The 54,719-nt window shown below is 64.8% G+C and carries 57 protein-coding genes, 1 tRNA gene and 1 pseudogene (1 of these 59 running past the window's edge); 38 read left to right on the top strand and 21 right to left on the bottom strand.

All coding sequences use genetic code 11. The annotated features are described in order from the left end of the window. Positions 1 to 313 carry the 3' portion of a J domain-containing protein gene (locus AC4GY7_RS15845; protein WP_491116044.1) on the top strand. Its footprint begins 242 nt before the window's first position, so the window shows 313 of its 555 coding nt (coding positions 243-555); its start codon lies off the left edge, out of view; it ends in the stop codon at positions 311 to 313. A 491-nt stretch (positions 314 to 804) separates the two neighbouring features. On the opposite strand, the gene AC4GY7_RS15840 is transcribed toward AC4GY7_RS15845, so the two are convergent. Genes AC4GY7_RS15840 through AC4GY7_RS15815 form a run of 6 tightly spaced genes read right to left on the bottom strand, consistent with a single transcriptional unit; the run spans position 805 to position 4,109 of the window. Beyond that, positions 805 to 1,257, bottom strand: a complete 453-nt coding sequence (locus tag AC4GY7_RS15840; protein WP_491115860.1) for an SRPBCC family protein — start codon at positions 1,255 to 1,257, stop codon at positions 805 to 807. Continuing rightward, positions 1,254 to 1,751, bottom strand: coding sequence for a VOC family protein (locus tag AC4GY7_RS15835; RefSeq protein ID WP_491115858.1), 498 nt, complete (start codon positions 1,749 to 1,751; stop codon positions 1,254 to 1,256). Before AC4GY7_RS15835 ends, AC4GY7_RS15840 begins: the two co-directional genes overlap by 4 nt. Continuing rightward, positions 1,751 to 2,545 carry a VOC family protein gene (locus AC4GY7_RS15830; protein WP_491115856.1) on the bottom strand — a complete coding sequence of 265 codons (795 nt, stop codon included), beginning with the start codon at positions 2,543 to 2,545 and terminating at the stop codon, positions 1,751 to 1,753. Before AC4GY7_RS15830 ends, AC4GY7_RS15835 begins: the two co-directional genes overlap by 1 nt. A 15-nt stretch (positions 2,546 to 2,560) precedes the next feature. After that, entirely contained in the window at positions 2,561 to 2,968 is a 408-nt protein-coding gene (locus AC4GY7_RS15825; protein ID WP_491115854.1) for a DUF1428 domain-containing protein, read from the bottom strand. Beyond that, entirely contained in the window at positions 2,965 to 3,660 is a 696-nt protein-coding gene (locus tag AC4GY7_RS15820) for a glutathione S-transferase family protein (protein WP_491115852.1), read from the bottom strand. Before AC4GY7_RS15820 ends, AC4GY7_RS15825 begins: the two co-directional genes overlap by 4 nt. Continuing rightward, entirely contained in the window at positions 3,657 to 4,109 is a 453-nt protein-coding gene (locus AC4GY7_RS15815; protein WP_491115850.1) for a VOC family protein, read from the bottom strand. Before AC4GY7_RS15815 ends, AC4GY7_RS15820 begins: the two co-directional genes overlap by 4 nt. Positions 4,110 to 4,175: 66 nt before the next feature. On the opposite strand from AC4GY7_RS15815, the gene AC4GY7_RS15810 reads away from it, so the two are divergent. The 10 genes from AC4GY7_RS15810 (at position 4,176) to AC4GY7_RS15765 (ending at position 13,656) form a co-directional block, all read left to right on the top strand. Then, the gene (locus AC4GY7_RS15810; protein WP_491115848.1) at positions 4,176 to 4,880 is read left to right on the top strand and encodes a winged helix-turn-helix transcriptional regulator; all 705 of its coding nucleotides are present in this window, start codon (positions 4,176 to 4,178) and stop codon (positions 4,878 to 4,880) included. A 102-nt stretch (positions 4,881 to 4,982) separates the two neighbouring features. Continuing rightward, positions 4,983 to 5,987 carry a cobaltochelatase subunit CobS gene (cobS, locus tag AC4GY7_RS15805; RefSeq protein ID WP_443584032.1) on the top strand — a complete coding sequence of 335 codons (1,005 nt, stop codon included), beginning with the start codon at positions 4,983 to 4,985 and terminating at the stop codon, positions 5,985 to 5,987. An 8-nt stretch (positions 5,988 to 5,995) separates the two neighbouring features. Continuing rightward, a complete protein-coding gene (locus AC4GY7_RS15800; protein ID WP_491115845.1) occupies positions 5,996 to 6,298 on the top strand; it encodes a nucleotidyltransferase family protein in 303 nt (100 codons plus the stop codon). Beyond that, positions 6,288 to 6,629, top strand: a complete 342-nt coding sequence (locus AC4GY7_RS15795; RefSeq protein ID WP_491115844.1) for a HepT-like ribonuclease domain-containing protein — start codon at positions 6,288 to 6,290, stop codon at positions 6,627 to 6,629. The genes AC4GY7_RS15800 and AC4GY7_RS15795 overlap by 11 nt, the downstream gene beginning before the upstream one ends. Then, a complete protein-coding gene (cobT, locus tag AC4GY7_RS15790) occupies positions 6,629 to 8,455 on the top strand; it encodes a cobaltochelatase subunit CobT (protein ID WP_491115842.1) in 1,827 nt (608 codons plus the stop codon). Before AC4GY7_RS15795 ends, cobT begins: the two co-directional genes overlap by 1 nt. A gap of 186 nt (positions 8,456 to 8,641) precedes the next feature. Next, positions 8,642 to 8,815, top strand: a complete 174-nt coding sequence (locus AC4GY7_RS15785) for a hypothetical protein (RefSeq protein ID WP_491115840.1) — start codon at positions 8,642 to 8,644, stop codon at positions 8,813 to 8,815. A 335-nt stretch (positions 8,816 to 9,150) separates the two neighbouring features. Next, entirely contained in the window at positions 9,151 to 11,604 is a 2,454-nt protein-coding gene (locus AC4GY7_RS15780) for a TonB-dependent receptor (RefSeq protein ID WP_491115838.1), read from the top strand. Between the two features lie 18 nt (positions 11,605 to 11,622). Next, positions 11,623 to 12,306, top strand: a complete 684-nt coding sequence (locus AC4GY7_RS15775) for a Fe2+-dependent dioxygenase (RefSeq protein ID WP_491115837.1) — start codon at positions 11,623 to 11,625, stop codon at positions 12,304 to 12,306. After that, the gene (locus tag AC4GY7_RS15770) at positions 12,299 to 12,607 is read left to right on the top strand and encodes a ribbon-helix-helix domain-containing protein (RefSeq protein WP_491115835.1); all 309 of its coding nucleotides are present in this window, start codon (positions 12,299 to 12,301) and stop codon (positions 12,605 to 12,607) included. Before AC4GY7_RS15775 ends, AC4GY7_RS15770 begins: the two co-directional genes overlap by 8 nt. Further along, entirely contained in the window at positions 12,604 to 13,656 is a 1,053-nt protein-coding gene (locus AC4GY7_RS15765) for a PepSY-associated TM helix domain-containing protein (RefSeq protein ID WP_491115834.1), read from the top strand. Before AC4GY7_RS15770 ends, AC4GY7_RS15765 begins: the two co-directional genes overlap by 4 nt. 371 nt (positions 13,657 to 14,027) lie before the next feature. Here the strand turns inward: AC4GY7_RS15765 and AC4GY7_RS15760 are convergent, their stop codons facing one another. Together AC4GY7_RS15760 and AC4GY7_RS15755 are read right to left on the bottom strand one after the other, a co-directional pair. Beyond that, a complete protein-coding gene (locus tag AC4GY7_RS15760; protein WP_491115832.1) occupies positions 14,028 to 18,629 on the bottom strand; it encodes an NAD-glutamate dehydrogenase in 4,602 nt (1,533 codons plus the stop codon). 128 nt (positions 18,630 to 18,757) lie between these two features. Continuing rightward, on the bottom strand, positions 18,758 to 20,065 hold the full coding sequence (locus AC4GY7_RS15755; RefSeq protein WP_491115830.1) for a PAS domain-containing protein: 1,308 nt from the start codon (positions 20,063 to 20,065) through the stop codon (positions 18,758 to 18,760). Between the two features lie 166 nt (positions 20,066 to 20,231). On the opposite strand from AC4GY7_RS15755, the gene AC4GY7_RS15750 reads away from it, so the two are divergent. Further along, positions 20,232 to 20,307 (top strand) — tRNA-Thr (locus AC4GY7_RS15750). 33 nt (positions 20,308 to 20,340) lie between these two features. Here the strand turns inward: AC4GY7_RS15750 and AC4GY7_RS15745 are convergent. From AC4GY7_RS15745 to AC4GY7_RS15720, 6 genes are all read right to left on the bottom strand, one after another. Next, the gene (locus AC4GY7_RS15745; protein WP_491115828.1) at positions 20,341 to 21,696 is read right to left on the bottom strand and encodes a tyrosine-type recombinase/integrase; all 1,356 of its coding nucleotides are present in this window, start codon (positions 21,694 to 21,696) and stop codon (positions 20,341 to 20,343) included. A gap of 151 nt (positions 21,697 to 21,847) precedes the next feature. Beyond that, positions 21,848 to 24,136, bottom strand: a complete 2,289-nt coding sequence (locus AC4GY7_RS15740; RefSeq protein ID WP_491115826.1) for a helix-turn-helix domain-containing protein — start codon at positions 24,134 to 24,136, stop codon at positions 21,848 to 21,850. A gap of 69 nt (positions 24,137 to 24,205) precedes the next feature. Beyond that, a complete protein-coding gene (locus AC4GY7_RS15735; RefSeq protein WP_491115825.1) occupies positions 24,206 to 24,520 on the bottom strand; it encodes a hypothetical protein in 315 nt (104 codons plus the stop codon). Next, positions 24,517 to 24,957: a hypothetical protein gene (locus tag AC4GY7_RS15730; protein WP_491115823.1), complete on the bottom strand. Its 441-nt coding sequence runs from the start codon at positions 24,955 to 24,957 to the stop codon at positions 24,517 to 24,519. Before AC4GY7_RS15730 ends, AC4GY7_RS15735 begins: the two co-directional genes overlap by 4 nt. Beyond that, on the bottom strand, positions 24,951 to 25,415 hold the full coding sequence (locus tag AC4GY7_RS15725) for a hypothetical protein (RefSeq protein ID WP_491115821.1): 465 nt from the start codon (positions 25,413 to 25,415) through the stop codon (positions 24,951 to 24,953). The genes AC4GY7_RS15730 and AC4GY7_RS15725 overlap by 7 nt, the downstream gene beginning before the upstream one ends. A 95-nt stretch (positions 25,416 to 25,510) precedes the next feature. Beyond that, on the bottom strand, positions 25,511 to 26,176 hold the full coding sequence (locus AC4GY7_RS15720; protein ID WP_491115820.1) for an XRE family transcriptional regulator: 666 nt from the start codon (positions 26,174 to 26,176) through the stop codon (positions 25,511 to 25,513). Between the two features lie 98 nt (positions 26,177 to 26,274). Here AC4GY7_RS15720 and AC4GY7_RS15715 point away from each other — a divergent pair, with 98 nt between their 5' ends. The 11 genes and pseudogenes from AC4GY7_RS15715 to AC4GY7_RS15665 all read left to right on the top strand — a co-directional run bounded on the left by AC4GY7_RS15715 (position 26,275) and on the right by AC4GY7_RS15665 (position 34,230). Further along, on the top strand, positions 26,275 to 26,493 hold the full coding sequence (locus AC4GY7_RS15715; protein ID WP_491115818.1) for a transcriptional regulator: 219 nt from the start codon (positions 26,275 to 26,277) through the stop codon (positions 26,491 to 26,493). Positions 26,494 to 26,495: 2 nt separating this feature from the next. Further along, entirely contained in the window at positions 26,496 to 26,873 is a 378-nt protein-coding gene (locus AC4GY7_RS15710; protein ID WP_491115816.1) for a RusA family crossover junction endodeoxyribonuclease, read from the top strand. A gap of 121 nt (positions 26,874 to 26,994) precedes the next feature. Beyond that, a complete protein-coding gene (locus AC4GY7_RS15705) occupies positions 26,995 to 27,441 on the top strand; it encodes a hypothetical protein (protein ID WP_491115814.1) in 447 nt (148 codons plus the stop codon). Beyond that, positions 27,441 to 27,632 carry a hypothetical protein gene (locus AC4GY7_RS15700; protein WP_491115812.1) on the top strand — a complete coding sequence of 64 codons (192 nt, stop codon included), beginning with the start codon at positions 27,441 to 27,443 and terminating at the stop codon, positions 27,630 to 27,632. Before AC4GY7_RS15705 ends, AC4GY7_RS15700 begins: the two co-directional genes overlap by 1 nt. Before the next feature lies 1 nt (position 27,633). Further along, positions 27,634 to 28,395 carry an ATP-binding protein gene (locus AC4GY7_RS15695; protein ID WP_491115810.1) on the top strand — a complete coding sequence of 254 codons (762 nt, stop codon included), beginning with the start codon at positions 27,634 to 27,636 and terminating at the stop codon, positions 28,393 to 28,395. A 64-nt stretch (positions 28,396 to 28,459) separates the two neighbouring features. Further along, on the top strand, positions 28,460 to 28,969 hold the full coding sequence (locus AC4GY7_RS15690) for a DUF669 domain-containing protein (RefSeq protein ID WP_491115808.1): 510 nt from the start codon (positions 28,460 to 28,462) through the stop codon (positions 28,967 to 28,969). 71 nt (positions 28,970 to 29,040) lie between these two features. Continuing rightward, on the top strand, positions 29,041 to 29,265 hold the full coding sequence (locus AC4GY7_RS15685) for a hypothetical protein (RefSeq protein WP_491115806.1): 225 nt from the start codon (positions 29,041 to 29,043) through the stop codon (positions 29,263 to 29,265). Continuing rightward, positions 29,265 to 30,218: a hypothetical protein gene (locus AC4GY7_RS15680; protein WP_491115804.1), complete on the top strand. Its 954-nt coding sequence runs from the start codon at positions 29,265 to 29,267 to the stop codon at positions 30,216 to 30,218. The genes AC4GY7_RS15685 and AC4GY7_RS15680 overlap by 1 nt, the downstream gene beginning before the upstream one ends. Further along, positions 30,215 to 30,601: pseudogene (locus AC4GY7_RS15675) on the top strand (DEAD/DEAH box helicase); the annotation flags it as partial. The gene AC4GY7_RS15680 and the pseudogene AC4GY7_RS15675, both read left to right, overlap by 4 nt. A 49-nt stretch (positions 30,602 to 30,650) precedes the next feature. Beyond that, the gene (locus AC4GY7_RS15670; protein ID WP_491115802.1) at positions 30,651 to 31,613 is read left to right on the top strand and encodes a hypothetical protein; all 963 of its coding nucleotides are present in this window, start codon (positions 30,651 to 30,653) and stop codon (positions 31,611 to 31,613) included. A gap of 94 nt (positions 31,614 to 31,707) precedes the next feature. Beyond that, positions 31,708 to 34,230 carry a glycoside hydrolase family 2 TIM barrel-domain containing protein gene (locus AC4GY7_RS15665; RefSeq protein ID WP_491115800.1) on the top strand — a complete coding sequence of 841 codons (2,523 nt, stop codon included), beginning with the start codon at positions 31,708 to 31,710 and terminating at the stop codon, positions 34,228 to 34,230. Positions 34,231 to 34,250: 20 nt separating this feature from the next. Here the strand turns inward: AC4GY7_RS15665 and AC4GY7_RS15660 are convergent, their stop codons facing one another. Further along, on the bottom strand, positions 34,251 to 34,616 hold the full coding sequence (locus tag AC4GY7_RS15660) for a hypothetical protein (protein ID WP_491115799.1): 366 nt from the start codon (positions 34,614 to 34,616) through the stop codon (positions 34,251 to 34,253). Further along, positions 34,616 to 35,011, bottom strand: a complete 396-nt coding sequence (locus tag AC4GY7_RS15655) for a hypothetical protein (protein ID WP_491115797.1) — start codon at positions 35,009 to 35,011, stop codon at positions 34,616 to 34,618. The genes AC4GY7_RS15660 and AC4GY7_RS15655 overlap by 1 nt, the downstream gene beginning before the upstream one ends. Positions 35,012 to 35,434: 423 nt before the next feature. On the opposite strand from AC4GY7_RS15655, the gene AC4GY7_RS15650 reads away from it, so the two are divergent. Then, positions 35,435 to 37,714, top strand: a complete 2,280-nt coding sequence (locus AC4GY7_RS15650) for a Hint domain-containing protein (protein ID WP_491115795.1) — start codon at positions 35,435 to 35,437, stop codon at positions 37,712 to 37,714. 191 nt (positions 37,715 to 37,905) lie between these two features. Further along, positions 37,906 to 39,234 (top strand): plasmid recombination protein, encoded by a 1,329-nt coding sequence (locus AC4GY7_RS15645; RefSeq protein WP_491115793.1) that lies wholly within the window; start codon positions 37,906 to 37,908, stop codon positions 39,232 to 39,234. On the opposite strand, the gene darG is transcribed toward AC4GY7_RS15645, so the two are convergent. Together darG and darT are read right to left on the bottom strand one after the other, a co-directional pair. Continuing rightward, entirely contained in the window at positions 39,231 to 40,316 is a 1,086-nt protein-coding gene (darG, locus tag AC4GY7_RS15640) for a type II toxin-antitoxin system antitoxin DNA ADP-ribosyl glycohydrolase DarG (protein WP_491115791.1), read from the bottom strand. The genes AC4GY7_RS15645 and darG overlap by 4 nt on opposite strands. Then, entirely contained in the window at positions 40,316 to 40,957 is a 642-nt protein-coding gene (gene darT / locus AC4GY7_RS15635) for a type II toxin-antitoxin system toxin DNA ADP-ribosyl transferase DarT (protein ID WP_491115789.1), read from the bottom strand. Before darT ends, darG begins: the two co-directional genes overlap by 1 nt. Before the next feature lie 359 nt (positions 40,958 to 41,316). Between darT and AC4GY7_RS15630 the strand changes: the two genes are divergently transcribed. Continuing rightward, a complete protein-coding gene (locus AC4GY7_RS15630; protein ID WP_491115787.1) occupies positions 41,317 to 41,700 on the top strand; it encodes an HIRAN domain-containing protein in 384 nt (127 codons plus the stop codon). Between the two features lie 174 nt (positions 41,701 to 41,874). On the opposite strand, the gene AC4GY7_RS15625 is transcribed toward AC4GY7_RS15630, so the two are convergent. Beyond that, positions 41,875 to 42,777, bottom strand: coding sequence for a site-specific integrase (locus tag AC4GY7_RS15625; RefSeq protein ID WP_491115785.1), 903 nt, complete (start codon positions 42,775 to 42,777; stop codon positions 41,875 to 41,877). 311 nt (positions 42,778 to 43,088) lie between these two features. After that, positions 43,089 to 43,349 (bottom strand): YdaS family helix-turn-helix protein, encoded by a 261-nt coding sequence (locus AC4GY7_RS15620; protein ID WP_491115783.1) that lies wholly within the window; start codon positions 43,347 to 43,349, stop codon positions 43,089 to 43,091. Between the two features lie 85 nt (positions 43,350 to 43,434). On the opposite strand from AC4GY7_RS15620, the gene AC4GY7_RS15615 reads away from it, so the two are divergent. The 9 genes from AC4GY7_RS15615 to AC4GY7_RS15575 all read left to right on the top strand — a co-directional run bounded on the left by AC4GY7_RS15615 (position 43,435) and on the right by AC4GY7_RS15575 (position 50,492). Beyond that, positions 43,435 to 44,091, top strand: a complete 657-nt coding sequence (locus AC4GY7_RS15615) for a LexA family transcriptional regulator (RefSeq protein WP_491115781.1) — start codon at positions 43,435 to 43,437, stop codon at positions 44,089 to 44,091. A 68-nt stretch (positions 44,092 to 44,159) separates the two neighbouring features. Next, positions 44,160 to 44,579, top strand: a complete 420-nt coding sequence (locus AC4GY7_RS15610; RefSeq protein ID WP_491115780.1) for an HIRAN domain-containing protein — start codon at positions 44,160 to 44,162, stop codon at positions 44,577 to 44,579. A gap of 1 nt (position 44,580) precedes the next feature. Continuing rightward, a complete protein-coding gene (locus AC4GY7_RS15605; RefSeq protein ID WP_491115778.1) occupies positions 44,581 to 44,907 on the top strand; it encodes a hypothetical protein in 327 nt (108 codons plus the stop codon). Positions 44,908 to 45,697: 790 nt separating this feature from the next. Further along, complete coding sequence (locus tag AC4GY7_RS15600) at positions 45,698 to 46,657, top strand: winged helix-turn-helix domain-containing protein (RefSeq protein WP_491115776.1); 960 nt, start codon at positions 45,698 to 45,700, stop codon at positions 46,655 to 46,657. A gap of 19 nt (positions 46,658 to 46,676) precedes the next feature. Next, positions 46,677 to 48,083, top strand: a complete 1,407-nt coding sequence (locus AC4GY7_RS15595; protein WP_491115774.1) for a hypothetical protein — start codon at positions 46,677 to 46,679, stop codon at positions 48,081 to 48,083. A gap of 435 nt (positions 48,084 to 48,518) precedes the next feature. After that, complete coding sequence (locus AC4GY7_RS15590) at positions 48,519 to 48,848, top strand: hypothetical protein (protein ID WP_491115772.1); 330 nt, start codon at positions 48,519 to 48,521, stop codon at positions 48,846 to 48,848. A gap of 160 nt (positions 48,849 to 49,008) precedes the next feature. Further along, positions 49,009 to 49,284, top strand: a complete 276-nt coding sequence (locus AC4GY7_RS15585) for a hypothetical protein (RefSeq protein ID WP_491115770.1) — start codon at positions 49,009 to 49,011, stop codon at positions 49,282 to 49,284. 101 nt (positions 49,285 to 49,385) lie between these two features. Next, entirely contained in the window at positions 49,386 to 49,754 is a 369-nt protein-coding gene (locus tag AC4GY7_RS15580; protein WP_491115768.1) for a hypothetical protein, read from the top strand. 318 nt (positions 49,755 to 50,072) lie between these two features. Beyond that, positions 50,073 to 50,492 carry a DNA adenine methylase gene (locus tag AC4GY7_RS15575; RefSeq protein WP_491115765.1) on the top strand — a complete coding sequence of 140 codons (420 nt, stop codon included), beginning with the start codon at positions 50,073 to 50,075 and terminating at the stop codon, positions 50,490 to 50,492. A 164-nt stretch (positions 50,493 to 50,656) separates the two neighbouring features. Here the strand turns inward: AC4GY7_RS15575 and AC4GY7_RS15570 are convergent, their stop codons facing one another. Continuing rightward, positions 50,657 to 50,923, bottom strand: coding sequence for a DUF6894 family protein (locus AC4GY7_RS15570; protein WP_491115763.1), 267 nt, complete (start codon positions 50,921 to 50,923; stop codon positions 50,657 to 50,659). A 1,511-nt stretch (positions 50,924 to 52,434) separates the two neighbouring features. Here AC4GY7_RS15570 and AC4GY7_RS15565 point away from each other — a divergent pair. The 3 genes from AC4GY7_RS15565 (at position 52,435) to AC4GY7_RS15555 (ending at position 54,617) form a co-directional block, all read left to right on the top strand. After that, complete coding sequence (locus AC4GY7_RS15565) at positions 52,435 to 52,767, top strand: Arm DNA-binding domain-containing protein (RefSeq protein ID WP_491115761.1); 333 nt, start codon at positions 52,435 to 52,437, stop codon at positions 52,765 to 52,767. Further along, positions 52,734 to 53,228, top strand: a complete 495-nt coding sequence (locus tag AC4GY7_RS15560) for a hypothetical protein (RefSeq protein WP_491115759.1) — start codon at positions 52,734 to 52,736, stop codon at positions 53,226 to 53,228. Before AC4GY7_RS15565 ends, AC4GY7_RS15560 begins: the two co-directional genes overlap by 34 nt. Positions 53,229 to 53,453: 225 nt before the next feature. Further along, positions 53,454 to 54,617: a DUF6538 domain-containing protein gene (locus tag AC4GY7_RS15555; RefSeq protein WP_491115757.1), complete on the top strand. Its 1,164-nt coding sequence runs from the start codon at positions 53,454 to 53,456 to the stop codon at positions 54,615 to 54,617. Positions 54,618 to 54,719 lie beyond the last annotated feature (102 nt).

Here is a 54,719-nt window from a genome sequence, read left to right as displayed (position 1 = left end):
GGCCAACGGCGGCGACCAGGGGCCGCGCTGGGCCGATTTCAGCGACCCCCTCGACGCGATCGGCGCGCGCTACCGGCGCGAGACGGCACCCGAGCGGCGCGACGGCAAGCCGCTGTCGGGGCAGGACCGGGCGAGCCTGAAGGTGCTCGGCCTTGCGGCGGACGCGGATCGCATGGCGCTGCGCAAGCGCTATTCGGAGCTGGTGCGGCAATATCACCCCGACCGCAACGGCGGCGATCGCAGCCACGAGGCGATGCTGCAAAAGGTGATCGCGGCGTATCAACAGCTGAGGCAGGCCCCGGCGTTCGCGTGAGCGATCCTCCCCGGTACGGGGAGGGGGACCAGCGAAGCTGGTGGAGGGGGCTTTCCGCGGGCGGGGTCGTGTGGGGAGAGCCCCCTTCGTCACCGCTGCGCGGCGCCACCTCCCCGTGCCGGGGAGGAGTTGTAGGTCGCTAACGTTCGCTTGAAGGGGTTTCCGCGGGCGGGGTCGTGTGGGGAGAGCCCCCTCCGTCACCGCTGCGCGGCGCCACCTCCCCGTGCCGGGGAGGAGTTGTAGGTCGCTAACGTTCGCTTGAAGGGCTTTCCGCGAGCGGGGTCGTGTGGGGAGAGCCCCCTCCGTCACCGCTTCGCGGCGCCACCTCCCCGTGCCGGGGAGGAGTTGCAGCAAACGGCATCGAACGCCGCGCACTCCATGTCCGTTCGCCCTGAGCCTGTCGAAGGGCACCGTGCCGCGAGCGGATCGCCCGTGGAAAGCCGCCCTTCGACAGGCTCAGGGCGAACGGATACTCTCCGATATTCGGGGCTTTACCGTCCCGCCAAGCTTTTCGCGATTGCCTCCAGCTGGTCGGTCGCGGCGTTCCAGCCGGGTTCGAAGCCCATGGCCGCGTGATTGTCCCGTGCCTCCTGGGTCCAGTGGCGGGCGGTGGCGGTGTAGCGGGTCTTGCCGCCTTCCTCCGCGAAGTCGTCGATGCGGACCATGAACGGTCCTGCCGGCATCCAGCCGGCGGTGAAGGCGTCGGTGGAGACGATCCGCCGGTGGCGCACCACCTCCAGATAGACGCCCTCCAGCCGGTTCTCCTCGCCGTTCGGGCCGCGCATCACGATCTCGGACCGGCCGCCGGCGTGCAGTTCCTGGGTGACGAAGTCCGCCGTCCAGGGCCTGGGGCAGAACCAGGCGCCGGTATCCTCAGTCCAGGCGCGCCATACCGCATCGATCGGCGCATCGATCAGCCGGGTGATGGACAGTTCGTAGCTCATGCGGCCTCTCCGTCTACAGCCGCCGCGATGGCGGCATGATCGATCTTGCGCATGCCCATCATCGCGGTGAAGGCGCGGGCTCGCGCGTCGGGATCGGGGTGCGACAGCGCCGCGGTCAGCACGCGCGGCACGATCTGCCAGTTGATCCCCCAGCGATCGGCGCACCAGCTGCACGCATGCTCCTGCCCGCCGTTGTCGACGATCGCGGCCCACAGCCGGTCCGTCTCGCCTTGCGTATCGGTGAAGATCTGGAACGAGATCGCCTGGCCATGCGGCACGCCGCCGCCGCCGTTCAGGCCGAGGAAGGGCGTGCCGCAGACGGTGAATTCCACCGTCAGCACATCGCCCTGCCGGCCGGCCGGATAGTCGCCGGGCGCGCGGGTGATCGCGTCGATCCGGCTGTCGGGGAAGGTCGCCGCGTAGAAGCGTGCCGCCGCTTCCGCCGCGCCGTCGAACCACAGGCAGACCGCCATCGCCTTCGCCGCGTCGCCCATCACGCGGCCGCCCGGCGCGGCCCGACGAGCCCGACCTGATGGCCGTGGCCGTCGACGATGTTGGCCGAATAGTCGCCGCCGGGGATTTGGTCCGGCCCCTGGATCAGCTTGCCGTCGTGCGCCTGGGCGGTGGCGATGGCGGCATCGATGTCGGGGACCAGGAAATAGCTGTTCCACTGCACCGGCGCGCGGGTGAGCGTGCTCGACATCATCGCGCCGGGCCGCACGCCCTCGCCCGCGCCGATGAAGGCATATTCGCCCATCTCGCCCATCGGCATCGCGCCCTCCCGTGTCCAGCCGAACAGGTTGCCGTAGAAGGCGAAGGCGCCGTCGGGGTCGGGCGTCGCCAGTTCGATCCACACGGCATGGCCGTGCGCGTCCGGCATCTGCTTGAACGGACGCGTCGCCTCCTCGCGATCGGGCTGCATCACCGTCAGCGGTACGCCCTGCGCATCGAGCAGCACGGCGAAGCGGCCGACGTGTGGGATGTCCATCGGACCGAAGACGGTGCGGCCGCCCAGTTCCGCCGCCTTCGCCAGCGTCGCGTCGAGGTCGCGGGCGAGGAAGTAGATCGACCAGCCGGTCGGCGCGCCCGCCGGCATCGTCGGCGGCGGCGTCATCAGCCCGGCGACGCCCTCGCCGTCGGGCGCGGTGGCGATCAGATAGCCGCCATGCTCCGCCATCGGCGACGGTTGCGCCGTCCAGCCGAGCACCGCTGCGTAGAAAGCGGCGGCGGCCTGCTGGTCGGGGGTGGTGAGTTCGAACCAGATCGGGGTTCCGTCGGCAAGGGACATAAGCGCGTGCTCCGGTCAGTCGAGGGGAAGGGTGGCGAAACCGCCGTAGATCATCCGTCGGGCGTCGAAGGGCAGGGAGGCGGGCGGCGTCATCCGCCCGCTCGCTTCCAGCGCCGCCCAGCCGCTGTTGCGCGCGGCCATGTCCGTCATGCGATCGTCCGCCATCATCGCCGCATTGGCGGCGTCGCGGGCGGCCCGGTCGGGATATTCGAACCAGCTGAAGACGACCGTCTCGTCATCCTGCGCCCGTACCGCGCGGGCGAAATCGGTCGTCCTGCCGGCGGGCACGTCGTCACCCCAATGTTCGGCCATGTGGCGGACGCCGGCCTCGCGGAGCAGGACCTGCGCCTCCTTCGCATGCGCGATGTAGGTGTCGCGGGCGGCGGTCGGCACCGGGGTGACGAACCCTTCGACATAGGTCATGCGGTTTCCTCCTGTGCCTTCAGCCATGCAAGGATCGCGGGCGGTGGCGATCCCGTGAAGCCCGCCATCTGCGCGGCGAGCGCACGTGCGAACGCCGGCCGCCCCTCGCCCCGCGCGACATAGGCGACAAGGTTGGGATAGGCATCGAGCAGGCCGTCGCCGGCGACGATGCGCAGCACGCTGACCATCAGCAGGTCGCCGGCGGTGAACGCATCGCCATCGAGCCATGTCCGCTCGCCCAGCCGCCGCGACAGTTCGCCGAGCCGGCCGTCGATCCGCTCCCGCACCGCGGGCAGCCGCGGCGCGGACCAGGGCTTGCCGCGTTCGAAGATCGTCGCGATCGCATGGTCCATCAGCGGCGGCTCGATCGTGTTGAGCGCGGCGAACATCCATTCGATCGCGCGTGCGCGGGCGGCGGGATCGGCAGGCAGCAGGTCGCCGCCGAACCGGTCGGCGACGTGCATCACGATCGCCCCCGATTCGAACAGGATCAGGTCGCCTTCCTCATAGGTCGGCACCTGTCCGAACGGCTGGCGGCCGCGATGCGGCGGCGCCTTCTGCTCGCCCTGCGCCAGGTAGAGGACCTCATAGGCCTGGCCCGCCTCCTCCAGGGCCCAGCGGACCCGCAGGTCGCGCACCTGCCCCTGCGCGAACGGCGGCACCCAGTCGAAGGCGGTGATGACCGGCGTCATGCGCCCGCGCCTTCGCTGCCGCGGTGCGCGGTCCCTTGCGCGGTCGCCTCGGCATGTGCGGCCATGTCCATGTGGAACGGCCCCCAGCCATGGCCGTCGAGATCCTCGAAGGCGCGGCTGTACATGAAGCCCATGTCCTCGGGATCGTGCAGCTCGCGCCCGCCGGCCGCCACCGCCGCTTCGGTGATCGCGTCGACGCCGGCGCGATCCTCGAACGAGAGCGCGAACAAGGCGGCGCTGTGGGTGCGCGCATCCGCGATCTGCTTGCTGGTGAACGTCGCGTAGAAGGCATGATCGAGAAGCATCACGTAGATCGCGTCCGACCACACCATGCTCGAGCCTTGCGCATTGGAGAACTGGTCGTTCTTCTCGAAGCCCAGCGCCTCGTAGAAGGCGGTCGCGGCGGCGACGTCGGCCACCGGCAGGTTGACGAAGATCATCTTGGCCATGGTGCGCTTCTCCTTGTCCGACTCGGCTCTGGTAATGGATGCGCCTCGTGGTTACATAAAGCAACGATGAAGTCAGAAAAAGTAACCGATGCGGGATCGGGGCGTCGCGATCGTTGGTATGAGGACGCGTGCGGGACGGCGATGGCGCTGGAGTTCGTCGGCGAACGCTGGTCGCTGCTGATCCTGCGCGAGTTGATGTTCGGGCCGCGCCGGTTCGGCGAGCTGCGGCAGCACCTCACCGGGATCAGCGCCAACGTGCTGACGCAGCGGTTGAACGGGATGGAGGCGGCGGGGCTGCTCGTGCGGCGCAAGCTACCACCGCCCGCGTCGGTGCAGGCCTATGAGCTGACGCCTTGGGGCTATGAGGTGGAGCCGATCCTGCAGACGATGGGGCGGTGGGCGACGCGTTCGCCGCTGCACGACCCGACGCTGCCGTTCTCGCCCGCCTCGGCGATGCTGTCGCTGCGGACGATGGTGGATCGGGACAAGGCGCGCGGCCTCGCGATGACGATCGGGTTCCGGCTGGGCGACGACGCGTTCCTCGCGACGCTGGCCGATGGCGACCTGTCGATCGTGCGCGGCGACCCGGCGAGGGCGGACGTGGTGGTGGAAACGCAGCCGACGCCGCTCGCGGTGTGGATCTACGTCAAGCGGCCGCTCGCCGAGGGGCAAGCGGACGGATCGATCCGGGTGACGGGGAGCCGTGCGCTGGCCGAACGATTCGCCGATCTCTTTGCGCTGCCGCCGAAGATCGCGCCCGCCGCCGCTTGACGCGGGGACATTCCGTTTCCACTGACTGTTGCGATGCGCCGTTCGCTCGCTTCACGCGTTGGGAGGGGCCGCCCGCCTGCCATTCGAACGGTAAACGACCCGATGACCGATATCCCCAATACCCAGCCAGACAGCCGCGAGACGACGATCCTGGACGCGCCTGACAAGATGGTCGGCGTGCGTGACCTGTTCGGCATCGACAGCGACATGCAGGTTCCGGCGTTCAGCGAGGCGGACGAGCGCGTGCCCGACCTCGATCCCGCCTATGTCTTCGATCCCGACACGACGATGGCGGTATTGGCGGGCTTCGCGCACAACCGCCGCGTGATGGTGCAGGGCTATCACGGCACCGGCAAGTCGAGCCATATCGAGCAGGTGGCGGCGCGACTCAACTGGCCGTGCATCCGCATCAACCTCGATGCGCACATCAGCCGGATCGACCTGATCGGCCGCGACGCCATCGTGCTGAAGGACGGCCAGCAGGTCACCGAATTCCGCGAAGGCTTGCTGCCCTGGGCGCTGCAGACGCCGACCGCGCTCGTCTTCGACGAATATGACGCGGGGCGGCCCGACGTGATGTTCGTGATCCAGCGCGTGCTGGAGACGGAGGGCAAGCTGACGCTGCTCGACCAGAATCGCGTGATCCGGCCGAACCCCTATTTCCGGCTGTTCGCCACCGCCAACACGGTCGGCCTGGGCGACACCAGCGGGCTGTACCATGGCACGCAGCAGATCAACCAGGGCCAGATGGACCGCTGGAACATCGTGGTGACGCTGAACTATCTGCCGGCGATCACCGAGGCGCAGATCGTGCTCGCCAAGTCGGGCGAGTACGACAAGCCGGAAGGCAAGAAGACCGTCGAGAACATGGTCCGCGTCGCCGACATGACGCGCAAGGGCTTCGTCAACGGCGATATCTCGACCGTGATGAGCCCGCGCACCGTCATCACCTGGGCGCAGAATGCGATGATCTTCGGCGACGTCGGCTTCGCCTTCCGCCTGTCGTTCCTCAACAAGTGCGACGAGAACGAACGGCCGCTGGTGGCGGAATATTACCAGCGGGTGTTCGGCAAGGACCTGCCCGAGAGCGTGGTGGGGAAGGCGTAAGGAGGCTCATGGACAAGGCTGAGGCCCTGCGGCGATTGCGCGAGCGTGAGGCGGACTTACGGGCGCTGGGGATCGTGCGCCTGTCGCTGTTCGGTTCGACGGCGCGCGATGAGGCGCGGCCGGGATCGGACGTCGATCTGGTTGCGGCCATCGATTACGAGGCGGTGCGGCGCCTCGGGCCGTTCGGCTTTTTTGGGATCGAGCGTAGGATCGGGGAGATGATCGGCGCAAAGGTCGACTTCCTGACCGAAGAGACCGACGAGCCTATTCTGCAGGCGGAGATCGAACGGGATCGCGTGCATGTCTTCTGACCGTGTGTCGATCCGATTGCGGCATATCGTCGAGAACGGAGATCGGATCGCGAAGTATATTGCCGATCATGATGCCGCGACGTTTCGGGCGGATCAGATGACGCGCGACGCCGTGGAACGGTGTCTCGAACGGATCGCCGAGGCGGTCGTCCAGATCGGCGCCGAAACCGCGGGCGCCTTGCACCTGCCTGTGCCTTTCAACGACGTGCGCAGCCTCGGCAACCGGTTGCGCCACGAATATGCGCGAATCGATCCGAACGTGATTTTCGACACCGCGCGGGGCGATATTCCGGTCTTGCATTCTGCCGCTCTTCGGGCGCTGGAAAACTGATGGCCAACGAAACCCCCCTCGACCGGTTCAAGGCGGTCCTCTCCGGCACAGCGCGGGCGATCGCGGAGGAGCCGGAGGTGGAGCTCGCCTTCACCGCCGATGCGCCGGCGCAATCGGGCAAGCACATCAAGGTGCCGATGCCTGCTCGCGCGCTGCCGCCCGAACAGGTGGCGGAGGCGCGGGGCTTTGCCGACGGCTTCGCGCTTCGGCTGAAGCATCACGATAGCGCGCTGCACCTGCGCCATGCGCCCGCCGAGGCGGTGGCGCGCGCGGTGTTCGATGCGGTGGAGACGGCGCGGGTCGAGGCGCTGGGGAGCCGCGGCTATGCCGGAATCGCCGACAACCTGGCCCATGCGCTCGACGTGCGGCTGCGCAGCGATCCCATCACCCGCGCCCGCACGCGCGAGGAGGTGCCGTTGTCGACCGCGCTGTCGCTGCTGGTGCGCGAGGCGCTGACCGGCGAGCAGGCGCCGGCCGCCGCCGCACCGGGCCTCGCGCTGGTCCGTGAATGGGTCGACGGGCGCACCGATCTCACCAACCTGTCGCTGGCGCTCGACGACCAGCGCGCGTTCCAGAGCCTCGCGATGAAGATGCTCGAAGAGCTGGAGCTCGTCGAGGGCGAGGTGCTGCCCGAGGACGCCGACGAGGGCGGCGCGGAGGACGAAGGCACCGACGAGCAGGAGCAGGACGAGAGCGAAGAGGGCGAGGACGAGCAGGCCGGCCAGGGCGAGGGCCAGGTCGATGCCCGCGGCGAAGCGCAGGAATCGGACAGCGACGACGGCGAGGGCGAAGAGTTCGGCGACGAGTCAATGGACGACATGGACGGCGAACCTGGCGACGATGGCGACGAGGGGATGCAGCCCGTCCGGCCCAATCGCCCGAACAGCGACTTCATGCCGCAGTTCGAATACAAGCCGTGGACGACGCAGTTCGACGAGGTGGTCGCCGCGACCGACCTGTGCGACGCGGACGAACTCGCCCGGTTGCGCGGCTATCTCGACCAGCAGCTCGCGCATCTGCAATCGGCGGTGTCGAAGCTCGCCAACCGGTTGCAGCGGCGGCTGATGGCGCAGCAGTCGCGATCCTGGGACTTCGACCAGGATGAGGGGATGCTCGACGCCGCGCGGCTGGCGCGCGTCGTCGTCAACCCGACGCAGTCGCTGTCGTACAAGATCGAGCGCGAGACCGATTTCCGCGACACGGTGGTGACGCTGCTGATCGACAATTCGGGCTCGATGCGCGGGCGGCCGATCGGCATCGCCGCGATCAGCGCTGACATCCTCGCCCGCACGCTGGAGCGCTGCGGCGTCAAGACCGAGATCCTCGGCTTCACCACCCGCGCCTGGAAGGGCGGCCAGGCGCGCGAGACATGGCTTGCCGCAGGCCGCCCGCCGCAGCCCGGCCGCCTCAACGACATCCGCCACATCGTCTACAAGAAGGCGGACGAGCCGTGGCGGCGCGCGCGCACCAACCTCGGCCTGATGATGCGCGAGGGGTTGCTGAAGGAGAATATCGACGGCGAGGCGCTGCTCTGGGCGCACGGCCGGCTGATCGCGCGGCCGGAGGAACGCCGCATCCTGATGGTCATCAGCGACGGCGCGCCGGTCGACGATTCGACGCTGTCGGTCAATTCGGGCAGCTACCTCGAACGCCATCTGCGGCAGGTGATCGGCTGGATCGAGGCCAAGTCGCCGGTCGAACTGGTGGCAATCGGCATCGGCCACGACGTGACCCGCTATTATGCGCGTGCCGTCACGATCATGGATGCCGAGCAATTGGGCGGGACGATCATCGAGCAATTGGCGGCGCTGTTCGATACCGCGTGAGGTGATGGGGCGCACGTGCGGTTCTGGATCGCCTTGCATACGGCTGGCCGGGGCTGAAGCAGGCCGCGCGCTGCCCGAATCGACGGGAGAAGAATTTCGCGCGCGGAGGTGTCGGGCTGCGGCGGCGCGGTCCTGCCATCTCCAAGCAGCTATCGCATCATACGGGTTGCTGAGCCTGTCGCAACGATGACGGTGGATCGCGCCGCCGGATCGATGCTGGCGGAGGATATCGGCCGGGTGCCGGTGGTGGACGAGGCCAGCGTGCTGGTCGGCCTGCTCGCGCGATGGGGCTGGCGGCGCGAGGACGGGTGCGCTTCACCCGCAGAGGTATCGCATCAGCCTAGGACCAATCGACTTTGAATCCTCCCCGCCCGCGGGGGGGCTGCCGGCTTCGGGTGAAGGCGCATGCCAACCCGGTATCCTCCGTCACCCCGGACTCGTTCCGGGGTCCACCGTGCCGCAAATCAAGAGCATATGGGTGTGCGGCACGGTGGATGCCGGACCAAGTCCGGCATGACAGAGACGTGGGAGCACCGCTTCAGACCAGAGTATCCGTGGGTTCGGCGGAGTCCTTCGCGGGTGGCCGTTCGCGAATGGCTCACGCCGCATCAAGCCGTCGAGTTGCGCGTGACTCTCAATAGCGTTGACGGTGATAATCATTCGCATTAAGCGTGGTCCCAACAAAGGGGATCATCATGAAGACTTCGTCGTTCCTCGCACTCTCGTGCGTCGGCTTCCTTGCGTCCGCGCCTGCGCTGGCGGCAGATAAGGGGGCCGACGCGGCGCCCGGCCGCGCCAAGGCCGCGCCTGCCGCCGACCAGGACGGCAAGCGCAGCGTCGAGCGGGACGACATCATCGTCAACGGCAAGGAAGAAGTTGCGCCGACGGTCGTGGAAAGTCCCAAGGCGACCAGTGCGATCCTCGATACGCCGCAGACGATCACCGTCATTTCCGATCAGGTGATCCGCAAGCAGAACCTGCAGACGCTGCGCGATGCGTTGCAGACGATCCCCGGCATCACCTTCGGCGCGGGTGAGGGCGGCGGCGGCTATGGCGACAGCATCAACCTGCGCGGCTATTCGGCCAACAACGACATCACCGTCGACGGCATCCGCGACAGCGCGCAATACAGCCGCACCGATCCGTTCAACATCCAGCAGATCGAGGTCTACAACGGCGCCAATTCGGTGTTCAACGGATCGGGCAGCGTCGGCGGCACGATCAACCTCGTCACCAAGGAGCCGCGGGCCGAGGACCTGACGATCGTGCAGGGCAGCGTCGGCACCGATAACTATTGGCGCGGCGCAGTTGATGCCAACCACCGCGTCGGCGACGATGTCGCGGTGCGCCTCAACGCGGCCTATCACCGCAACGACGTGCCGGGCCGCGATGTGGAGCGCTACAAGCGCTGGGGCGTCGCGCCGTCGGTGACGATCGGCATCGACGGGCCGACCAGCCTGACGCTCGCCTATGTGCATCAGGAGGATCGCAATACGCCGATCTACGGTGTGCCCTATTATAAGAACGCGCTCTACGACGGCGCGCTCCCCGGCGTGTCGCGCAGCGCCTATTTCGGCATTGCCAACCTCGATCGGCAGGATACGACGGTGGATCGCTTCACCGCGACCTTACGCCACCGGGTGAACGACCAGCTGTCGGTGCGCAACCTCACCCGCTGGCAACGGGTCGGCCAGTATAGCGTCACCAGCGCGCCGCAGGGCACCTATTGCCTCGCCGCCACCGGCCTGACGCCGACCGGGGCTGCGTGCACCGCGACGCTGAGCAACGTCGTCGATACAACTGGCATCTACCGCCCTAGCCTGACTGTGCCGGTGGCACGCGGCTTCTTCCAGCCCAACGGCCCGCGCGGGCTGGTGCGGGATCAGGAGAACCAGCTGCTCGTCAACCAGACCGATATCCGGTTGGAGACGGGCGAGAAGGGGGCGCTTCGCAACGTCGCCAATATCGGCATGTCGGCTGCGGTCGAGGATTATGCGATCAACACCGCATCGCTGCTGCGCAACGCCGCCGGGCAGGCGCTGCTGTCGCCGCAGATCAGCATCGCCGCGCCGAACACGAACTGGACCGGCCCGGTCAATTATACGCTGACCGCACAATCGAAGTCGCATACCACCAACGTCGCGGTCTATGCCTTCGATACGCTGGAACTCGGCCGCTATGTCGAATTGAACGGCGGCGTGCGCTGGGAAACGCAGCAGGCGAGCTTCCGCGGCCTGCCGCTCGCGGTGGTGCCGCCGGGATCGACGGCCCTGACCGCGCTGCAGCAGCGTCCGCAGACCAGCAACGAGCGGCTGTTCTCCTATCGCATCGGCGCGGTGTTCCACCCGGTGCAGAACGTCAGCGTCTATGCGGGCTATGGCAATGCCAAGACGCCGTCGTCGGCGACGGTGCGGCTGGGCTGCGGTGCGCTGGCGACCCAGACGATCGGTGGCACCCTCGTCGTGACCGACCCGTGCCAGGTCGCGCCGGAAACCGCCAGGAACTATGAGGCGGGGGTGAAGGCCGGGCTGTTCGGCCGCCGGCTTGAACTGACCGCCGCGGTGTTCCGCAACGAGCGCACCAACTTCCGCGTCGCCTCCAACGATCCCGCGCTGCCGACCGCGACCCAGGCGCTGGACGGGCGCGCCCGCGTCGACGGCATCGCGCTGGGCGCGTCGGGCAACATCACGCGCGCCTGGACGATCTTTGCCAATTACACCTATCTCGACGGCAAGATCCTGCAATCCGTGTCGGACCGCTGCCTCGCCAATCCCAGCGCGGCCTGCGGCAATTCCGCGGCGGTGCCCGATCCGCAGCGCAACAGCTATTTCGTCCAGACGCCGGAGCATTCGGGCAGCCTGTTCACTACCTACAAGCTGCCGTTCGGCCTGGAGGTCGGCTATGGCCTGACCTATCAGGGCAGCTTCGCGCTCAACGCGGCAAGCCTTGCCGCGCCGACGCAATATCGCTCGGACGATTACCTGATCCACCGCGCCTATCTGGCCTACAGCTTCGCCGGCGGCCTGACCGCGCAGGTCAACGTGCAGAACTTCACCAACGAAAAATACTTCACCAGCATCCGCAACAACGGCTGGGCGGCACCGGGCGAAGCGCGTTCGGCGGTGTTGAGCCTGTTCTACAGCTTCTGAGGGCGCTAGGACGGGCCCATGCTGATCGCGATCCCCGACGTTCTGGATGCCGAGGGGGTCGCGCGGGTGCGCGGCGTGATCGATGCCGCCGAGTGGGTGGACGGCAACGTCACCTCCGGCCCGCAGGCGGCGCTCGCCAAGCGCAACCTGCAATTGCCGGAAGCATCGGAGGCGGCGCGGGCGGCGAGCGCGATGGTGCTCGACGCGCTCGGCCGCTCGCCGCTGTTCTTCGCCGCGGCGCTGCCGCTCAAGGTGTTTCCGCCGCTGTTCAACCGCTATGCCGGCGGGCAGGATTTCGGACTGCACGTCGACAATGCGATCCGCATCCAGCGCGGCAGCGATTTCCGCATCCGGTCGGACCTGTCGGCGACGCTGTTCCTCGACGATCCCGCCAGCTACGACGGCGGCGAGCTGGTGATCGAGGACCAGTTCGGGACGCAGGCGGTCAAGCTGCCCGCCGGTCATTGCGTGCTCTACCCCGCCTCCAGCCTGCACCGGGTGACGCCGGTGACGCGCGGCACCCGCACCGCCTCGTTCCTGTGGCTGCAATCCATGGTGCGGGACGACGGCGAGCGGCGGACGCTGTTCGAACTGGACCAGGCGGTGCAGGCGGTCGCGGCGACGCAGGGGCAGGGCGATGCCACCGTGGTCAAGCTGACCGGCATCTACCACAACCTGCTGCGCCGCTGGGCCGATGCCTGATCCGCGGGTCTCGGCACCGGCCTGCGGCTTCGCCGGGCCGGTGAAACGCTCGATCACCATCGCCGGGCACCAGACCTCGATCAGCCTCGAACCCGTGTTCTGGCAGGCGCTGGAGGCTGCCGCGGCGGCGCAGGCGCTGCCGCTGTCGGCGCTGGTCGCCGAGATCGACGTGGCGCGCATCGCCGCCGCCGATCCCCCCAATCTGGCGAGCGCGATCCGCACCTGGCTGTTCGCCGCCGCGATTGACCCTGCCCGACCCGCATGCCACGCCGCCGCCGACGATCGGGAGCTGAAGCGATGACCAGGGTGGCGTGGCGGCGCAAGTGGTTCCAGGTCCACAAATGGATCGGCCTGATCCTCGGCCTGCTGATCGTGCCGCTGTCGCTGTCGGGCGCCGCCCTGGTGTGGCACGACGGGCTCGACCGGATGGTCAACGCGGGGCGCTATGCGGTGAGCGGCACGGCGGTGCTGGCGCCCGATGCCTATGTCGACGCGGCGCGCCGGGTGCTGACGCCGGGCGACCGGATCGCGCAGCTGACCGTGCCGGACGGTGACGGGCCGGTGATCGTCGCCGCCGTACCGGCAGGGGGCGGCCCGCGGCTGCGCCGCACGGTCTACCTCGATCCGCCGACCGCGCGCGTGCTGGACGTGGCGCGCAGCGACCGGGGCCTCGTGCGCTTCCTCCACGTCCTCCACGGCAGTTTGCAGGTGCCGGGGATCGGCCGGCAGATCGTCGGCTGGATCGGCGTCGCGCTGCTGGTGTCGAGCGTGTCGGGGCTGTGGCTGTGGTGGCCGAGCGTCGGCAGCTGGGTGAAGGGGCTGCGCTGGCGCCGCCATCGCAACACCGACACCAACCTGCATCACATGCTGGGCTTCTGGATCGCGCTGCCGCTGTTCGTGCTGGCGCTGACCGGGGTGTGGATCAGCTTTCCGGGCGTGTTCGGCGGGGGTGCGCGGGGCGGGCCGGGCGGCGCCCGGGCGATGCGCGCACCGCCGATGGAGGCGCCCGCGCAACCGCTCGCCAGCGTCATGGCGCGCGCGGCAGAGGTTCGCCGCGGCCGGCTCGCCAGCATCGCCTGGCCGACGACGCGCAGCCCCGACTGGACGGTGACCTTCGCCGGCGGCCGCGTCGTCAAGGTCGCCGACGACGGCGGCATCGCGGTCGCCGCGGCGTCACGCGCGCCGGGCGGATCGCAGCTGCTGATGCGCCGCATCCATGACGGCGAGGGGATGGGGATCGTCTGGCAGCTGGTGATCTTCCTCGGCGGCCTGCTGCCCGCCGCGCTGGCGGTGACCGGCGGCATCATGTGGTGGCGCGCACGGGAATGGCGTGCGCGGGTCGGGCGGTAAATCCCTCCCTCGCCCGAGGGGAGGGCTATCACATATGGCCGGGACGGCTGCCGGGCTCGGGTGAAGGGGGATGCCATCCTACCATTCGTCACCCCGGACTTGTTCCGGGGTCCACCGTGCCGCAAAATCAATAGCGTATTGGTGTGCGGCACGGTGGATGCCGGAACAAGTCCGGCATGACGGAGGATCGCAGAACACCACCCCGGATCGGACAGCCCATATGCAATAGCCCTACGCCAGCGGGGGGATCGTTCGGCGTCAGCCGAATGGTGGAGGGGGCGGTAAGCGGCGTCCTCTGCCCTGGGGCGTATCGCTTGCCTCCCCCTCCGTTACCGCTCCGCGGTGCCACCTCCCCCTGGCGGGGGAGGAATTCAGCGGCCCAGCAGCACCCGTGCTTGGCCCGCGATCTGCGCCAGCATCGCCGCATTGGGTTGCGCGACGTGGCGGGCGCGGTCGATCACCGCCTTGAACTGGGCGACGCGCGGGCCGTTGGCCGCCAGCCAGTCGCTCACCGCGCCGCGCGGGTCGCTGCCGCCGCTGCGCGCGAGGAATTCCAGCCGCTGCTGCTGGAAATCACGCGCGAGGCCGGCGAGCAACAGCCGCTCCCACGGATCGCTCGACACGATCCGCGCCGCGCTCGCCTGCGCCCAGTCGAGGCCCAGCGCCTGGCCGAGATGGGTGAAGGCGCGCGTCAGCTCGATCTCGTCGAGACGCAGCTGCTCGCCGAGCGCGGCGAGGCCGACCACACCGTCCATGTCGAACAATCGCACCACCCGCCGCGCCAGATCGGCCGGCGCGCCCGCCGCCTCCAGCTCGGCGGCGATACGGGCGCTCTGCGCGCTCGCCTCTTCGAGCAGCAGCGAATCGGTCTGCCGTTCGAGCGCGGCGATCCCCTTGCCCAGCCGCGCGATCACCGCGGCGGGCAGGGTGCCGGGAGCGTTGGCGCGCAGCAGGTCGGCGACATGCGAGCGCGTCGCCACCGCCACCTCGTTGAACAGCGAGATGCGCGCGCCTTCGCCGATCGCGGCCTGTTCGATCTCCGCCCACAGCGCATCCAGCCCGAACACGCGCTCGGCAACGACGAACATCGCCGCGATGTCGGCGACCGCCGCGCCCTCTTCCTCGGCGAGTTCGAACGGGATCAGCACGCCCAGCCGGTTGACGATGCGGTTGGAGAGCTTGGTCGCGACGATCTCGCCACGCAGCCGGTGCGCGTCGATCGCCGCGGCATAGTCGCGCCGCATCGCCGGCGGGAAGGCGGCGTGGAGGTCCGGCGCCAGTTCGGGGGCGAGGGCGAGCGGCGCCTGTTCGATGCCGTCCTGCAAGGCGAGCTTCGCGGTCGCCAGCAGCACCGCCAGCTCCGGACGGGTGAGGCCGTGGCCCTCCTGCCCGCGGCGCAGCAGATCCTCGTTGCCGGCCAAGCCCTCCACCGCGCGATCGAGCCGCCCGGCGCCTTCGAAGATCTCGATGACCCGGACGTAGCTCGGGATCGCCGCCGCGCCGTCCGCCTCGGCGATCGACAGCGCGAGCGTCTGCAGGCGATTGTCCTCCAGCACCAGATGCGCCACGTCGTCGGTCATGCTGGCGAGCAGCGTGTTGCGTTCCTCGAAGCCGATCCGGCCCTCGTTCATCTCGCGGTTCAGCGCGATCTTGATGTTCACCTCATTGTCCGAACAATCGACGCCGGCCGAATTGTCGATGAAGTCGGTGTTGATCCGCCCGCCGCGGCCCGAGAAGGCGATACGCGCGGCCTGGGTCACGCCCAGGTTGGCGCCTTCGCCGATCGCGATGACGCGCAGGTCCTCGGCATTGACGCGCAGGCGGTCGTTGGCCGGATCGCCGACCGCGACGTTGTTCTCCGCCGCAGCCTTCACATAGGTGCCGATGCCGCCGAACCAGAGGAGGTCGGCCGGCGCCTTGAGGATCGCCGAGATGAGCGAGGCGGGGTCCATCGCATCGCTGGTCAGCCCCAGCGCCGCCTGCGCTTGCGGCGACAGGCGAATGACCTTTTCGCTGCGCGCCCAGACGCCGCCACCGGCGCTGATGAGGCCCGCATCGTAATCCGCCCAGCTGGAGCGGGGCAGGGCGAACATGCGTGCGCGCTCCGCCCAGCTCACCGCCGGATCGGGATCGGGATCGATGAAGATATGGCGATGGTCGAAGGCGGCGACGATCTTGAGCGTGCGGCTGAGCAGCATGCCGTTGCCGAACACGTCGCCCGACATGTCGCCGCAGCCGACGACGCGGATCGGCTGCGTCTGCACGTCGACGCCGCGCTCGGCGAAGTGGCGCTGCACCGACACCCAGGCGCCCTTGGCGGTGATGCCCATCGCCTTGTGGTCGTAGCCCTGGCTGCCGCCGGAGGCGAAGGCATCGCCCAGCCAGAAGTCGCGCTCCAGCGCCAGCGCGTTGGCGACGTCGCTGAACGTCGCGGTGCCCTTGTCGGCGGCGACGACGAAATAGGGGTCCTGGCCGTCGAGCACGGCGACGCCCTTCGGGTGCACCACCGCGCCGTCGACGATATTGTCGGTGATCGACAGCAGCGACCGGATGAAGATGCGGTAGCTCTCCGTCCCCTCCGCCAGCCAGGCGTCCCGGTCGGCGGCGGGTGAGGGGAGCTGCTTGGGATAGAAGCCGCCCTTGGCGCCGGTCGGCACGATCACCGCGTTCTTGACCCGCTGCGCCTTCATCAGGCCGAGGATCTCCGTGCGGAAATCGTCGCGCCGGTCCGACCAGCGCAGGCCCCCGCGCGCGACCGGGCCGGCGCGCAGGTGGATGCCCTCGACACGGGGGGAATAGACCCAGATCTCGCGCCACGGCACCGGCGCGGGCAGGCCGGGGATCAGGTGGCTATCGAGCTTGAAGGCGAGCGCCTCCGCCGCGGCGGGCGCATAGGCGTTGGTGCGCAGGCAGGCGGCGATCAGGTCGCGATAGGCGCGCAGGATGCGATCGTCGTCGATCGCCGACACGGCGTCGAGGCCCTGCGCGATCGTCGCGTCCGCCGCCTGCACGTCGCCCGGATGCGCCGGATCGTGCGCCGCCGCGAAGCGCGCGATCAGCGCCCGCGTCAGCTTGGGTGCGCGGCGCAGCGCATCGACCACCGTGGTCAGCCCATAGGGCAGCCCCGCCTGCCGCAGGTAGCGGAACCAGGCGCGCAGCAGCACCACCGATTGCGGCGTCAGGCCGACATCGACGATCAGCCGGTTGAAGGCGTCATTCTCCGCCTTGCCTTCCAGCGCCGCGGCGATCGCGCCCTCCAGCACGGCGGGGTCCTGGTCGGCGCCCGCGTCGGTTTCCACGACGAAATCATGGACGAAGCTGTTGCCGTCCTCGCGCAGGCGGGTCGGCAGTTCGCCGATCACGCGGAACCCGAAATTCTCCAGCACCGGCACCGCGTCGGACAGCGCCAGCGCGCCATTCGACTTGTAGATCTTGAGCTGCCGGTCCTCGCCCGCCACCACCGGGAAGATGCGCACGGAGCGCGCCTCGGCATCCTCCAGCCCGGCAAGCCGCAGGATGTCCTGCGCGGCCTCGGCAGGCGAGCTGACGTTGCGGTAATTGGGCGGAAACGCCTGCGCCCAGCGCAGCGCCAGCCGTGCGGCGCGGGCGGCGGGCACCTGTTCGGCGAGCGCCGCCTCGACGTCGGAGGTCCAGCCGCGCACCATGCGGCGCAGCCGCTCGGCGAGCGGCTCCGTTTCCGGCATGCGGCCGGCGCCCCGCAGATCGATCGTATAGCGCAGCAGGGCGACGACGCCGTCGTCGAGGCTGATCGACCAGTTGAGCACGCTGCCGTTCGATGCCTCGGTCAGCATCTGCGCGATCTGCACCCGGCGCGCGGTGGTGAGGTCGTCGCGCGGCAGCCAGGCAAAGGCGAACAGATGCCGCCCCAGTGCCGATTGCACCAGCACCAGCGCGGGGCGCGGCCGGTCGGCGAGGCTCATCGCGGTCAGCACCACCTCTTCCAGCGCGGGCGCGGGGAAGGCGACGACGAGGTCGTGGGGCAGGGCGGTCAGCGCATGGGCCAGCGCCTTGCCGGTATGCCCCTTGGGATCGAAGCCGAACTTCGCCTCCAGCGCCGACAGGCGCGCGCGCAGCACCGGGATGTCCCGCGGGCGGGCGCTCAGCGCGGCGCTGGTCCACAGGCCGGCGTGGATCGACAGGCCGGTCACCTCACCGCCCTCGATGATAGGTACGATCACGAGATCGAGCGGCACCGCGCGGTGCACGGTGGAGATCAGGCTGGATTTGAGCAGCAGCGGCGCATCGTTGCCCGCTTCGAACCAGCGGATGGCGAGCGCCCGGCTCGCCTCGGCGAGAACCGGGGTGTCGTGCGGGTTGCGGGCGATGCCCAGCGCCTCGCCGGCGCTGCCGTCGCGCCGCCACACCTGATGGCCGAGCAGCGTGAATTGCCCGTCGAGGAACCATTGCAGCAGGGCGGCACCCTCGCCCTGCGGCAGCGCCGCCTCGTCGCGCGCCATCGCGCGCTGGAGCAGCGGCCAGTCGGTGACGGCGGCACGCACATCGGCGAGCACCGCGTGCAGATCCTCGATCAGCCCGCGCCGGTCGCGGGCGTCGGCACGCTCCAGCTCGATGTAGATCATCGATTCGGGGCTGCCCGCGCCGCCGATGTCGACCAGCGCGCCATCGCCGGCGCGGGTGACGCGCACCACCGGGTGGATCAGCCGGTCGATGTCGAGGTCCTGCTCACCGATCGCTGCCGCGATCGAATCGACCAGGAAGGGCATGTCGTCGTTGACGATCGCCAACCGCATCCGCCGGCGCACGTCGTCGGAGGCAATCGGCTCCAGCGCGATCGCCGCCCTGCCGGGCTCGCGCAGCGCCGCGGTCTGCGCGACGAACGCGGCGGCGGCGGCGCGTTCGACATCCCCGAAGCCCGTCAGCTCTCCCGGTAGCGCGCCCTTGGTCAGCCGGGCGGCAAGCGCCTCGGCCATGCTCTGGTTCTGGTCGGCCATCCGCCGCCTATGCGCCTGCCGCTGGCGGACCTCAACCCTTGCTGCAATGCAATAATTGCGTAATCGGGTAACAATCTAACCAGGGCATCGGCCGGGTAGCGGTCGCGATACTCACGCCATGCCGTCCGTCAGGCGGCGCTTTTGCGCAGGATGCTTTCCACCAGCCCCTTGCCCTCGACGCGCTTGATGACCTCGACATTGCCGGCTTCGCCCGCGCGAGCGAGCAGCACGACGAATTCGTCGTCGCCGGCACCGATCGCGACGCTACCCAGTGTCGGCAGCGTGCGCAGTTCGGCCGCGGCGCGGTCGAACACGTCAGGACGCTTGGCGGGGCGCTTGGCGGCGCGCTCGGCCGCGACCACCGCCTTGATCCCGCCCTCTGCCTGTTCGAGGAAGGCGGCGAGGCGGCCGACGGCGATGCCCTGGCGCTGCGCATGCGCGAGCACGGCGGCATATTCGGCCAGGCGCGTCTTGTCGTAATCCGCGCCGAAGACCAGCTTGACGATCGGCGTCAGCGGCGCGCGCGGCTGCACCTTCATGCCCGCCGTGGCGAGCAGCTCGGCGAAGCCGTCGCCATCCTCGGCGCAGGCGAGCGCGAAATCGTGGGCACGGCCGAGGGCGCGGTAGAGCGCGGAGCGGCCGCGGGTGTCGGCGGCGCGGACGGCGGCGGCGCTTTCGCGCGCCATCATCAGCCGGTCTCCGAGCGATCCAGTGAGCGCCGGCTGATAGGGCTCCTCCGACGCCTCGAACCCGCCGCTCGGGCCATCCGCCCAGACCGGGCCGTCCGCCCAGACGGGCGCGTCGGCGGGCGGCTTGGGCGCGGCGCGCACGGCGGCGTCGAGCTCGGCGTCCAGCGTCGCCTGCAAGGCGGCGTCGACCATCTCCTTCCAGTTGATGACGCCATAGATGAAGTCGATCGTCTCGCCGTCGGACGAGAAGGGCATCAGGATGCCGCGATACAGCGTGGTGCGACCGCGCGTGCCGACGAATTCCGCCTCGAACCCGATCGGTGCGCGATTCGCGATGATCTGCAGATAATGGTCGGTCAGCCGCGACAGCAGCGACCGGCCGGGCACGTCGGCGATTCGCACGATCGTCTGTTCCAGCCCGCATTCCTCGCGCAGGCTGCGGCCGAGATAGGCGATGGTCGGATCCTCGACGCCCTCGCTGAAGTCGAGCAGCACGCTGTGCGGCCCGAAATCGGCGATATTGGCGGGATCCAGGTCGTCGATGCCCGGATAGGCGCGGCCCTTCAGCAGCGACACCCAATGATTGTAGGCGCGCACATGCATGCGGCGCTCGTCGCCGCCGAGGTCGAACATCGCATCGTCGACGCCGCTCTCGTCGAGCGCATCCGTCGCCGCCTCGAACTCCACGTCGAGCCCGTCGCCGCCGAGATCCAGTCGCTCGTCTCCGAAGCCGTGCGCGCTATCCATGCCAAAACCCTTCAAGTGCCGGGTCGTGCACCCCGGTTCGGCATGCTTGTGCACGGCCTGTGGTAAACGGGACGTAAAGCCGCATCCCGCAAACGCGACGCTTGTCAGCCCCGCATTGACCTGTTAGGCGCACCCCACGCACCGGCGGCAACGCCATGCGCCCCGTGCCGCTTTAGCTCAGCTGGTAGAGCATCGCATTCGTAATGCGGGGGTCACAGGTTCGAGTCCTGTAAGCGGCACCACCTTAAAATCGGCAGAAAACTGCGCTTTTCGGGTTAGCGCCCGAAGCGACGCGCGCCCAGATCAACGATCTTGGGATCACGCTGGGATCGCAGATGGACGGTCGTCAGCTTGCCGATGTCCTCCCACAGCGATTCCACGCCATCGATATAGGCTTGCAGGTATTCCGGCCGCAGGTGCCGGTAGTGGCGCTTATTCGTAGTCTCGCCGGCATGCCCGGCCGCCGTCTCGATCTGCGCTTCCGGGACGCCGCGGGCGTGCATCTGCGTCGTCGCGGTGTGGCGCAGCGTGTTTGGCGATCCCAGCCCGACGAGCTTCGGGCGCATCGACGTCTCTCCAAGGCGACCGCGGGGCGGAAGCCAGATCGCCTTGCCGTCGTCGTCGATCGCGTGCGCGGTGATGCCGGCCGCGATCAGCGTCTTCTCGTAGGCGGTTTTGATGCTGTCGACCGGGAACCGCTCGAACCGTGAGCCGCCCGTCGCCCGATCGACGAACCGCTTCTGCCACTGGATCACGCGCCCGCTGGCGTCCTTCAGCCACGGTGCCAGCGTCGGACAGACCGGCACGATTGAACGCCGCTTCTTCGTCTGCTTCCGGCCGGGAGCGTTGAAGTAGATCAGGCTGCCATGGATCTGATGATCCTCCAGCTCGAGCACGGCCTCGACCCGCCCGTTCGTCGACAGCATGATCATGGCGAACAGGTGCAGGTGCTGCCGCTCCTCCATGGCCCATGCCGCCTCCAAGAAGGCAGCGATCTGTTCGAGCGAATAGATCAGGTCTCGCGGGGGTGCCTTGTTCTCCGGATCGGGGATGAACGGCGCCGACGGGATCATGGACTTCTTCCATGCCCAGTTGAGCGGCTGGCGCAGCGCCGCGGTGTCGCGCGCGATCGTGTGCCCTCCGACGCCCTGCGCCGCCCGCCACCGGTGGAAGCGCTCGACGAGGTCCGAGTTGATGTCGGCCACAGTGGGCGGTCCCGTCAGGCGACCGGCTTTCCGCTCATCGATGAAGAACGCCTGCCAGTGCGCGACGCCATTGGCATAGCGGACCGGGTCGGCCAGCTTCGCCTCGGCGTGCTTCAGCAGCCAGTCGGCCATCAGCTTCTCGACATAGACAGCGGCGATCGGCTGCAGGACCGGTGCCTGGGCGGCTAGGTAGTGCTCGGCGAGGGCGTCCTGTGCCGCCTTCGGCGGGTGAGCTGCGTCACCGCCTCCGATGCCAGTCGACTTGCGGCGAGTGCGACGGCCTGCTCCGCCTCCGGCGTCGTCGTACCAGGTGATGCACCAGTCGTCGCGTTCGGTCCGGTAGTAGAGCCAGAAGTCGCCGAGCTGGACGCGGGTGGTGTTGTCGTTGCCGGCGTCGGGGCCGGCGCGGGCTGTTCGTTTTCCCATAGGTCTGCAAGTTCCTTCGCGGTCAGTTCGGCCAGCAAGGCCCACAGGGGCGTCCGCACCAAGGCGCGGACCTGGTCGGCTTCGAGGTGTAGCCGCTCGCCGTTCCGCAAGGCACGTTCCATCTTGTCCCGGATCGGGGCGAGGACGGCGGTCATCGCTCGCCCCCAATCTCGATGGCGTCGATGAAGCCTGCCGTCGTGCTGTCGCTGACCATGTCGCCCAACGTTCTGGTGCCATCGTCCCGCAGCTTCGCGTCTAGGCTCTTTGGCCCGTAGGCGGGCTGCCACTGCGCGCGCCCCTTGGCTACGAAACTTCTCACAGCGCTCTTGATCTGCTCCGCCTCTATCCGGCCTTCCATCACTGCCAGGTAGATTTCCATGACGACGTCGTCGCGCAGGCCGGTGTCGGTCTGGGTGCGCCCGGCATGGTCTACGAATTCGCTCACGAGGTTCCTAGGCACCGCCGCACGGACCCGCTGCATCAGCCGCTCAGCTTCGCCATCGCCCTTCAGCGCGAGCCGATCGCGCATCATGCGTGCGCGCTGACGGCGCTGATCGTCGCTGAGGGTGAGCCGCAGGCGCCAGATGCTGACCGTCCCGACACCGACCGCGCGGGCGATATCCGCCACGAGGTCGCCGCGCAGCAGCGCCTCTACGGCCTGCGTCTCCTGCGGCTCGGGAAAGGGTCGCCGGCCGCGCGGCATGTCGTGCGCATCCCAGCGCGCCGAACACCAGAAATTGTGATTCAGAGGCCGACCGCAGGCACAGGTGAGGCCTTCGGCGAACAACCGCTCCCGAATTGGTATCGAGTGCTTCAGGACCGTCATCACGCTCAGCTTGAGCTGATCTGCCATGGCATGGCTGGTCCGGCCGGCCCGAATGCCGGCCTCAATCCGCGCGAGGTGGCGTTTGCCGACGACGCCGTTCTTCGTCGCCCAGCAGCTTCCCCCGTGCCACGCGGGCCGGCCGCACGGGCAAGGCGCCGGCTTGTAGGTAGCTCTCGCCCGGAGACGGTTGATCGTTCGCTGCACGACCGAAAACGAGATGCCGGTCGCTCGGCTGATGCTGCGCATGCTCTGCCGCGCGCGATACCTCTGCTTCAGGTCGGCGAGCTGATCGGCGTCGAGCTTGGTCTCCGGGATGTTCTTGCGGCCATCGGTACGGCGGCACTCTCCCCGGTGGTTGCGGGGGCGACCGCACTTGCATAGCCGCGGCTTGGGGCATGGCGCCTTGTGCCCACGCGGCAGCTCGCATCCAGCGCACTTCGCCGGCAGCAGGTCCGCGGCCTTGAGATCGTCGACCATCTCGGTGACGCGCCACGTGGTCGCGCCGGTCCTGGCAACGATCACGCTGATCGGCCATCCCTCACGCGCCAGCTTCGAGACCTTGCGAGCCATGTCGACGGGCATGTTCGATGCCGCCGGCACGGTGAACCTGAAGGCGGTCCTTCCCTTCGTCGTGCCGTTCCGAGCGATACACGACTGAGCGTGGTCAAGAGCGAGGCCACACGGACATTCGCCCCCCTGGGCCGCAATAGTGGCGCGCAGATTGCCCACCAGCACCTGCGCGCTGCTTGTGGGGATGTTCAATGCGGCTTTCACCTTTGCGACCGACGAACCGGCGCGAACCAACGTCTCGGCGTCAGCGCGCTGCTGCTCGGAGAACTGACGGCGCTGGCGGGCCATGGTGAAGGAACAGACGAATTGGTGACCGAACGCCTGTCCGCACCCGCATAGATGGCCTTCCGACGTCAGCTGGTCGATGACCGGCTGCACATACTTGCGCTTGAAGCTGGGAGCCGTCCGGTCGAAGTCGCGCGCGATGTCGGTCGCCGTCTTGCCAGCTAACAGGCGCTCACGGATCACCTGTGGATCCACGGCCATGTTGCAGCGCCCACCATGGTTGCGGGGCTTTCCGCAGGCGCATGGCGGTAGGTCTGTTGGGATCAGGTGCGCAATGCGTCGCAGGCGCCGACCCACGTCGGCCTGCTCGCAGCCGACAGCGGCAGCAACGGCACGCGTCGATTCGCCGGCCAGCAAGCGCCGCTCGATCTCGGCGTTCTCCTCATCGGAGAGGCGCAGCTGCGTGAAATACCGGATGCCCTGCTTGCGTCGGATCTGGGCTACGTTGTCGGCCGAGCGGCCGAGGGCCGCACCAATCTTGTGGTCATTCTCGCCTTCGTCGACGCGGCGCAGGATCTCCTCGGTGTCGAGTTCATACTGGCTGAGCTGAATGGGCATGCCCATCGCCGCGCCGATCTCGGCACACTTGCGCCTTCCGGTCGCCCTCCCGATGCCGAGCGCGGCGCTGATCTCGTCATAATTCTGTCCGTCGCGCAGCCGCTGCGCGATCTCGCGCACGACCTCGTCGCGCAGCTGACCGAGGATCGTCCAGATACGCAGGTCGCGGGCATACGGCGAGCGAGGCGGGGGGGTGGTCATCAGATCACCCGACGAGGCCGAACCGCGGAGGATCTTTGCCGGCCGCACGGTTGGAGGCGCCGAGCCGCATCATGCCGGGAGACCTTCGGCTATGGAATGATAGTCGCCGCACCAGTCCAGCGCGGTCGTCGCTGGGAACCGGGTGGCCGACACGAGGTCGAGCGGGTCCATATCCGGATCGTCCTGCTGTCCGTAACGCAGCTGGGGCATCAGCGGCTTGACTATGCATTCGACGAGCACCGGCGGACGGCGACGGCAGGAGCCGAAACCCCAATTCTCGTCCGCCGGATCACGGCTGCGCATGTCTTCCAGCCAATAGCGGCAGCGATTGCACCGCTGCTCCGGCAGGACGCGAACCGCGCACACGGAGACAGCGGCGGTCACGCGGCGACCCGCTTAGGTGCAAGGTTGAGCCACCGAGCGACGGGCAACAGCGCGCCGGCGCCGTTCTCGAAGTGCCACACCAGCAACAGCTTGAGGGTGTCGAGGACCTTCGTCAGATCGGAGATCTCACCGGGTTCGAACTTGTTCGCGACCTCACGCGCGCCGCCGGTGCGATGCGCGCCGGCCAAGACATTCTCCAGTTCGTTGATGACGACGAGGAGGGCCGCGGCTTGGCCGTCATGGCCGCGCAGCTCGCCACACGTCCGGGCACGCTCTGCTGCGCCCTGATAGAGGGCGTAGGTGCGCTGAGCCTCTACGCTGTCTAGGGAATGGGTGTTGCTGTCGTCGGCGTCGAATGCCCGCTCGGCCAAGAAGGCTTCGAGGAAGACGGCAGGAATGGCCGACATAGGGGGTGAGGGGTAGCTGCCGCTCAGCATGCCCGAGCTCCCACCATCGCGTCATAGCGGGCGCGCAGCGCAGCTCGCTCATTGATCGGTCCCAGCGACTGATCGTCGCCGTAGACCGGACGCATCGCCAGCATCTCGTGCTGATCGCCGCCGGGATCAGAGATCGGGCAGCCAGGCTCACCCCGCCAATTCTGCCCCTGATCATGGAAGCCCTCTTCAGACATGCAGCCATCCAGCTCATCGCCGTTGGCTTCGACGTCGACGTCTGGATCCCGCCTGTCGAGCTCGTCGATCGCGATGGTGGCGATGGCGGACAGATCTTCGCTGGTGAGCCGCGCGAAGGCCGCGGCAAGGCTGTCCCTGCCCGGCGGCACGCGCGGTGCTCCGGTGGGCGTCGGGTTTCCCATGATCGTCTCCTGCTTTGTCAGTGCAGGATCCGCCGACGGCGCTTCGGCCGCTGTACCAGTCGTCGCGATGCGCGCCAGCAATCCTGCTTATCGAAGTCGGCCGGCCTCGCAGCTGCGCTCATCCGATGCAGGAATAATGGCAAGCTATACTGCCAACGTCAATAGCTAACTGTTAATCACGCTGCACGCGCATGCCAGATCACACGACCTATTACCCGTACCTCCTGGGCATCGGCCTCGATCGGCGTCACGCTGACGTTGTCGCTCATGATCTCCAGGCGATTGTTCGGCAGGCGACGGATCCGCTTGATCATGCCGAGATCGCCATACATCACTGCCCATATTCGATCCTGCACGTCGATGGTCGTGCGGCTGCGATCGACCATGACCATGTCGTTGTCGAGCAACGTCGGCATCATGGAATCGCCGAGGCCGCGGGCCACGAACAACATCGTCGACGGCGCACGTGTGAGACGTTGAACGAAGCGGTGATCGAAATACGCGGTCTCGTGCTCGGGATAGTCCTCGATGAACGTCCCCCCGCCCATGCCGTAGCTGAGGTCGACCTCCTGGATGCCGATCACCCGGTCGTCCGCGATGGTATCTGTTGGCAGGCCCCTGTTCCTGGCTTCGCGCAATGAGAGGGGGTCATCTGTGTAGCCGAGCAGATAGTCGGCGGAGACGCCGAACGTTCGCGCGATGTCGGGAATAAGCCGGGACTTCTGTGTTTGCCCGGAGAGGATCTGTTGAATGGCGCCTTGCGTGGCGCCCACGGCCCGCGCCAGATCGGCTTGGCTCATATCGTGCGTGGTCATCAGACCGCGGAGACGTTCGACCTTCATGGCAACCCTTCTAGAGGCCAACCAATCAGTTGGCTATTGCATCTAGCTATTGGCTATGCCATCAGTTTGCTGATGAAACGTTAATAGCGAGCTGCAACTTGTCTCCACGTGATGCCCTCATTGCTGCAATCGAGCAGGCCGGCGGACAGACCGGCCTAGCGCGGATCTGCGGCTGCACGCAAGGCGCGGTCTGGCAGATGCTGAACAAGGACGGCGCGCAGCTGTCGCACAAGTTCGTGCTGAAGGTCGAGGAGGCTACGGGCGTGTCGCGCTACGACCTGCGCCCAGATCTCTACCCGCGCGAGGTCATGGCGTGACCATGCTCGTCATCGACATGACGCTGCCGCCCTCGGCGAACAAGCTGTTCAAGAACGTGCCGCAGGGCGGGCGCGCCCGAACGCGCGAATACAACGCGTGGATCGAGGACGCGGGCTATGAAGCAGAGACCGCTTGGAGGGCCGCTGGTCGCCCGACCTTCGCGCCGCCGCTCGCTCTGGACGTTCGCCTCGGCCTCGTCGGCCGCCGCCGCGACGCCGGCAACACCCTGAAGGCGATCGAAGATCTGCTGGTGAAGCGGATCGAGGGTCTGCCCGACGACAAGTTCAACGATGACATCCGCCTGCGCAGGGACGCCGCCATCGCCGCCGGCACCGCCCGGGTCACCATCACCAGCTTGCCGGGCCACCCGCCCGGCTGATCGGACAGAGGAGAGGGGAGCAGCCGCGAGGCCTCCACGGATATTGCAAGTCGCCGGTCAGCCTCTCCTCACGCACTCCCACTGACGGCGACTGGCACCCCTGACGAAAGGATCACCCATCATGGTGATGACCATCTTTGACCTGCCGGACGCATCGCCCGCCCGGCTGGCCGAGTTGACGCCGGCTGACCTGTTGAAGCTGCAGCAGGACACCGTCGAGCACTCGGCGTTCGCGGCCAAGATCGCGAACGTCCTTCACGCCACCCTGGCGGCGCGCTTCGTCCCCGGCCTGAACGGCACCGGCACCCACAACCTCGACGCTGGTACCGTCAAGGTCGCGGTGACGATCCCGAAGAAGGTGAAGTGGGACCAGGCGAAGCTCGCCACTGCCGTCGACGAGATCAAGTCGTGGGGCGAGGACCCGGCGAACTACGTCGAGACCGAGATCAAGGTCAGCGAGCGGAAGTTCGATGCATGGCCCCCGTCCATCAGCGACGTCTTCTTGCCGGCGCGCACGGTCGAGACGGGCAAGCCGGTGATCAAGCTGTCGGCCGCGGAGTCCGTCTGATGGCCTGCTACCTCGTCAAGCAGGGTGAGGACGAGCGCCTGATCGAGGCTCCGACCAAGGCCGCCGCTATCCGGCACTTTGCCACCCCGCGCATCAGCGCCGAACTCGCAACCATTGCCGACGTCCACCGCCTCGCGAAGGCCGGCGTCGACATCGAGACCGCTGGCACCGCCGCGGTCGAGGAGAACTGAAATGGCGATATCCCTCGCATCCCTGCAGACGACCACGGCGCTCAAGCCGCCGCGGATCGTCCTCTACGGCACCGCCGGCGTCGGGAAGACGACGTTCGCCGCCGGTGCGCCGAAGCCCGTCGTCATCCAGACGGAAGAGGGTTTGGGCACCCTCAGTGTTCCGCACTTCCCGCTGGCGAAGACGTTCGCCGACTTCATGGCAGCGTTCCACGCGCTCTACAGCGAGGACCACGATTGCGAGACGCTGATCATCGACAGCCTCGACTGGCTGGAACCGCTGATCTGGGCCGAAGTGTGCCGGCGCAACAACTGGAAGTCGATCGAGGATCCTGGCTACGGCAAGGGCTATGTCGCGGCGGCCGAGGTCTGGCGAGAATACCTCGACGCACTGAATGCGCTGCGCGACGACAAGGGAATGGCGATCATCCAGATCGCTCACCACGACATCAAGCGTTTCGACAGCCCGGAGGTCGAACCTTACGATCGGTTCGTCATCAAGCTCCACAAGCGCGCAGCCGAGCTCGTTCAGGAACATGCGGACATGATCCTGTTCGCAAACTGGCGTGTCGCCACCGTCAAGGCGGAGACCGGCTTCGGTCAGAAGGTCACCCGCGGCCAGGGACGCGGCGAGCGTGTCCTCTACACCGAGGAACGCCCCGCCTTCGTCGCCAAGAACCGCCATGGCCTGCCGCCCGAGCTGCCGCTCGACTGGGACGCTTTCACCGCGGCCATGTCCGGGCCCGCCCAGGCCGAAGCCGAATAATCACGAGATCCCGACGGCCGGCGGGGCGTGTTCCCGGCCAAACCCTGACGAAAGGAAGTGTACTATGGTTGCTCTCGGAGCATCGTTCCAGGCGGAAGAGTCGACGTTCGATCCGATCCCGCCCGGCGAATATGTCATGCACATCGTTGCGACCGGCATGGAGCCGACCAGCAACGGCCGCGGCCGCTACCTGAAGGCGGATATGGAGATCGTGGAGGGCCCCCAGGCGGGCCGCAAGATCACCGAGCGTCTCAACCTGGAGAACCAGAACCCGCAGGCGGTCGAGATCGCCCAGCGCACGCTGCGCGCCATCGTGCACGCGGCCGGGCTGCAGGTCTGCCAGGACAGCGAGCAGCTGCACCTGCGCCGCATGCTGGTGCGCGTCAACGTCGAGCCGCGCAACGACAAGCCGGACGTCATGACCAACCGGATCACCGGCTACAAGCAGCTGGCGGGTGCCGGCGGTGGTGGGGGTGGTGGCGCTGCCATCAGCAACGGCGGTGGCAGCGGCGGTGGCGGCGGTGATGCCCAGGCCGGCGGGACGCCCTCGGCGCCCTGGAAGAAGCGCGCCTGACCGAAGTGCGTGCCGGCGACTGGTACTCGCCGGCACGCATCACCTTACCCCTGACGAAAGGAAATGAGGCGATGCACAGCATGGCCCAGAACGGTGCCGCGCGTCCAGCGCCCGCCCGTGATCCCGGTGATCACGGTACCGGCGAACAGGCGATCGCGTGGATCCTCCATCACAGCCCCGACAGCGGCCTCGAAAACGTCGCGTTCCTGCGCGCGTGGGAGCAGGGCAACGCGGAGGCCGAGTGGCCGGACTTCTATGCCTGGCTCGACGGCCAGCGCGCGCGAGGCGCGGTCTGATGGCACTTCTTCCCCCTCCGCCAGATCCGACGCTCGACGCCGCCGACCGCGCGCTCGAGGTGGCCCAGGTTCGCCGCGGTCGCCCCTACATGGGTATGAGCGCGGTTGGTGCCGAGTGCCCGCGCCAGCTCTGGTATTCTTTCCGTCACGTGCAGGACCAGACATTCGACGCCGCGACGCTGAAGCGGTTCGAGGACGGCCACCGCACCGAGACGCTGGCGGTCGAGCGGCTCCGCATGCTGCCCGACCTTGAACTGCACGACGTCGGAGAGGATGGCCGCCAGTACGGGTTCGAGGATCTCGGCGGACACTTTCGCGGTCACATGGACGGCGTCGTGCTCGGGCTGATCCAGGCGCCGCAGACGTGGCACTGCCTCGAGATCAAGGCCTGCGCCGACAAGAAGCTCGACGAGCTGCGCAAGGCGATCGCCGACGTCGGAGAGAAGCACGCCCTGCGGAAGTGGAACCCGACGTACTATGCCCAGGCGGTCCTCTACATGGATTATGCCCAGCTCGATCGACACTATCTGGTCGCGCTATCGCCGGGCGGTCGGCGCTGGATGTCCGTGCGAACCGATGCCGATCCCGTCGAGGCGCAGCTGCTGAAGGCGAAAGCCGAACGCATCATCTTCTCCGCCCGCCCGCCCGAGCGCGCCGGCCGTCCCGAGAACCTGATCTGCAAGTGGTGTGACTATCGCGAGATTTGCCACGACGCATCGTCTGGGCCGAAGCGCAACTGCAGGACGTGCCTGCATTCGACGCCAGAGCCGGAAGGCGGCTGGTCGTGCGCGCGGTGGCGGACCGACCTCGACAACGAGGACCAGGCCCGCGGGTGCGATCGTCACCTGTTCATCCCTGACCTCGTGCCGTTCGAACAGATCGACGCCGTGCAGGACCGGGTCAGCTATCGCCGGCAGGACGGCACGGTGTGGGTCGACGGGGTGGAGGCATGAGCGCGCCCCTCGTCCTCCGCCCGTACCAGGAGCAGGCCCTGACCGACCTGTACGGCTATTTCACCCGCGAGACGGGCAACCCCCTGGCGGTGCTTCCCACCGGCTCGGGCAAGTCCCTCGTCATCGCCGAATGGTGCCGCCTCGTGTTCGACATGGACCCCGGCGCCCGCATCATCATCCTGACCCACGTCGCCGAACTGGTGGCGCAGAACTATGCCGAGCTGATCGGGATGTGGTCGGACGCGCCGGCAGGCATCTACTCGGCCGGACTGGGTCGGCGCGAGCTGGGCGCACGCATCCTGTTCGCCTCCATCCAGTCGATCCACAGCCGCGCATTCGACATCCAGGAATGCGACATGGTGCTGGTCGACGAGGCGCACCTGATCCCGCGAAACAGCGAGACCATGTACAACCGCTGCTCACCCATAGCGAATGATCACCGCGCTCGAGCGCGAGCCGTCGACGATCTTCCCGACCGACGAGATCGGGTTCCTGATGCAGGCCGTCGCCGATCGCAAGAAGGCCCCGAAGCACGCGGCCGAGATCATCGACAACCTGACCGAGTTCTTCACCTCGGCCGAGGACACGTTCCACGGCACCGCCTACGCCAACCAGAAGGAGAAGCCGCGGGTCGCAATCGTCCAACCGAACCTGTGCCTGTTCGGCGTCACCACGCCGCAGGTGTTCTGGGGCGCGCTGTCGTCGGCGCACGTCCTGGACGGCAGCCTTGCGCGCATGCTGATCTTCGATACCGAGGACGCCTTCCCGGATCGGCGGGTGCGCGGGCCACACGTGCCGATCCCCGAGCAGCTGGTCGAGATCGCCAAGCAGGTCGCCTCCGGAGCCGAGAACCACGATCCCTTCCCGAGCGGCAACAGTTCGTTGATCGCCCCCAGGCCGTACCCGGTGCCGTTCGCCGATGCCGAGGCGGCCGAGCGGTCGTTCCAGATCGAGTCCTACGGCCTCACCCTGTGCCGCCAGCACAAGGGAACGGCCAAGACGTCGATCTATGGTCGCCTCGCCGAGAACACCTTCAAGGTGGCGCTGATCCGCGCGATCGCCGACAACCCGCTGGCGCCGGAGGTCACGGTTCGCGATCTGGAATGGGCGTTCGACGTCGTCGAGCACAGCGTCGACACGGTCCTGGGCGCGATCAAGCGCAGCGTGTCGGACAACGAGGAAGAGGCGAAGCTGAAGCGGATTCTGCGCATCGTAGAGGACGCCGGTGCCGCCGGAATGAGCCATGAGGAACTCGGCCGCGCGACGGGGTTCATGGGCGGACGCAAGCGCCTGGCCGACGCCATCGACTTCCTGATGGACAACGAGCAGGTGGTCCGGGTGGAGATCCCGCGCGAGGGCGGAGGGCGTGCCAAGCGGGTCTACATCGCCGTCTAACCTGCGTAGGGTGCAACGGTACGGCTAGATGCTCCGTCCTACGCCCTACAACCGCCAAAACTTATATCTTCAATATCTGACTCTCAGTCTCACAATGCGTTATCGCTTGCATTTGTCAGGCAATTTCGTGCACCTCTTGCCCATGCCGCTCTCGCACAACAACGAGCAAGGGCAAGGCCGATCGGGAGTGAGCATACAGATGAAAAGCGTCACAGGTCTCGCGGCGGCTTTCGCCCTTGTATGCTCCACGCCAACATCTGCGGAAGGAACGAACCCGACCGAGCAACCTCGCATCAGTCAGCTTCTCGATTTCGGCTGGACGTTCCAGCAGGGTGACACTGTCGGAGCACGAGAGCCTGCATTCGATGATCGCGGCTGGCGCAAGCTCGACCTGCCGCACGACTTCCAGATCGAACAGCCTTGGGACAAGTCGGCCAATCGAAACCGCGGGTTCAAGGCTCCCGGTGTTGGCTGGTATCGCAAGACCTTCAGGGTCGATGACAGTTGGAAGGGCAAGCAAGTCCTGCTCGATTTCGAGGGGATCATGCTCTCCGGTGAGGTATGGGTAAACGGTAAGAAGGTCGGCAGCACGAGCTACGGCTACCTTGGCTTCGAGGCTGACGTGTCTAACGTCGTCCGATACGGCGAAGACAATGTCGTTGCCGTGCGTGCCTCGACCAAAGACGGCAATTCGCGCTGGTATACAGGTGGCGGTCTCTTCCGCGATGTACATCTGATAGTTCGGAACCCAGTGGCCATCGCGAGGCACGGCATCTTCGTAACCACGCCGGTGATCGGCACGACCAGCGCTGACGTAAATGTGCAGGTTGAAGTAGCCGGGCTGAAGGGTCAGCAGGACGCTGTCCAGATCAACACCAAGGTGTTTTCGCCTCAGGGCAAGCTCGTCGGCACGACCCATGCTCTAGTGCCTAGTCCGCGCAATCTGCCGAGTGTCGAAGTGCCGCTGCCCAAGCTCGCCGTAGCAGCCCCGCAGCTGTGGTCGATCGAGACACCGACGCTCTATACGGCCGTGGTAGAATTGGTCTCCGGTGGGAAGGTCATCGATCGGCTCAGCAAGCGGTTCGGTATCCGCACCGTGGAGTTCGGTAAGGATTTCGGCCTGCGGTTGAATGGTAAAAAGGTGTTCCTGAAGGGCGTGGCAAACCACGATGATCTAGGCGCCGTCGGCGTCGCCGCTTACAGGACTTCCATCTCGCGGATGATGGACCGGCTGAAGGCGTTCGGCTTCAACCATATTCGCACATCTCATAATCCCTATTCGGAGTCGTTCCTCGACCTTGCCGACGAAAAGGGTCTGCTGATCGTTGATGAGCTCTACGACAAATGGGGGAGCACCGCCGCCTGGGCGGGTAGCACCCCGTGGAACGACATCTGGTTCGACAACGAAAAGGAATGGATCAAGCGCGACCGCAATCACCCATCGGTGATCATGTGGAGCTTCGGCAACGAGCTCCAGTTCCAGGAGCAGCGCTGGAATTGGCCGACTGGTGACTGGGGCAAAACCACTTACCGCATCATGGACGTGGTGGCGAAGCGGTACGATCCCACGCGCAAGACGACGGTCGCGATGTATCCGGCGCGAGCTAACGGCATCATCAAAGCTGATCCCGCGTTCAACGTCGAAGCGAATATTGTCCCGCCAGAACTAGCGACCATCACCGACGTCGCCAGCTTCAATTACGTCTGGGTCGACTACCAGAAGTATCTCAAGCACGCCCCTGACATGATCATTTATCAGAGCGAGGCCGTTACCAACGAGCTCGCCGCCCCGTACTTTGGTATGGATCGCGAGAAGATGGTCGGCTTGGCCTATTGGGGCGCTATCGAATACTGGGGAGAGTCCGACGGCTGGCCGAAGAAAGGCTGGGCCTATTCGTTCTTCAACCACGCGCTGGAACCGTTCCCGCAGGCTTGGCTAGCAAAAAGCATCTTCAGCCAGGAGCCCGTGGTTCACATCGGCGTCGTCGACAATGAAGGCGAGGCGAAGATGTGGAACGACGTGCTAGTGGGTCAGAAGGTCATTTCCGCAAACTGGAACCGCCAGCCCGGTAAGACCTACAACGTTTACACATATACGAACGCTGATGAGGTCGAACTGCTCGTCAACGGCAGATCGATCGGCGTCCAGAAGAATTCCACTGACGTGACGAAGCGCAACACGATTTATTGGAAGGACGTGCCATACGCCGCCGGCGAGATCACGGCCATCGGACGAACCGGAGGCAAGGTGGTCGCACGTGACCGGATCGAGACGACGGGAGAAGCGGTGGCGCTGAAGATCGACGCGGAAAACCCGACCTGGAAGGCGGACGGCTTGGACCTGCAATACGCGAAGGTCTACGCTGTCGACCGCAAGGGACGTGTGGTTCCCGCGGCGACCAACGATGTCACCTTCGAGGTGAGCGGTCCAGCCAGCCTAAGTGCGCTCGACAACGGCGATCACTGGAGCGACGATCTCTTCTCGGGCAACAGGAAATCGCTGCACAACGGCTTCGCGATGGCGATCCTGCGGTCCGCCCAACGTCCTGGAACCGTGAGGCTGAAGGTCGCGAGCGCCGGCTTGAAAGGGGTAACCGCAACTTTTCGGGTGAAGTAATTCGCTACTAGGCTACCGAATTACCATGTCCCGGCGGGCTTAGGCTTGCCGGCGATCTTCGCGCCGCGCAGCGTCGCCAGCGTCCTCGCCGCTTCGGGCGGCGCGACCTGCATGAACAGATCGAGCAGCTGCTGGTCGTCCATGTCGTCGTTGCTGACCCCCATCGGCAGCGCGATCGGCTGACGCATCCGGACACCGGGCTGCGCTTCGACGATGATCGCGCGCCACGTCATGCCCACCGGCGGCGGCCCCAGATTGCGGTTGAATTCCATGTCGACGGCGTTGCGCATGCGGAGCCGGTTGTCCGGGTGCTTCTCGAACCACGCCGCATCGCCCTGCGTCGCGATCTCGATGACCCGTTCGTTCAGCGCGCGGATCTCGGCCATCACGCGTCGCCGCCGGTAGTGCGGTTCATCTCGGCCTCGGTCAGGGCGAAGCGAGCGACGTTGAACTCTTCGACGTCGACGCCCCGCTCGCGTGCCGACTCGAGCGATGCCCGCCAGCGATCCAGCGAATGGGGTCCGATGGCTTGCTCGCACTCGACTTGGATGTCGACGAGTGACCCGACCGGGACCGGCTCCTGCGCGAAGCCGCCGGTGACCGGGTGATGCAGCCGCCACCAGACGTGCCGGACGATCAGGTCCTCGGTATGGCCATGCTTGGCGTCCGGCCGGTGTATCGACAGATAGCTGCCGATCGTCGGCAACACCGGCGCTTCGAACTCGAGGCTGTAGTCGGGCTTCAGCCGACCGATTTCCCGCACGACGACGACGAACTTCATGATGGTGCCTCCGATTCCCGGGGGACCATAGCGCCGACGCCAGCGATCCGAAATCGCCGCCTGCCAGGGCGAGCACAGCACCGGTCACGCCGCCAACCTCATCGCAAACCTTCGTCAAAGCTAATGAGGTTTGTAAATGGCGGATTTCTGCGGGTTAGAGGGGTGAATTAGAGCTAACCTCACAAACATACATATATATACAATCGTCATCTCTATCCTCTTCCCCGGCACCACTCATCCTTCCCTTGGTGGATCTATGAACGGTGAGGTTTGTGAGGTTTGGTGGAAGCCGCGCATTTTAGCCGTTCTCCGCAATGAGGTTTCGAGCAAAGCTTTGAGCGTGAAGATGCTCTCGCGTGGACTCGACCACCGCGTTAGATTGTCGGCCTGATCGAGCGGCTTGCCCTTAGCGGGCGGGCATTCATGGCTTCCAAGAAGAGCGGGCGGAACAAGGGCAAGGCAGCGTCACCGAAGACGCTGAAGATTAAGGACGACATCGATCAGCCGACGCCGGAACAGGCGGGACGGGTTGAATATCTGCGTGCGGCGGTGCGCAGCGAGATGGGGCAGACGCTCGGCTTCGCCTATCAGCGCCGACCGCTGATCGAGACGATGGCGGCGCGCGGCGGAATCGCACCGAACGAACTGGCGGCGCTCCGGCATTACCGGACGCTATTCGACCGGTGCGAACAGTCTCCGACGAAGAGCTGCCTGAATATTGGCGCGGGCGGGTCCAGCCGGTCTCCGTTCAACGAACTCGCCTATACGCCCGGCTCGATCACCGATGCGAAGTTCAGGGTGACCATGTGTGAGCGGATCCTCGGCCCGTATGCGCATATGGTGTTCCGCACCACCGGCCTGTCGAAGAAGGCGGAAAGCCCGTTCAGCAGCGGCATTCCGAGCCGCATCACAATCATTGGTAAGGGGGCGATGCTATACGACGTGCGTCGGGACGGGACCGCCGGCGGATCGGGTCCGATGCGCGCGACGGATCCGACCACCTGGCGCTACGTGGCCGATGACGGCGCGGAGATCGGCGAGAACCTCGCGCTGCTGATCCTGCGCGTGCTGCTCGGCACGAAGATCAACGGCCGCCTTGCAACCGGCTGCGGGCTTCCGCCGAAGCGCCTGAATCTCGCATCCTTCCTGGTCGCCGCCAACCAGTGCGATGAGCTCGTCGGCCGTTCCGCAGGCGGCACCGAGCCGCGCTATAAGGGGGCGGGGGTCCTGTCGGAGGGAGACGATCCGCGCACCATCCTTGATGCCCTCTGCGCCGCATGCAACGGGCGGCTTCGGGACACCGGTGGGCGTCTCTCGCTCGTCATCATGCACAACGATCTGGCGCTGGCGGCGCTGGACGAGGGGCTGACAGCGGACGATGTGGTCGGGCCGTTCACCTGGAACCCCGATCCATCGATGGAGAGTACGCCGAACGTCGTCCGGGGGAAATATACGGACGCCTCGCCAAACTCGCTCTATCAGCTGCTGCCCTATCCCGACGTCTCGATCCCCAACAACACCGGCATCGAGCGGGCGATGTCTCTCGACCTGGCGGTCATCGAATCCCCCAGTCAGGCGCAGCGCGTGGCGAAGCAGGCGCTGCAGCGGAAGCAGTATGACCGGTCCTTCACGGCGCCGTTCGACATCCGCGCATGGAAGTATCCGGTCGGCAGCCCCGTCCCCTTCACCTTCCCGCCACTCGGCTTCGTTCGACAGATCTTCCGTGTCGCGGAGCAGGAGGTCGGTCCCGGTGGCGTCTGCAACATGACGCTGTCCTTCGAGACGGATGAGATCTACCGGTGGGATGCGGACGATCGCGAACCGGTCCGAGCCGCCGCGCCGGTCATCTACGATCCGACGAAGGCCCCGCTCGTGCAGGCGATCGACGAAGCTGCGGGCGGGTCCCTGCAGCAGGCAATCGCAACGTCGTTCCCGATCGGCCTCACCATCACCGCCGCGGCCGACGGCACGATCGTGATCAGCGATCACGTGAGGCGCTATACCGACGGCCATCCCGACGTGGCGGTGATCGGCACGTCGATCAGCAGCGGCTTGGGCGCGAGCGAGTTCCGTGCGATCGGGTATGACGATCCGGGTCGCTATGGCGCCGCGGTCCTGACGGGGGCCGATGGACAGCCGTTCACTGGTCCCGACGGCCAGCCGCTTCTCGGTGCTACACCGGAGTATCTGCTCTTCACCGACGACATCGATGCGCGTGCCAGCCCCGACCACCCGGGCCGGCACTATCTCGGCTATTTCGTGATCCCGACCGCTGGCAGTCCGCCGTCCGGCGGCGGCGGCGCGACCCCGCCAGGTGGGCGCTGCGTCACCACCGATACCCCGATCCTGATGGCAGACGGCAGCACCAAGCCGGCCGGCGACATCGTGGTCGGGGACCGGCTCCGCACCCGCCACGAGCTCCGCCTTGACGAGGTCGCGGGCGGCTGGGGCATCTACCCGGTGGAGGCGATCGAGATCGCCGACAGCGCCGACGTGTGGAAGGCGACGGTGGGCGGCAAGCTGATCCGGGCGACGGGCGACCATCTCGTCTTCACCGGCACATGGCAGGCGATGCGGGACATCGGAACGCCGGTCCCCGGCGCACACCAGATCGTCAAGATGACGGTGACCGACGCCCACACCTACGTCTCGAACAGCATCCTTAGCCACAACATCAAAATGGATCAGCAGCTCGATATGTGATCCCTCGTTTCACCGTTGAGTTTAATCCCTCCTCTAATCCGCTATTAGGCTACGCGATTATAATCCGGCTCACACCTTGTTGCCGATCGCAAGGATTATGTTTTCGCTTTCCAGCCCGGCGGGGGCATTGTTTTCGCTCCGGCCTCTTGAGACAATTCGTCATCCGCACCTTGGAGGACGATGTCATGCCCATGTTCGCGATCATCACCTTCCGCAACGAAGGGCCCATCAAAACGTGGCAGGCGGTCCGCGCTGCGAACGTCCACAATGCCCGGACGAAGCCGCTGGCGCACGCCATGCCCGGGGCGCCGCCGCCGAAGCACCTGATCGGCACTGGCGACCTCGAGCGCGACGTGAAGCGGAAGCTGCGCGCGGTGAAGATCGATCCCGACCGGATGCGCAAGAACGGCGTGATCGCGTATGAGGCGATTCTCACCGCGTCGTCGGGGTTCTTCGAGGCGGACACGGAAGCAGAGCGGGCCGAGCGGCTCGACGCCTGGACGAAGGCGCAGGTTGCTTGGGCGATGGAGCGCTTCGGCGCGCACCGCATCGCGTCGATGGTCCTGCACGACGACGAGAAGACTCCGCACTGCCATCTGGTCGTGCTGCCCCTCGACGTAAAGTCGGACAAGCGCTGCACCGACAAGGCCGCCATGCGGTGGAAGCTGGTGGGTCGCACCATCTCCGGCCCCGGTCGTTTCGACGAGGTGCAGGACGCCTACAGCGCGGCGATGGCGCAGTTCGGCCTCGTCCGGGGCGTGAAGGGCAGTGGCCGGAAGCACGAGCCCGTGCCGGTCTACCTGAAGCGCATGGCCGAGAAGGAGGCGGCGGTGAACGCCGAGCGCGGCGAGCTCGTCGTGCTGCGCGAAGGTGTCGTGCGAGATCGCGCGATCGTCGAAGCCGGTACCGCCAAGGTGAACGACGCCTGGCGGGCGATCGCCGCTCAGCGCGCCCAGATGGACGCGGCCGAAGCTGACTTCGCGCGTCGCGTGGCGGATCATACCGCGCTGGTGCGCCAGCATGCCCTCGCCAAGGCTGAGGAGGAACGCGAACTCGCCGAGGCGAAGCAGGCGCTGCGCGACCGGCAGGCCACCGTCACGGCCGCGAGAGCGGAGGTCGCTCGTCAGGCCGCTATAGTCGAAGCAGATCGTCTGAGGGTGCAGCGGGACGCGGAGGCGGTCACGGCGGCGAGGGCGGAGTTCAAGTTGCACCGCGACCGTGTCGAGGCAGCTCGGGTCGCGGTCGTGGCCGAGCGGGACCGACTGAAGGACGAGCGCGTGAAGATCGAGGCGGGGAAGGAGCGCTTGTCGTCGGTATTCTCGTCCGCGCAGGAATTCCTCGTCAGGGTCGCGAAGGTGCCGGCCTCGGATCTCAGTCCCAGGGTGCACGCCGCCACCTCCGCCGCGTTCGCGCTGCGGCAATCCGCGACGACCGCACGGGCTCCTGCCGGTGAGATCGATCCCGGCGTCTTGGCCCAGTTCGCCGCCATCCGGCAGACTGCTAAGGCGATAGGCGGCTAAGCCAATGCCGGCTGGGCCGCACCCATTGTCGTCAGGCGATCAAGCGCAATTTCGATCAGTCGAGGTTCGAATATGGCGGACTTGCGTTTCGCAGCGTCGATCCCGCCTGGCCACTTCTTAATGCCAGCCGTGATACCTTCTAAAGTCGGTGTCACATGCTCGATCCGAATAAGCCAGTCGATCGTCGCCAACAGTTCCATGCCAAGAGGAGATTCGAAACCGTCGATTAGATCGGTTGTGGCTTGCAGGGCAGCGCGAAACGGCTTCGCTTCTGGAGACGTGAAATATACTTCGACTTGCTGGCGCTTGCTGTCGTTGAAACGAATGATGTCGAACGCGGTGGCATCGCTAATTCGTTTGTCACTCTGCAAGTAGCTGCCATCAAGCGAGTCGAGCATATGGCGAAGATTGTCAGCATAGGGACCAAAGCGGTTAGCCTTGAAGTTAAGCTTCAAAGGATCATCCAAACCAAGTCGAACGATGTTCGCCTCTACGAACCATGCCAGCTTCTGAACTTCCAGTAGGGTGCATTCCAACCCGAGAACCCAGTACCGCCTGATCATCTCAGCAATTAAGGCCCGTGCGGGCGTCAGCTTCTCGACACCCGCACGTTTTGCCACGTTTTGATATTTCGAAGTCGGTTCGAAGACGACTACGTCCACATCATCGAGGTTATCTAATTCTCTCGCGATAATAGGACGTACGTCGTTCCATTCGAGCCCGCCATTACCAGCGCCTAGAGGGGGAATAGCAATCGAGCGAACCTTGTTCGCGATGATAAATTGGCGGAGTTCCTTGAGGCCCGACTCGATCCACTCCAGCTTTGACGGATGGCGCCAATGTTTCTTTGTCGGAAAGTTTACGATCCACCGAGGACCATACATATCACTGTTTTCGGTGATCATAAGATGGCCCGCTTCAACGCGGTCCGCAGCGCATGCCTCTTGATAAAGCCGGAAGTTTTCAGGAAACTTCTCCTTGAACATCAGAGCAATACCTTTGCCCATGACGCCAACGGTGTTGACGGTGTTCACCAGCGCATCAGCTGGGACGTCGAGAAGATTGCCGGTGGTGTAACGCATCAGAAAAACATCTTCGAATTCGCGATAACGCGCAAAGCCGATCCGGCTTGAGCGACAATCGAGGTAACCTGGGCGGCAGACGCGTCATCATACGCATACGCGCCGATGAGCGCGGCGGTCGGTACATGGCCGTATGCTAGAGCTTCAGCTTCATATCGCTCCATCTTGCCCGGATCATTCGGGTCGCGCTTGAAGTCCCGCGCTTGCAGAAGGTTCCAGTCGATCCATGCCAGGTCAGCAGGATCCGCTGAAAAGCGGGCGGTGGCGAGATACGCGTGCCGATCAGAAAACACGAATCGCACTCCCTGCTCCTGCAGCTTCCAAATCGATGACACCAGGATCACGATATCTCTCTTTGCCTGCTTCGTGACGCCGCTGTAGCCAGTAACGATGTTGAGCAGCATGGGTGAAAACGGCGTAAAATAGAAGGGCACATAGTCGCTGAGCAGACCGCCGTATGGGGGAGGCATGCTTTTCACCTTTCGCCGGCCGATCAGATCCGCGTTCCCGATCGGAACGAAGCTCGGGTCGCTGATGGCCGAATTGGCGCAGTGCAATCCGTTGGCCATAATCCAAGGCACATTCGCGCGATGCGTGATGCGAAAAATTAGCGCCTTTTCGGGGTTTAGATTCTTCGACACTCCGCGACTGTAGCGCGAGGATCGCAGGCTTGTCTCCCCCAGGCTTCCTCATGCCGCCAGCCACACAGTTTCGGCGTCATCAAGCGCTTCCCAGTCGTCCCCGCTTGCCCGGCTGCCCGGTAGCCACCTGCGGGCGGCCGCGACGTCGCCAGCCCGTAGGAAGCTCCTATCCAGCGCGGCGGCGCTGGCCAGATCTCCAATGAAACCGCCACCACCGCGTTGGGTCAGCAGCCACGCTCCGAATGCGATAGGAGGGGCGGTGTCCTGTTCCTGGTCAACGTTCACCATCAATTCCTCTTGCCGGCCGACTAGCGGTCTAGTCATACGATGTTCCGCATTTGTTCTCAAGCGGAGGTTGCATGGCTGTCGGGGATTTCTGCCTGCGCGTAGTGGGTGTCACCTATCCGAATGCGGATGGTACCAGTCGGCAAGAGGAGATTCAGCGTTGTGTTGTGGGCGAGAGGATCGAGCTTTGCCGCGAACGATCAAACCCCTTCGACCCGAGCGCGGTTGCGGTCATCAGCGCCCGCGACATCCAGGTCGGCTATATCGGTGCGGACAGGTGCGGGTGGATTGGGAGCAAGATCGATCGCGGCCTGCCGGTGAGCGGCATCGTCGACCGGCTGATCGGCGGGGCGGGTGACATGTGGATGGGCATGGTGATCCGGCTCAACCTAGGCGGCGAGATGCCGTCGTTCGATGAGGACGAGGGCTACGGTGAGATCATGCGGCGCTTCGGCTGACCGCAATCCCGGGATCGCACTGGGATCACAGATTGCCCGATGTTCCATCCCCGTTCCTGCAATCCAGCCGTCGGCAGGAGGGGAATTAGGGCTGTGACCCCCACGAGCATCGCATTCGTAATGCGGGGGTCACAGGTTCGAGTCCTGTAAGCGGCACCATCGACTTTCCAGCGGTTATCCTGACATTTTCACCTCCTGTCGCTGCGCGGTAGGAGAGCTGGCTCCGGTGCGTTTCCGGTGCAGGGAGCCCGGAGCCAGCTTCTCGATATCGTTGAGGATGGACTGCAGCGCGCGTTGCACGCTCGGAAACTCGCCGACTGCGTAGACCTCGGTCTGGCTGCCAGCGCGGTGACCCATGAAGCCTTCAAGGTCCCAGCGCTCGGCGCCGCGGTTGCGGCACAAGGTCGCGATGCTGTGCCGGAGGACGTAGCTGCGCCATTCGCGGCCCGTGGGCAGCTCCAGCTTCCCCAGCATGGTGTCCCAGGCCCGATCGACGTCCTGGACCGGCCGGCCGTGATAGTTGACCAGCCAGCCGCGTCCGACCCGTGCTTCCGGCTTCAGCGCGAGATAGTCGTCAAGCTCGGCCTGCAGCCACGTGCCCAGCAGGGGCAGCACCGGCACCATGGCGCGGTGTTTCTTGTTCTGGGTGCGGCCCTGCGGATTGAGGTCGATCGTCGGCGCGCCAGGCCACCATTGCTCCCGATCGGGAGCGACGTTGATGTCGACCACAGCGCCCGGTCGGGCAATCGTGCAGAGCGAGCCGATCAGGAACGCATGGAGTGATCCGCGCTGCTTGCCCGGCTCGGCCGCATAGGCGACCATCTTCGCCAGCTCTTCGACACCGACACGTGTCCGGCGTTTGCGCTGGACCTGAGCGGCCGGCAACGGCCGATAGATCGGACGCTTGTCCGACCGCGGCGGCTCAGCGTTCGCCGCATGGTTCAGCACCGCGATGACCTGCGCAATCGACGCCTCGGTGGCCGAAGGCGAACGCGGGCGGCTGACCGTCACCTCCCCGTCCTTGTTCTTCCACACCACCGGCTGCAGCCGCGACCATGCGCCTTTCGTAAGCGTCACCGTTATACGGCGCAGAGCGAGGTATGGGGTACGGGGCATGCGTCATCATCGGCCTGCCTGCTGCGAGGGGCGGCTTGCCAGCCATTTGGCGTAGGCTGCTGCATGATCTCGGCAGAGATCTTTATCCTTCGCCGGCGATGTAGTGCACCAGCGGCAGATCGGCTCGTCGCACATCCCGCTCTTCTTCCCCGGCACGCGCCAGTCGCAGAGCAGCGTCGCGTTGCGGCCGCACGCGTGGAGCCCCGCGGCACGGATGTGCCTCGTGGATCGGCCGGCCTGCCAGCGGCCGAAGGGGGAAGACGATGTCGAGATCATTGGACTGCCTCGATGTCGGTTGAGGCTGTCGGGGTCGCCGGCATGTTGAGCGGGTAAACATCTGGACGCAACACGTGTTTGCTGATGCCCGTAGCTGCTTCGACAGTGAGCACGTGCTCGGCCGGCAGGTGGTGAGCCCGATCGAGCCAGCGCCATACCGCGGCCTGCGAGACGCCCAACAGCCGCCCCATAGCCGATTGTGAACCAACCGCATCAACGGCGGCGCGCAGAGCTTCAGCTGGTGAACGCGAATCCATTACAACCTGCTACACGTAAACGTGTAGGTAGGTCAACACGGATAGTTCCAGAGCATTTTACAATCGTTGTTGTAGCAATCTCCACGTGCTGAACGCCGACCGCCTTCGTAAGCTGATGAATGAGCAGGGCCTCTCGCAATCCGAACTGGCTCGGCGCGTCGGCCTGTCTCAGACGTCGATCTACAACTTGGTATCCGGGAAGGCGTATGGATCGGCTCACCTGCACCGCATAGCCAGCGCTTTGGGAACCACCGCCGCTTACCTCGACGGTGAGACCAACGATCCCGAGGAAGGAGCGCCGCTGGCGCCGACCCCGCAGGTGATCGCGCAGCATCTGGATTTGGTTGAGATACCTCAGATCGACATGGCCTACGGCATGGGGATGACCTTCGCCGATGGGCATGTGGACGTGGATATGTTGCACTTCCCGCGCAGTTGGATTGAGGCGATTACGTCATCGCCTCCAGCGTTGCTGACATGGGCAAGCGGCCGGGGCGACTCGATGGCACCGACGATCCATGACGGCGACTTAGTTCTGTTGGATCGATCACAGCGGCGGGTCGTCGAGCAAGATGCTCTATGGGCATACACAGTGGGCGATTTCGGAGCGATCAAGCGCTTGCGCATGAAAGGCAACCGCGTCGTGATCCTATCGGACAACCCCTCAGTTCCCCCTGACGAGGAATTTGCCGACGAGGTGAACATCGTTGCCAGGGTTATTTTCATCGGGCGGCGTACATGATCGGGACGGAGTCGGGGGCTTGCGGCTTATCCAAGACTCCATTTATCTGTTCTACTTATGTTCTACTTATGTTCTACTCACCGATTCGCCGATTGACGTCGCCGCGCGAGCTGAGCCTTGCCGTGGTCGGACTGGATTATCTCAACGCGGACAAGAGCCACCGGCGATTCGAGATGGAGCTGTGCGCGCGCGGCGAGCCGATCAAGTTGGTACGCGAGCCGACGAACAAACACGACAAGCGGGCGGTTGCTGTTTTCAGTGCACGCGGGATCCAGCTCGGCTATTTGACGGCGGAACGTTGCGCCCTGGTCGGTGGCTGGCTGGACAACGGCGAGCAATATGTCGCGGTGTTCCAAGAGCCGGGTCGGACGGCGCTAATAATCCGCGTCCGGTTTGGTTCTGGCCAGCTGTGCCTGCCGCCCGATCGGGACGATCTGATCACGGATTGGCGCGAGGAGGGCGGCGACGCTTTCGATTGGGGATGCTGACATGACGACGATGCGATTGAGCATAGCTGTGATCGCGGTTTTGGCGCTTGCCGGGTGCTCAGGCCCAGCCGAGAAAGCTCGCAAGAAGTACGAATTCCTGAAGTCAAATGGCGGCACGCTTGGGGAGGTTTGCGACGCAGGTCGCGCGATGCTGGCTGCCCAGGCTGAAGCTCAGGACACCGGACAGCCAATGGACCGACCTTCCGTGAACGTCGATTGCATGACGGCTGAACAGCTAGGAAGGGACATGCCAGCGAACCAGGATGATCCAATCTATTCGATGGAACCTGACAATATGGAAGCGCTTCCCGACAACGCCGGCGATTGACGCGGGTATCGCGCGGGTACTTCGATCAAACTTCGATCAAGAAACCGCGCATTTGCGCGATCGTGGGAAGGCCGCGGCGGAGGGTGTCTCCGCCGTGTGGTGCTGCTTACACCCAGTTGCAGGCGTCTGAATCGTGTGAGAAACCGTTCCGATGAGGTCGATGCTCTATTTATCTCTTCTGTGCCTGACATCGTGCGGCTCTGACGACACTGCGGCGCACGAAAAGATCATGGATCAAATCGAGCATCAGGTCCGACTCCCAGCGGGCTTCGGTCCGATCGCGAGATATGGTCGGTTCTACGCGCTCGATAAGAGTGGGCGCGTGACAGGTCTATTTATCGCTTGGACCGAGGGTGGTTTGCCAGTCGGACAGCGTCGTTGGCTGACGGATGACGGTGCGTTTCCGCTAACGTTCGATGGCGGCTGTAACGTGGTAACTGTCCATTTCGACCCGCAAAGCGATAAGCTTGTCTCCGCGAACTGTGCTGAAGATAGCTAACGTCCGCTTTTCACCGCGGCCAGAGGTACTCTGGGTACGCGGCGGGTATTACCGCTCGAATTGCAGGTAGCCACCCTGACAAAGAGGATCGCCTGGCGGAGGGCATCTCCGCCACGTAAAGACATTGCGACGGTGGTCTTGCCTAGGGTGCGGGGCGCGGACCCAAGATAACTGACGCCAAAGCCGAGCCGCTTATGAGGCCCAGAACGTGTTTGACGGTGGCCACCACGCGCCGATAGGGTTAGCGGGCTAAGACACGCGCTAGGCCTCGGCGTGACGATTGGGATCGCAGTGGATAGTTATCTGAGTGTTGCGCAGAATGTTCTTGAACGGGCTCGGCGTCCGCTGACCCCGCGCGAGATCCTGCGCGAGGCCTATCGGTTCGATCTAGTGCCGTACCACTTACATGGCGCCACACAGCACAAGACTCTGCAGGCGAGGCTGAGCGAGCATATCGTAGAATTCCGCGATAACGGCTTGTTCTTCCGGACGGCTCCGGGGCGTTTTTTTCTCCGAGCATTTTTGCACGACGAATCGATCCCGGCGGAGTTTCGTACGCCGATCGTTGCGCGTCGGCGGGTGAGAGAGCTACGACGGAAAGAGGTTCTTACCGTAAGGAAGGAAGCTCTCCCCCCGCAGCTTCAGGAAGGTGCGCCGCTGCCTGCTGAGCTTCTTTACACGCCCCTACTGAATGAATCTTTTCACTATACCTCCAACCTCTCCCTCAGGTCTGAGGATGAGGTTGCGGTATGGTCGTTCGTCGTGGTCGTCCGAGACACAGAGGTTTTGACATACAGGCAAGGGCGTTATCGAGAGGATCGGGATAGCTTCCACCAGCGGCGCTCGATTGGCTTTTACGCTCCCGTAATCCGGTCCGACAGAGGCTTATTCGACCAGCTTGACCATGGCTTGGTTGCCGGTGGGCTCGAAACCCTTGCGATCGATCTTGACCTCGCAGCTGATCCGAGTTGGCAAGACCTGACCCGCGACGCCAAGCTTCAAGGCATGATCTATGTTGCCGCGGACCAGCGCTTGGACTTGCTCGGAATTGTGCGACTAAATTTCCCGAAATGGTTCGAACCTTTGACGCGCCGACTCGCCATAAACGACTTGGCGTGGCAGGACCTCGCTGTACCGACGAAACACGTCGAAGATTATGATCCCTGGTCGCAAGCTGTCTTGCACCAGGCTCAACGGTGGGCGAGGGAAAGTGGCCGAAGCAGGGAGGCGATCAGGACGGGCAGCGATTGACCCGCTTGAGGCGACTTACTTGCAGCTTCAAATCGTCGGGCCTGATCCCACTACAAAAAAGAACGCGTTGCAGCGTTTGTGTCGGTTATACCGGCTTGGCCAGAGATTGCGCTCGCCCGACGCAATGACCCTGATCGTTCTCGGCCTGCTTTATGACGAGGACAAAAAAGTAGTCCGTTGGGCGTTAAACGCGGCCGCGTTCCTCGTGCGAAATGATAAAGTCGGGGCGATTCTTGACGCCATAACGCGGAACCGCGACGACCCTGACGTACTGGGCGCCGGTGTGGCAGCGCTTGCGGCTTCCCATGATGAGGATCAGCTACGCGAGCTGCTTGAACAGCGTGGGCTTCCGCTCGAAGGTGCGACATTGCTGGCGGCGGCCCAAAAGCTGCCATCCCTCCGCCAAAGCCTGGTCGCTAACCGCGTCAACATCGAGACGGCTTCTATTTCCGAGCTTCGACTTGCCGGCGTTTTGGTGGGCGTCGAGCGTGCTCCCGAAAATATGTTCGACGCTGAACACTCGAACAGCACTGTCATTGGGGAGCTTAACACGCATCCTGATGCCGTCGTGGCTCAATATTCCATTTGGGCGACCATGGAGAGCAAGAGCCTAGGTTTCGTGCATTTGCGCATACCGCTGGCAGATGTGATGGCTCAGCCCAACAATGTCCGAGCATATATTTATCGCCTTGTTGCCGCTGATAAGGCCGCCGCGCGAGCAAATTACGACTTCATCGAGGAAGCGTCCTTGGATGCTGACTCAGAGGCCCGGGCCAGTTTGGCACGTGGACTGCGTGACACATATTTTGACGGCGTCGAGGAGATCGTCGTCGCCTGGATTTTGGATGAGCCCGACCCTAAGGTTCGTGGTTATCTGCTCGAGCATATGGCTGCCCAATCGTCAGCAATGGTTCGATATGTCGAGTTTGTGGAACAGGCTTACGCTAATGAAGCACCCGGCTCGGTTGCTAGAGCGCGCCTTGAAGCAGCAGCTAAGGGAACCCCATTGGCAGGAAGGCTAGGTCGTATACGAATCTTGGGTGAGAATGCTGACCTGCTAAAGTTAGGAGACTCGGGTGTGACCAACAATTTTACTTTCCACGGACCTGCCACTGGGGCTTTCTCGGGATCAGGGGACGCCACGACTGGCGACATCTCATTGATGTACCAGCAGCAAGCGCCGCAAATCGCGAGCGAACAGTTGGCGTTGCTACTCAAAGTCATCTCTAGCGACGATAAGGTGCCATCTGAGATCACCGCGCAGGTAGCCGCTGCAAAAGAAGCGCCAACTAAGAGCGCTGTCGAAAATATCTTAAATTGGTTCAAAGTGGCAAAAGAGGGTGGTGTCATAGCAGCCGTCACGGTCAGTGCCGCTCCCGGAATTGTCGCTCAACTCGGCAAGCTTCTTCCGTACCTGCCATTCTAGATTGGGGCGGGTACTGCAAACACCCAATGAGGGTATCGTCGACGCTGCAGCCTCGGGAAATCTGACATCGCGGAGGAGGGTATCTCCGCCCGAGTCGCAGGATATATCTGAGGGCGCCTCGTAGGGCTTAAATGACCAATGCAGCCATTCTCCCATTTTAGTTATTTGTCGGCCGGGCTCGCGGGTAAGTACTAACCTGCGGCGATGCCCCTTTGCCAACTGCGCAGATGCATTCGACGATCATTGCCGCAACTAGCGTATTATCGAGGCGCTCTGCCGTAGCGAGTGCTTCATCTAGGCAAGCCAATAAACGATCGTGATCCAACTGACTCGTCATGCGTGCCTCCCTGTGGCAGTAGGCCTATGCCGCGACTGAAGCTTCATGCACCTCAGGCTGGTTGGCTTCTACCCCACTCGGCCTTTGTGGAGCGCATTATGCCCATTTTCGACGGTTGCCTTGATCTCGCTAAGTCACAAGTTGCGTTAAGAGCGCTTCGGTATGGCCACTTTCCCGCCGATATTTTTGATGAATATGCGTGGGACATGATGCTTCACATGTATATCGCCGGATTGCGCAATCAGGTTATGTATGTCGATAATGCAATCAATCTTACTTCAAAAAACCGGAGGGTGGGGGACCGCTGGATAAAGCATCTTCAAATGGAGAAAATGATAGAGGTTGACGGCGATCAAATCAGGCTCAGTGATGGTGCAATGAGCCAGATGCACGCTTATCACGAAGAGGCGTTGGCAGCGATAAGTTGAATATGCCCCGCTAATTCCCAGATGACATTTTATACCATCGGGTCGAAATGTCGGCGTTTTGTGAAAACGTTTCGACAGGCCCGGGGAATGGGTATCGAGCGGGGGCCTTCGACTGCCATACGAACAGAATAACCAGCTTTTCCGTGGGTGCCGATAATGCATGGCAGTGGGTATCTCCGCCATCATGGCCGTGCTAGCGAGCGGCATGGCGTACTACCGGATCAGATCGACAGGGGGAGCGGCCGAGGAGCGGGCAGCTTTCGCTATTCACATGGGTTTTCGGCCGTTCAGTCCGACTGCTGCACGCGGCGTTTACTACCTCGATCACTCGGCCGCGGCTGACGTCGTTCAGCGCAGCTATCAATCCACGGCTGGACCGAACGTCTTGATAGAAGTCGAGGAGATCTCCGGCGACGATTTCCGCATGCGGCGGTGAAGACACAGCAGATCCGAGACTAGCGAGCAAGAGAGCCGACTTCAGTGCCTGCTGGTGCGACGAAGTGATTCCCCCTATGTTCCATGACGGGGGTGTCATGAATGGGCGTGCATACCGAGGTGGTGGCGCCACGGCGCCGCGACGAGGCGCTGGCGTATATCATCGAACAGATCATCCGGACTGGCTTCAGCCCCAGTTCGGGTGAGATCGCGCAGGCGCTGCAGGTCAGTCGCCAGCGCGCGCTCCAGCTGACCGATCAGCTCATCTGCGAAGGCGTGCTGGAGAAGACGCCGGCGTCGCCCCGCAGCCTCCGGGTGCGGGATCTCAGCCAGTGCCGCCATATCATCATGGAGAGCCTCCGCGGCCTTGGTGTGACGGTGGCCGAACCGATGGGCGAGCTGCTGCCCCCCTTGTCGCATGAACAGCTGCCGATGCTTCCACCATTCGAGCATATCCCCGACCCTGAGTAGTAGGGGGGACCATGATCAACGTCGCGCAAGCTCGCGCCCACATCGAGGCCACGCAGGGCGAAGTGCTTGCGGTGCCGAAGCTTCAGCTCATCGAAATGCTGGAGCGGGAGGTGAAGATCCGCCGCACCACGCTCGCGATGATCGATCAGGCCAGGCGTCCACGAACGCCGCGATCAAAAATGGCGCGGTGGTCGGCAAGGTCACGCAGGACAAGATCCTGGCGCTGGAGAAGGAAAAGAAGGCTTCCCTCGACGCCGAACGCGAGCGGCAGAGCGCGGCGAAGCGTACCTCCAGCGGCTGACATTCGGCGGGAAGGTGGTGTCGCGGCATTTCGGCGTCGATCGATCGACCAGCTCGCGCTTCAATGTTGCGAAATTGCGGGGCGAGCTGAAGCTGCTGAGCCGCAGGCTCGAGCCGGTCAAGATCGAGCAGCTGCCCTATGGGGAGTGCATCCGGCGCTATGATCACGCCGGCGCGCTCTTTTATCTCGACCCACCCTATGACGAGACCACCGGCTACGGGGTTGAGTTCGGCCGGGCTGATTACGTCGCCATGGCCGAGCAGCTGGCGGCAATCGCCGGCGGCTTCATCATGTCGATCAACGACACGCCCTTCATTCGCGAGACATTCGCCGCCTTCGACATCCAGGAGGCACCCACTACCTGGACCATGTCGGCGAAGGCGATCGGCGCCGGCACGAAGGTGACGGAGCTGATCATCCGCGATCAGCTGCGCTGAGACGCGGTTTTCCGAGTCATAGCACGAGCAGAATGCGGGTATCGCGGCGCGATCGAGCGGGTATCGGCGCGCCGCAAAGCCGCAGAAATGCGTGATCGCGGCGGAGGACATCTCCGCCGCTATCGCGCTTAATGAGGCAAGGGATCAGCCGGAGGCGGTCGTGCTCAGCGGGACGGCCGAAATGCGGAGGGCTCATGCAGCGATGCCGGCGAATCTACGCCGAACGCGATAACCGTGAACAGCACCAACTGACGATCGTCAGTCACCTCCACGCGGATCTCTTCACCAGCCCATGCCAACTTCGGCTTGTCACGGATGAGTTCGCCCATGAAGCGCGCGGCTTGGACACGAGCTTCGTCAATCGTTTCCACCTCCATCCCAACTACATCAGGGTCATAGGTCGCCCCGGCGAGATTGAAGAAACAAAGCATACTGACTTCCCGGTAGTGTCCAGCGCTGGACGGCAACCGGATCACCCGGATGGTGCAACTCCATAGGGTGTTTCGTTGCGGCTGCCCTAACCTGCCTTGGTCGGTCAGCGTTCTAAGAAGCTTCGCATCACCTTCGTGGGACCGACAGAACGGGTGCCGCCACTCCGCAGGAGGGGTACAGGCTGGCGCGTAGGCAGCTGAAAAGCGGGGCTCTGGCGGAGGGTACCTCCGCCATAGGCACACCCTGGTTGCATCGTTTCGTTTGAACTGAAGATCTGGCGCTCCTTACCGCCTAATCGACGTCACCTGGTGCTGGCTTTAAGCGGACGCTCCCTGCTTCTCGAAAGCCGCGCAACCAAGCGTGGCGTGTCATCGGTCTATCACTGCCGAGGTACGGGCAAGCATCTTCGCTAGCGGATGGTGCTTGGGCGGCAACGCGGCCTTCTTCTGCAGCCGCGTCCAGATGGGCTCGGCCGATTTGAGGGATGATGCTCATGATTGTGGCACCTCAGCATGTTTGGTGTGCTGCTGAACGGATGGCTTGTCACGCGCTTTCGATTCGGGACTCACGCTGCCACCCTCGCTTTCCCAATCATCAATCCGGGCTTGGCTCTCCGTCGCAGATGATTGCGGAGTTCCTAGGAGCCGTAGAGCGCTGCTGTTCCGGTGAGGAAAGCCACTGTCCGAGATGATTACACCGTAGGCTTTCGCAAACGCCCGGTGGGCCATCCGAGCGCTCGACGAAAGGGAAGTTGCCGCCATGTACAAAGCGTACTGTTCGCGGCCGAGCAAATAGTTGAGATCCATCGCGCGCATCTCCATCAGAGCGGGAGCAGCGGGCTCTCAGCCGCACATCGCTCAGGACGTGCAGTGCGGTAACGGCTAGATAGCACATCGCTCAGGTACTTGCACGAAATCGCTTCCGCGGCTGCCGTCCAATGGGGAGGGTGCTTCCGTTCAAACGGCGCCGGTCGACTCGTTCAACCGACCGGCGCCGGATCACAGCCGAGCGGATGGCGCGATGCGGTAGGCTTCCATAGCCGTCGGCGGCGATCAACCATATTAGCCAAGGGCATCTTCGCCGAGGTTCCCCGAGTGCCTCCACAAGAAGTGGATAAGCGGCGTCTTCTGTATCGGCCAGCTGCTATATGCGAATTTTTTTGCAAGTATCTGCTACCCTAAGGCCAGTCACGTCAGCTGTTCAGTCGAACGTTATCAGCCGCCAATCCTTCTAAAACGCACCTCGCACGTTCATCTGGTCGACGCTAAGGCGGTCGCCGGCTGCTAGTATTTGCTTGAAGTTGACTGATATGGTGTACGTCGCGCCCACTGGCACGACCAACCGATATTTCTGACGGAAGTATCGACCGCCTCCTTCGAAGGTCCGGCAGCACTTTTTCACGTCGACCGCGCGCACGCATCGAACCTTCACAAGCGTTCGACGCCATCGCCGCGGCTCCACTGCAATAACCTCAAACATCGCCTTGCCCTAACATCGCTGAGGTAATCTTATGCTGACCAACGCCGCGGTGAAAGCCGCGCGGCCGCGTGCGGCCGCCTACAAGCTCACCGATGGCGGCGGGCTGCACCTCTACATCGCGCCGACTGGCCTCCGATCCTTCCGCTGGCGTTGCCGCATCGGCGGCAAGGAGCAGCTGCTGACGCTTGGGAGCTGGCCGGAGATGTCGCTCGACCAGGCGCGCAGCGCTCGCGATCTCGCGCGCCAGCAGCTCGACCGCGGCGAGGATCCTCGCCAGGCGCGCGGCGGCGAGGATCCGCAGGCTCAGACATTCGAGGCGATCGGCCGGGCGTGGCACGCTCACATGCTTCGCTGCTACAGCTGAAGTCCGACCAGCAACGTCTCCGCGCCGAGGCGGCCGAGCTAGACGCCTTACCGGCCGAGCAACGTCCGATCGGACGCCCGGCGATGATCCGGATTGAACTGGAGAAGGTCGAAGCTGCGCTCGAACAGCATTCCCTCGGCATCAGGCGCGCAGATGTCGCGATATACGAAGCGCTCCTGGGCTTCATATGCTTTGCCGGATCTGGGCGCTGGTTTCCCTCGGTGGCGAAGATCGCGATCGCCGCTAACACCTGCGAGAAGAGCGTGACCCGCGCCTTGCGCCGGTTCAAACATCACGGCCTGCTCGCCTGGATCAGCCGTAGCACGTTGAAGTCGCGACGATGCGACCCCGCGAAGAAGCAGCGCGTGCAGCCGCACGCCTGCATGGTGGCGATCCGCCCCAGAGGGGCGTCGATGTCGATGGATTGCCCTTGGCAGCAGTCCGGTGCGGCTCCGGTGTGAGCCGAAAATCGCGACGGAAATCTGCCGTTTTCTACCCGCGCCTAGATGGCTAGAACGTCCCGGAAACCGCAGAAATGCGGGGAAGCCGTTTCGTTCGTAATGCGGGGGTCACAGGTTCGAGTCCTGTAAGCGGCACCACCTTCTCTAAGCCTCTGATTGGCTTAGGAAAAATGCGAAAAATTAGGCTTGGCGCGATTGTCTGCTACAAACGTAGTGGAGCAAGGCGTGACGACGCATCTGTATCGACGCGAGGGCGGCACCTACTATTTTCGTCGGGCTATTCCCGTGGCCCTACGCCCGCAGTTTGGCGGTAAGCGCGAATGGATTAAGTCGCTTGCAACCAAGGACCGGCAGGAAGCGAAGCGCTTGCTACCGATGGTTGTGGCCGCGTTCGACGACGCTATGGAGGCGCAGCCTGTAGATCGACCGTTCCAAGGCGCTACAGCGCCGATTGAGCGGGGACCGATCAAACCTTTTATGCCAGTAGGAAGGCCCTCTACGCCTCTCTCCGTCCCTTTGTTGCGGACCTTCGAGGCATACGCAGCCGAGCAGGGCATTAAGCCATCTACGACTGCGGAATGGCGCGCCATGCTGGCGGCTTTGGTGGCCTTTATTGGTCATGATGACGCTGTCCGCCTTACCGTGAAAGACATAGATCGCTGGCGCGATGCATTACTTATTGAGCCGGGTCGCGGTGGTAAGAAACGGTCCCCCGGAACTGTAAAAGGTAAATACCTCTGTGCGTTAAAAGCGACGCTTTCTTGGGCTGTAGAGAAGCGTCTAATAGCAGAGAATGTTGCACTAAACGTAAAAGTGCGGGTTCCAAAAAAGGTAAAAGCTAGGGACCGTGATTTTACGCACGAAGAAGCCAATGCCATACTAGGGGCTTCTTGTATTCCTTATCCATATTGCAACGAGTTTGACCGCCTGGCAAGGCGATGGATACCATGGCTTTGTGCCTATACCGGTGCGAGGGTTAATGAGGTAAGTCAGCTTAGAGGAATTGACGTAAGACAATCAGAAGGAATGTGGATGCTCTGCATCACACCGGATGCAGGAACTGTTAAGAATGGTGAAACCCGCCATGTGCCGATACATAGCCATCTAGTTGAGCAAGGGTTTATCCGGGTGGCTCAATCAGTAGGGGATAGGCCAATCTTTTATGACAGCGGCAGGATAATGCGTCCGGGTGTTGCCAATCGTTATTATAAGAAGGTTGGCGAGCGGTTGCGGGACTGGATACGTTTGGAGGTCGGTATAACTGATCCTAACGTCCAACCGAACCATGGGTGGCGACATACCTTTAAGACCCGCGCTATCGATGCTGGCATAACTGAACGTGTTGCTGATGCCATTCAGGGGCATGCCCCTAGGGTCAGGACCCATTGATATGAGCGTCGCGATCTGATTCAGGCTCCGCGAGGAGACCGGGATGAGCGACCTGTTTTGGCTGACGGACGAGCAGATTGAGCGGCTGCGGCCGTTCTTTCC

The organism is Sphingomonas sp. SP5, assembly GCF_058313455.1.
The sequence above is the reverse complement of the archived record's forward strand: the minus strand, read 5'-3'. Positions and strand labels throughout refer to the sequence as shown.

What these genes read in the sequence shown, in the direction of transcription:
- AC4GY7_RS15840 (WP_491115860.1), bottom strand. Translation starts at nt 1,257, where the DNA reads ATGAGCTACGAACTGTCCATCACCCGGCTGATCGATGCGCCGATCGAT.
- AC4GY7_RS15835 (WP_491115858.1), bottom strand. Translation starts at nt 1,751, where the DNA reads ATGGGCGACGCGGCGAAGGCGATGGCGGTCTGCCTGTGGTTCGACGGC.
- AC4GY7_RS15830 (WP_491115856.1), bottom strand. Translation starts at nt 2,545, where the DNA reads ATGTCCCTTGCCGACGGAACCCCGATCTGGTTCGAACTCACCACCCCC.
- AC4GY7_RS15825 (WP_491115854.1), bottom strand. Translation starts at nt 2,968, where the DNA reads ATGACCTATGTCGAAGGGTTCGTCACCCCGGTGCCGACCGCCGCCCGC.
- AC4GY7_RS15820 (WP_491115852.1), bottom strand. Translation starts at nt 3,660, where the DNA reads ATGACGCCGGTCATCACCGCCTTCGACTGGGTGCCGCCGTTCGCGCAG.
- AC4GY7_RS15815 (WP_491115850.1), bottom strand. Translation starts at nt 4,109, where the DNA reads ATGGCCAAGATGATCTTCGTCAACCTGCCGGTGGCCGACGTCGCCGCC.
- AC4GY7_RS15810 (WP_491115848.1), top strand. Translation starts at nt 4,176, where the DNA reads ATGAAGTCAGAAAAAGTAACCGATGCGGGATCGGGGCGTCGCGATCGT.
- cobS (WP_443584032.1), top strand. Translation starts at nt 4,983, where the DNA reads ATGACCGATATCCCCAATACCCAGCCAGACAGCCGCGAGACGACGATC.
- AC4GY7_RS15800 (WP_491115845.1), top strand. Translation starts at nt 5,996, where the DNA reads ATGGACAAGGCTGAGGCCCTGCGGCGATTGCGCGAGCGTGAGGCGGAC.
- AC4GY7_RS15795 (WP_491115844.1), top strand. Translation starts at nt 6,288, where the DNA reads ATGTCTTCTGACCGTGTGTCGATCCGATTGCGGCATATCGTCGAGAAC.
- cobT (WP_491115842.1), top strand. Translation starts at nt 6,629, where the DNA reads ATGGCCAACGAAACCCCCCTCGACCGGTTCAAGGCGGTCCTCTCCGGC.
- AC4GY7_RS15785 (WP_491115840.1), top strand. Translation starts at nt 8,642, where the DNA reads ATGACGGTGGATCGCGCCGCCGGATCGATGCTGGCGGAGGATATCGGC.
- AC4GY7_RS15780 (WP_491115838.1), top strand. Translation starts at nt 9,151, where the DNA reads ATGAAGACTTCGTCGTTCCTCGCACTCTCGTGCGTCGGCTTCCTTGCG.
- AC4GY7_RS15775 (WP_491115837.1), top strand. Translation starts at nt 11,623, where the DNA reads ATGCTGATCGCGATCCCCGACGTTCTGGATGCCGAGGGGGTCGCGCGG.
- AC4GY7_RS15770 (WP_491115835.1), top strand. Translation starts at nt 12,299, where the DNA reads ATGCCTGATCCGCGGGTCTCGGCACCGGCCTGCGGCTTCGCCGGGCCG.
- AC4GY7_RS15765 (WP_491115834.1), top strand. Translation starts at nt 12,604, where the DNA reads ATGACCAGGGTGGCGTGGCGGCGCAAGTGGTTCCAGGTCCACAAATGG.
- AC4GY7_RS15760 (WP_491115832.1), bottom strand. Translation starts at nt 18,629, where the DNA reads ATGGCCGACCAGAACCAGAGCATGGCCGAGGCGCTTGCCGCCCGGCTG.
- AC4GY7_RS15755 (WP_491115830.1), bottom strand. Translation starts at nt 20,065, where the DNA reads ATGGATAGCGCGCACGGCTTCGGAGACGAGCGACTGGATCTCGGCGGC.
- AC4GY7_RS15745 (WP_491115828.1), bottom strand. Translation starts at nt 21,696, where the DNA reads ATGGGAAAACGAACAGCCCGCGCCGGCCCCGACGCCGGCAACGACAAC.
- AC4GY7_RS15740 (WP_491115826.1), bottom strand. Translation starts at nt 24,136, where the DNA reads ATGACCACCCCCCCGCCTCGCTCGCCGTATGCCCGCGACCTGCGTATC.
- AC4GY7_RS15730 (WP_491115823.1), bottom strand. Translation starts at nt 24,957, where the DNA reads ATGCTGAGCGGCAGCTACCCCTCACCCCCTATGTCGGCCATTCCTGCC.
- AC4GY7_RS15720 (WP_491115820.1), bottom strand. Translation starts at nt 26,176, where the DNA reads ATGAAGGTCGAACGTCTCCGCGGTCTGATGACCACGCACGATATGAGC.
- AC4GY7_RS15710 (WP_491115816.1), top strand. Translation starts at nt 26,496, where the DNA reads ATGCTCGTCATCGACATGACGCTGCCGCCCTCGGCGAACAAGCTGTTC.
- AC4GY7_RS15705 (WP_491115814.1), top strand. Translation starts at nt 26,995, where the DNA reads ATGGTGATGACCATCTTTGACCTGCCGGACGCATCGCCCGCCCGGCTG.
- AC4GY7_RS15700 (WP_491115812.1), top strand. Translation starts at nt 27,441, where the DNA reads ATGGCCTGCTACCTCGTCAAGCAGGGTGAGGACGAGCGCCTGATCGAG.
- AC4GY7_RS15695 (WP_491115810.1), top strand. Translation starts at nt 27,634, where the DNA reads ATGGCGATATCCCTCGCATCCCTGCAGACGACCACGGCGCTCAAGCCG.
- AC4GY7_RS15690 (WP_491115808.1), top strand. Translation starts at nt 28,460, where the DNA reads ATGGTTGCTCTCGGAGCATCGTTCCAGGCGGAAGAGTCGACGTTCGAT.
- AC4GY7_RS15685 (WP_491115806.1), top strand. Translation starts at nt 29,041, where the DNA reads ATGCACAGCATGGCCCAGAACGGTGCCGCGCGTCCAGCGCCCGCCCGT.
- AC4GY7_RS15680 (WP_491115804.1), top strand. Translation starts at nt 29,265, where the DNA reads ATGGCACTTCTTCCCCCTCCGCCAGATCCGACGCTCGACGCCGCCGAC.
- AC4GY7_RS15670 (WP_491115802.1), top strand. Translation starts at nt 30,651, where the DNA reads ATGATCACCGCGCTCGAGCGCGAGCCGTCGACGATCTTCCCGACCGAC.
- AC4GY7_RS15665 (WP_491115800.1), top strand. Translation starts at nt 31,708, where the DNA reads ATGCGTTATCGCTTGCATTTGTCAGGCAATTTCGTGCACCTCTTGCCC.
- AC4GY7_RS15660 (WP_491115799.1), bottom strand. Translation starts at nt 34,616, where the DNA reads ATGGCCGAGATCCGCGCGCTGAACGAACGGGTCATCGAGATCGCGACG.
- AC4GY7_RS15655 (WP_491115797.1), bottom strand. Translation starts at nt 35,011, where the DNA reads ATGAAGTTCGTCGTCGTCGTGCGGGAAATCGGTCGGCTGAAGCCCGAC.
- AC4GY7_RS15650 (WP_491115795.1), top strand. Translation starts at nt 35,435, where the DNA reads ATGGCTTCCAAGAAGAGCGGGCGGAACAAGGGCAAGGCAGCGTCACCG.
- AC4GY7_RS15645 (WP_491115793.1), top strand. Translation starts at nt 37,906, where the DNA reads ATGTTCGCGATCATCACCTTCCGCAACGAAGGGCCCATCAAAACGTGG.
- darG (WP_491115791.1), bottom strand. Translation starts at nt 40,316, where the DNA reads ATGCGTTACACCACCGGCAATCTTCTCGACGTCCCAGCTGATGCGCTG.
- AC4GY7_RS15630 (WP_491115787.1), top strand. Translation starts at nt 41,317, where the DNA reads ATGGCTGTCGGGGATTTCTGCCTGCGCGTAGTGGGTGTCACCTATCCG.
- AC4GY7_RS15620 (WP_491115783.1), bottom strand. Translation starts at nt 43,349, where the DNA reads ATGGATTCGCGTTCACCAGCTGAAGCTCTGCGCGCCGCCGTTGATGCG.
- AC4GY7_RS15610 (WP_491115780.1), top strand. Translation starts at nt 44,160, where the DNA reads ATGTTCTACTCACCGATTCGCCGATTGACGTCGCCGCGCGAGCTGAGC.
- AC4GY7_RS15605 (WP_491115778.1), top strand. Translation starts at nt 44,581, where the DNA reads ATGACGACGATGCGATTGAGCATAGCTGTGATCGCGGTTTTGGCGCTT.
- AC4GY7_RS15590 (WP_491115772.1), top strand. Translation starts at nt 48,519, where the DNA reads ATGCCCATTTTCGACGGTTGCCTTGATCTCGCTAAGTCACAAGTTGCG.
- AC4GY7_RS15585 (WP_491115770.1), top strand. Translation starts at nt 49,009, where the DNA reads ATGGCAGTGGGTATCTCCGCCATCATGGCCGTGCTAGCGAGCGGCATG.
- AC4GY7_RS15580 (WP_491115768.1), top strand. Translation starts at nt 49,386, where the DNA reads ATGGGCGTGCATACCGAGGTGGTGGCGCCACGGCGCCGCGACGAGGCG.
- AC4GY7_RS15570 (WP_491115763.1), bottom strand. Translation starts at nt 50,923, where the DNA reads ATGCTTTGTTTCTTCAATCTCGCCGGGGCGACCTATGACCCTGATGTA.
- AC4GY7_RS15565 (WP_491115761.1), top strand. Translation starts at nt 52,435, where the DNA reads ATGCTGACCAACGCCGCGGTGAAAGCCGCGCGGCCGCGTGCGGCCGCC.